This window comes from Planctomycetia bacterium, from assembly GCA_016795155.1.
Lineage (GTDB): Bacteria > Planctomycetota > Planctomycetia > Gemmatales > HRBIN36 > JAEUIE01.
On record JAEUIE010000044.1, the window covers coordinates 172,623 to 230,293 of the forward strand.

General features: G+C 50.9%; 48 protein-coding genes and 1 tRNA gene (2 of these 49 cut by a window edge). 16 read left to right on the plus strand and 33 right to left on the minus strand.

Translation table 11 applies throughout. The features are described from left to right. The 3 genes in view from JNJ77_15555 to JNJ77_15565 are tightly spaced (each overlapping or abutting the next) and all read right to left on the minus strand, a layout consistent with a single transcriptional unit that may run on beyond the window. Positions 1 to 111: the start of an ABC transporter ATP-binding protein gene (locus tag JNJ77_15555; protein ID MBL8824003.1), read on the minus strand. Its footprint begins 612 nt before the window's first position; 111 of the gene's 723 nt are visible here — the first part of the coding sequence; the start codon lies at positions 109 to 111; the stop codon falls past the left edge of the window. Beyond that, on the minus strand, positions 111 to 2,150 hold the full coding sequence (locus JNJ77_15560; protein ID MBL8824004.1) for a hypothetical protein: 2,040 nt from the start codon (positions 2,148 to 2,150) through the stop codon (positions 111 to 113). Before JNJ77_15560 ends, JNJ77_15555 begins: the two co-directional genes overlap by 1 nt. Continuing rightward, a complete protein-coding gene (locus JNJ77_15565) occupies positions 2,107 to 4,716 on the minus strand; it encodes a TolC family protein (protein MBL8824005.1) in 2,610 nt (869 codons plus the stop codon). Before JNJ77_15565 ends, JNJ77_15560 begins: the two co-directional genes overlap by 44 nt. A 187-nt stretch (positions 4,717 to 4,903) precedes the next feature. Here JNJ77_15565 and JNJ77_15570 point away from each other — a divergent pair, with 187 nt between their 5' ends. The 3 genes from JNJ77_15570 to JNJ77_15580 are packed head-to-tail and all read left to right on the plus strand — an operon-like array spanning position 4,904 to position 8,109. Next, positions 4,904 to 6,196, plus strand: a complete 1,293-nt coding sequence (locus tag JNJ77_15570) for a serine hydrolase (GenBank protein MBL8824006.1) — start codon at positions 4,904 to 4,906, stop codon at positions 6,194 to 6,196. Between the two features lie 56 nt (positions 6,197 to 6,252). After that, a complete protein-coding gene (locus JNJ77_15575) occupies positions 6,253 to 7,236 on the plus strand; it encodes a hypothetical protein (protein MBL8824007.1) in 984 nt (327 codons plus the stop codon). 39 nt (positions 7,237 to 7,275) lie between these two features. Then, positions 7,276 to 8,109, plus strand: coding sequence for a lipase family protein (locus tag JNJ77_15580; GenBank protein ID MBL8824008.1), 834 nt, complete (start codon positions 7,276 to 7,278; stop codon positions 8,107 to 8,109). Here JNJ77_15580 and JNJ77_15585 read toward each other — a convergent pair. After that, a complete protein-coding gene (locus JNJ77_15585; GenBank protein ID MBL8824009.1) occupies positions 8,094 to 9,557 on the minus strand; it encodes a hypothetical protein in 1,464 nt (487 codons plus the stop codon). The genes JNJ77_15580 and JNJ77_15585 overlap by 16 nt on opposite strands. Positions 9,558 to 9,793: 236 nt before the next feature. On the opposite strand from JNJ77_15585, the gene JNJ77_15590 reads away from it, so the two are divergent. From JNJ77_15590 to JNJ77_15610, 5 genes are all read left to right on the plus strand, one after another. Then, positions 9,794 to 12,511: an exo-alpha-sialidase gene (locus JNJ77_15590; protein MBL8824010.1), complete on the plus strand. Its 2,718-nt coding sequence runs from the start codon at positions 9,794 to 9,796 to the stop codon at positions 12,509 to 12,511. Between the two features lie 198 nt (positions 12,512 to 12,709). Beyond that, positions 12,710 to 12,955: a ferrous iron transport protein A gene (locus JNJ77_15595; protein MBL8824011.1), complete on the plus strand. Its 246-nt coding sequence runs from the start codon at positions 12,710 to 12,712 to the stop codon at positions 12,953 to 12,955. Continuing rightward, positions 12,927 to 13,178 carry a ferrous iron transport protein A gene (locus tag JNJ77_15600; GenBank protein ID MBL8824012.1) on the plus strand — a complete coding sequence of 84 codons (252 nt, stop codon included), beginning with the start codon at positions 12,927 to 12,929 and terminating at the stop codon, positions 13,176 to 13,178. Before JNJ77_15595 ends, JNJ77_15600 begins: the two co-directional genes overlap by 29 nt. A gap of 12 nt (positions 13,179 to 13,190) precedes the next feature. Beyond that, the gene (gene feoB, locus JNJ77_15605) at positions 13,191 to 15,386 is read left to right on the plus strand and encodes a ferrous iron transport protein B (protein MBL8824013.1); all 2,196 of its coding nucleotides are present in this window, start codon (positions 13,191 to 13,193) and stop codon (positions 15,384 to 15,386) included. Then, the gene (locus JNJ77_15610) at positions 15,383 to 15,613 is read left to right on the plus strand and encodes a hypothetical protein (GenBank protein MBL8824014.1); all 231 of its coding nucleotides are present in this window, start codon (positions 15,383 to 15,385) and stop codon (positions 15,611 to 15,613) included. Before feoB ends, JNJ77_15610 begins: the two co-directional genes overlap by 4 nt. 46 nt (positions 15,614 to 15,659) lie before the next feature. Here JNJ77_15610 and JNJ77_15615 read toward each other — a convergent pair whose 3' ends face one another. The 8 genes from JNJ77_15615 to JNJ77_15650 form a co-directional block, all read right to left on the minus strand. Further along, positions 15,660 to 17,606, minus strand: a complete 1,947-nt coding sequence (locus JNJ77_15615) for a protein kinase (GenBank protein MBL8824015.1) — start codon at positions 17,604 to 17,606, stop codon at positions 15,660 to 15,662. A gap of 104 nt (positions 17,607 to 17,710) precedes the next feature. Continuing rightward, the gene (locus tag JNJ77_15620; GenBank protein MBL8824016.1) at positions 17,711 to 18,325 is read right to left on the minus strand and encodes a phosphoribosylglycinamide formyltransferase; all 615 of its coding nucleotides are present in this window, start codon (positions 18,323 to 18,325) and stop codon (positions 17,711 to 17,713) included. A 2-nt stretch (positions 18,326 to 18,327) separates the two neighbouring features. Beyond that, entirely contained in the window at positions 18,328 to 19,014 is a 687-nt protein-coding gene (larB, locus tag JNJ77_15625; protein MBL8824017.1) for a nickel pincer cofactor biosynthesis protein LarB, read from the minus strand. 24 nt (positions 19,015 to 19,038) lie between these two features. Continuing rightward, positions 19,039 to 20,391, minus strand: a complete 1,353-nt coding sequence (locus tag JNJ77_15630) for a hypothetical protein (GenBank protein MBL8824018.1) — start codon at positions 20,389 to 20,391, stop codon at positions 19,039 to 19,041. Between the two features lie 198 nt (positions 20,392 to 20,589). Then, positions 20,590 to 21,390: a metallophosphoesterase gene (locus tag JNJ77_15635; protein ID MBL8824019.1), complete on the minus strand. Its 801-nt coding sequence runs from the start codon at positions 21,388 to 21,390 to the stop codon at positions 20,590 to 20,592. Beyond that, complete coding sequence (locus JNJ77_15640) at positions 21,387 to 21,986, minus strand: riboflavin synthase (GenBank protein ID MBL8824020.1); 600 nt, start codon at positions 21,984 to 21,986, stop codon at positions 21,387 to 21,389. The genes JNJ77_15635 and JNJ77_15640 overlap by 4 nt, the downstream gene beginning before the upstream one ends. 8 nt (positions 21,987 to 21,994) lie before the next feature. Then, positions 21,995 to 22,435 carry a D-tyrosyl-tRNA(Tyr) deacylase gene (locus JNJ77_15645; protein ID MBL8824021.1) on the minus strand — a complete coding sequence of 147 codons (441 nt, stop codon included), beginning with the start codon at positions 22,433 to 22,435 and terminating at the stop codon, positions 21,995 to 21,997. A gap of 4 nt (positions 22,436 to 22,439) precedes the next feature. After that, on the minus strand, positions 22,440 to 22,856 hold the full coding sequence (locus JNJ77_15650) for a hypothetical protein (protein ID MBL8824022.1): 417 nt from the start codon (positions 22,854 to 22,856) through the stop codon (positions 22,440 to 22,442). Positions 22,857 to 23,090: 234 nt separating this feature from the next. Here JNJ77_15650 and pepT point away from each other — a divergent pair, with 234 nt between their 5' ends. From pepT to JNJ77_15670, 4 genes are all read left to right on the plus strand, one after another. Then, entirely contained in the window at positions 23,091 to 24,320 is a 1,230-nt protein-coding gene (gene pepT / locus JNJ77_15655) for a peptidase T (protein ID MBL8824023.1), read from the plus strand. Between the two features lie 185 nt (positions 24,321 to 24,505). Continuing rightward, positions 24,506 to 26,077: an exosortase/archaeosortase family protein gene (locus JNJ77_15660; GenBank protein ID MBL8824024.1), complete on the plus strand. Its 1,572-nt coding sequence runs from the start codon at positions 24,506 to 24,508 to the stop codon at positions 26,075 to 26,077. Positions 26,078 to 26,117: 40 nt separating this feature from the next. Beyond that, positions 26,118 to 26,939 carry an alpha/beta hydrolase gene (locus JNJ77_15665; GenBank protein ID MBL8824025.1) on the plus strand — a complete coding sequence of 274 codons (822 nt, stop codon included), beginning with the start codon at positions 26,118 to 26,120 and terminating at the stop codon, positions 26,937 to 26,939. Continuing rightward, the gene (locus JNJ77_15670; GenBank protein ID MBL8824026.1) at positions 26,939 to 27,556 is read left to right on the plus strand and encodes a leucyl/phenylalanyl-tRNA--protein transferase; all 618 of its coding nucleotides are present in this window, start codon (positions 26,939 to 26,941) and stop codon (positions 27,554 to 27,556) included. The genes JNJ77_15665 and JNJ77_15670 overlap by 1 nt, the downstream gene beginning before the upstream one ends. Here the strand turns inward: JNJ77_15670 and JNJ77_15675 are convergent. The 4 genes from JNJ77_15675 to JNJ77_15690 form a co-directional block, all read right to left on the minus strand. Continuing rightward, entirely contained in the window at positions 27,524 to 29,077 is a 1,554-nt protein-coding gene (locus JNJ77_15675; GenBank protein MBL8824027.1) for an oligosaccharide flippase family protein, read from the minus strand. The two genes, JNJ77_15670 and JNJ77_15675, sit on opposite strands and share 33 nt — an antisense overlap. A 64-nt stretch (positions 29,078 to 29,141) precedes the next feature. Next, entirely contained in the window at positions 29,142 to 29,630 is a 489-nt protein-coding gene (gene tsaE, locus JNJ77_15680) for a tRNA (adenosine(37)-N6)-threonylcarbamoyltransferase complex ATPase subunit type 1 TsaE (GenBank protein MBL8824028.1), read from the minus strand. Next, positions 29,627 to 31,276 (minus strand): hypothetical protein, encoded by a 1,650-nt coding sequence (locus JNJ77_15685; protein MBL8824029.1) that lies wholly within the window; start codon positions 31,274 to 31,276, stop codon positions 29,627 to 29,629. The genes tsaE and JNJ77_15685 overlap by 4 nt, the downstream gene beginning before the upstream one ends. A gap of 12 nt (positions 31,277 to 31,288) precedes the next feature. Then, the gene (locus JNJ77_15690; GenBank protein ID MBL8824030.1) at positions 31,289 to 32,218 is read right to left on the minus strand and encodes an ABC transporter ATP-binding protein; all 930 of its coding nucleotides are present in this window, start codon (positions 32,216 to 32,218) and stop codon (positions 31,289 to 31,291) included. Positions 32,219 to 32,375: 157 nt separating this feature from the next. On the opposite strand from JNJ77_15690, the gene JNJ77_15695 reads away from it, so the two are divergent. After that, complete coding sequence (locus JNJ77_15695) at positions 32,376 to 33,449, plus strand: glycosyltransferase family 2 protein (protein ID MBL8824031.1); 1,074 nt, start codon at positions 32,376 to 32,378, stop codon at positions 33,447 to 33,449. Positions 33,450 to 33,465: 16 nt separating this feature from the next. Next, entirely contained in the window at positions 33,466 to 34,338 is an 873-nt protein-coding gene (locus tag JNJ77_15700; protein ID MBL8824032.1) for a glycosyltransferase family 2 protein, read from the plus strand. A gap of 13 nt (positions 34,339 to 34,351) precedes the next feature. On the opposite strand, the gene JNJ77_15705 is transcribed toward JNJ77_15700, so the two are convergent. Genes JNJ77_15705 through JNJ77_15715 form a run of 3 tightly spaced genes read right to left on the minus strand, consistent with a single transcriptional unit; the run spans position 34,352 to position 39,506 of the window. After that, positions 34,352 to 35,620: an ABC transporter permease gene (locus JNJ77_15705; protein MBL8824033.1), complete on the minus strand. Its 1,269-nt coding sequence runs from the start codon at positions 35,618 to 35,620 to the stop codon at positions 34,352 to 34,354. 18 nt (positions 35,621 to 35,638) lie between these two features. Further along, positions 35,639 to 37,339, minus strand: a complete 1,701-nt coding sequence (locus tag JNJ77_15710; protein MBL8824034.1) for an efflux RND transporter periplasmic adaptor subunit — start codon at positions 37,337 to 37,339, stop codon at positions 35,639 to 35,641. Continuing rightward, the gene (locus tag JNJ77_15715) at positions 37,236 to 39,506 is read right to left on the minus strand and encodes a TolC family protein (protein ID MBL8824035.1); all 2,271 of its coding nucleotides are present in this window, start codon (positions 39,504 to 39,506) and stop codon (positions 37,236 to 37,238) included. The genes JNJ77_15710 and JNJ77_15715 overlap by 104 nt, the downstream gene beginning before the upstream one ends. 244 nt (positions 39,507 to 39,750) lie before the next feature. Here JNJ77_15715 and JNJ77_15720 point away from each other — a divergent pair, with 244 nt between their 5' ends. Continuing rightward, the gene (locus JNJ77_15720) at positions 39,751 to 40,479 is read left to right on the plus strand and encodes a hypothetical protein (protein ID MBL8824036.1); all 729 of its coding nucleotides are present in this window, start codon (positions 39,751 to 39,753) and stop codon (positions 40,477 to 40,479) included. Positions 40,480 to 40,557: 78 nt separating this feature from the next. Then, positions 40,558 to 42,861: a VWA domain-containing protein gene (locus tag JNJ77_15725; GenBank protein ID MBL8824037.1), complete on the plus strand. Its 2,304-nt coding sequence runs from the start codon at positions 40,558 to 40,560 to the stop codon at positions 42,859 to 42,861. 86 nt (positions 42,862 to 42,947) lie between these two features. Here the strand turns inward: JNJ77_15725 and JNJ77_15730 are convergent, their stop codons facing one another. From JNJ77_15730 to JNJ77_15795, 14 genes are all read right to left on the minus strand, one after another. Further along, complete coding sequence (locus JNJ77_15730; GenBank protein ID MBL8824038.1) at positions 42,948 to 44,828, minus strand: Hsp70 family protein; 1,881 nt, start codon at positions 44,826 to 44,828, stop codon at positions 42,948 to 42,950. A gap of 50 nt (positions 44,829 to 44,878) precedes the next feature. Next, complete coding sequence (locus tag JNJ77_15735; protein ID MBL8824039.1) at positions 44,879 to 45,634, minus strand: SDR family oxidoreductase; 756 nt, start codon at positions 45,632 to 45,634, stop codon at positions 44,879 to 44,881. Positions 45,635 to 45,843: 209 nt separating this feature from the next. Next, positions 45,844 to 45,916 (minus strand) — tRNA-Ala (locus JNJ77_15740). Positions 45,917 to 45,984: 68 nt separating this feature from the next. Then, entirely contained in the window at positions 45,985 to 46,611 is a 627-nt protein-coding gene (locus tag JNJ77_15745) for a hydrolase (protein MBL8824040.1), read from the minus strand. A gap of 234 nt (positions 46,612 to 46,845) precedes the next feature. Beyond that, complete coding sequence (locus JNJ77_15750) at positions 46,846 to 47,775, minus strand: PAC2 family protein (protein MBL8824041.1); 930 nt, start codon at positions 47,773 to 47,775, stop codon at positions 46,846 to 46,848. A gap of 112 nt (positions 47,776 to 47,887) precedes the next feature. Continuing rightward, complete coding sequence (gene ccoS, locus JNJ77_15755) at positions 47,888 to 48,067, minus strand: cbb3-type cytochrome oxidase assembly protein CcoS (GenBank protein MBL8824042.1); 180 nt, start codon at positions 48,065 to 48,067, stop codon at positions 47,888 to 47,890. Continuing rightward, complete coding sequence (locus JNJ77_15760) at positions 48,064 to 50,598, minus strand: heavy metal translocating P-type ATPase (GenBank protein MBL8824043.1); 2,535 nt, start codon at positions 50,596 to 50,598, stop codon at positions 48,064 to 48,066. The genes ccoS and JNJ77_15760 overlap by 4 nt, the downstream gene beginning before the upstream one ends. Further along, a complete protein-coding gene (locus JNJ77_15765; protein ID MBL8824044.1) occupies positions 50,540 to 51,301 on the minus strand; it encodes a sulfite exporter TauE/SafE family protein in 762 nt (253 codons plus the stop codon). The genes JNJ77_15760 and JNJ77_15765 overlap by 59 nt, the downstream gene beginning before the upstream one ends. Further along, positions 51,298 to 51,834, minus strand: a complete 537-nt coding sequence (locus tag JNJ77_15770; GenBank protein MBL8824045.1) for a FixH family protein — start codon at positions 51,832 to 51,834, stop codon at positions 51,298 to 51,300. Before JNJ77_15770 ends, JNJ77_15765 begins: the two co-directional genes overlap by 4 nt. Next, entirely contained in the window at positions 51,813 to 53,213 is a 1,401-nt protein-coding gene (gene ccoG / locus JNJ77_15775) for a cytochrome c oxidase accessory protein CcoG (protein MBL8824046.1), read from the minus strand. Before ccoG ends, JNJ77_15770 begins: the two co-directional genes overlap by 22 nt. Positions 53,214 to 53,222: 9 nt before the next feature. Beyond that, on the minus strand, positions 53,223 to 53,792 hold the full coding sequence (locus JNJ77_15780; protein ID MBL8824047.1) for a c-type cytochrome: 570 nt from the start codon (positions 53,790 to 53,792) through the stop codon (positions 53,223 to 53,225). Next, a complete protein-coding gene (locus tag JNJ77_15785; GenBank protein MBL8824048.1) occupies positions 53,789 to 53,968 on the minus strand; it encodes a hypothetical protein in 180 nt (59 codons plus the stop codon). Before JNJ77_15785 ends, JNJ77_15780 begins: the two co-directional genes overlap by 4 nt. 9 nt (positions 53,969 to 53,977) lie before the next feature. Then, a complete protein-coding gene (ccoN, locus tag JNJ77_15790; GenBank protein MBL8824049.1) occupies positions 53,978 to 56,257 on the minus strand; it encodes a cytochrome-c oxidase, cbb3-type subunit I in 2,280 nt (759 codons plus the stop codon). 129 nt (positions 56,258 to 56,386) lie between these two features. Next, on the minus strand, positions 56,387 to 57,671 hold the 3' portion of the coding sequence (locus JNJ77_15795; protein ID MBL8824050.1) for a sigma-54-dependent Fis family transcriptional regulator. The gene runs 56 nt beyond the window's last position; the window shows 1,285 of its 1,341 coding nt (coding positions 57-1,341); the start codon falls outside the window, past its right edge; the stop codon is at positions 56,387 to 56,389.

Genomic DNA, 57,671 nt, shown 5'->3' on the forward strand with positions numbered 1-57,671 from the left:
AACGAAATCACCTTCTTCAAAGTTGATGGAGACCCCGCGCAATGCGTGCACCAGTTCGGAGCCCATCTGATAGGTTTTCTGCAGCTTGACCACGCGAGCGATGGAAGCCATCAGTTAGCGGCTCCCTGGGTTCGTGGTGATTTGGAAGATGGCTTGCTGTTACCCTGCCCCACTTGCTCGCTGTTCTTGCGAACGGGAGACGTAGCTGTCTTTCCGGATTTCTGTGCAGTCTTCTCGCCACCTTTGCCCGGCATACCCTGTCCGCCGCCTGGCCCACCCTTGCGGTTTCCTCGATCACGCATCATACTGCCGGGATCGATGTTGACATTGCCCTGCAGGTCACCCACTTTTTCAGCGTACGATCGGGCATTCAGTACGATCAGTTCGTTTTCCTTGATCTCAGATTCTGGAAGGATTTCAATAAACTTATAATTGTTCAGCCCTGTAACCACCGTTTTCTTTTCGATGGTGTTATCATTCTTGATGTAGCAGAATTTCTTGCCACCCGATTCAATCACGGCTTGGATGGGTAACTTCAGCACGTTCTTGCGTTCATCAATCTTTACCGTGACTTCCGCGCTCATGTTGGGTTTGAGATTCTGTGCAGGTTCATCGATGGAGACCACCGTCTGGTAGACCTTGACATCCGACGACATCCAGTCGGTAGAAGAAGCCACCGCAGCTACTGCCTTGACATGTCCCCAGAGAGGCTTGTCGCCGGAACCGAGTTTAATGCTTGCTGCCATGCCGTCTTCAATTATTTCTTCATCTAGATGCGCCAGATCATCTTTGATCTCCCGCTGTGCGACGATGGCTGTCAGATAACTAGGCAGTGCAGCATGATAGCCGGGAATGGCCTGGTGACTGATGATATGCGTCCACTGATTGATCGCGGTGGCAACATCATAAGCGGTCGAAAAACCAGTAGGGGCTGTCACATCGCCTCGTATTCGGGTGACGATGGATTCGTGCACCTTCACACGGGCAATCATCCGGCTAAGATTGGGAATGCGCATAAGTTTCTGGCCTTCCTTCACGGGCGCTCCCACTTCTATCGTTGATGATTGAGACTGTCCGCCGAATCTCGATGACTCGGGTACAAAGTAAATCACCATGCCCTCGTGCGGAGCAATGATCCTGCAATTCCGAAGATCCTGTTCCAGATCATCCCGCTTCTGAGCTTCCTGCTTGAGAATCAGATCAGCTGAGGTAAGCTTGGCTTGAGCTTGTGCACGCTTAGAAGCAGAATTTTCCTTGGCAATTTCCAACTGCAGTTTGGCCTGTTCAAGCTTGTTCAGCAGATCAAGTTCCATGCGTCGATTATCGAAATTCAGGGTTTCGTGTTCTTTTTTCAGCTTGTCGAGATTGACGCTGGCCGTATCTAGTCGTGTCTCATCATTGAGCTTCTGATTGGCGCTGAGATAGCCGCGGATGAACATTCGATTCGACCAGCCTAATTTGTCTCGCCATTGAATCAGGTCTGCAGTGGCAAGCTTGATACGGGAATCAATGTCGAACTCCTTCTGCTGCTTTTCTGCCATTCTGAACTTTTCCAGATCAATCTTGGCGATTTCATAATTGTTGTCGGCTGTCAGTTCCGCTGCGCGGTTTTCGTTTTCAACAATTTTCAAATTCGCCTTGGCTTGTTCATAAAGATCATTTTTCTCTTCCACGACAATGTGCTGGTTGTTCAACTGCTCACGAAGACTGGCATCTTCCAGTTGCATGAGCAGGTCACCTTTTTTGACCCTGCTTCCATCTTCGATAACCCATTTAATGCTGGATGCAGCCTGGCTACCTCGACCGCTGGCACGAACCTGGCAGATGATTTCCGTATTGCGTGCCGCTTCGAGTTCACCTTTCTCCACGAACGTCAGGACGATGTCGCCCCGAGTCAGAGGCTGCGTTTCCAGATTCTTGGGAGGCCCTTCAGGAGCGGTAAAATGGTGATATCCCCAATAACTCCCAGCTCCGATTATACCCAGAACCAGAATACCCAAGATAACGGGTGTCCAGCTCCGTTTTGGTCTACTCGGTACAGAAACGGGTTCATCCAGTGTGCTGAGACGTGCTTTCAGTTCATCGGGTACGTGATGCTCGACGACCTCATGGTGAAGGGGGGCTGACAGGGGGGGCACTGCGGTTGTCATCAATCCATACTCCTCGGCTGTCTATCTGCATCAATTCAAGATCGCGGTACAGTTCCATACGGGCGATCAGGTAGTTGATCCATGTACTGTAGAGGTTGCTCTGCGTGGTGGGAACTCGCGTCTGAGCTTGCAGCAACTGTAGCGTCGCCGTACCTGCTGCTGCAGCTGTATCGCGATTCACACCCGGTTCCGGTGGCGCCTGCAACTGCTCGCGCGACTGATTCACCTGCGAGTAAATCAGAAGCAACTCTCGTTGCTGGATGCGGTAAGTTTCCTCCAGCTGTTGCAAGCGCCTGACCCTGGCTCGCACCTGCAGCATGATCAGATCCTGAACACCCTGCAGATTACGACGATGCCTTTGATACGCGATCAGTGATGCCCGATACAAGTTTCGTTCAATGCGACGAACGAGAGGCAGTTCTGTATTGAAAATAAGCTGATGGCGAGTATTGTTGCCATCAAAGTTCAGGCCCTGACCGATCACTCCCGAAGGCGGGGCAAGCATAGTAGCATTATATCGTACATCAAAAGTACCCAAGAGTGAATTGGCAAAGACAGCGACTTTTCGCCATGAATCTACCAGTTGCGCCTGCTGATTCATCAAATCCAGCCTGTTTTCAAGGGCTGTTTGCCCCACGAAATCTTGTGCCTCATCAAGATTTAATTTCAACAGATCTTTCCCATGTAAGCTGACAGGAGGTAATTGAGGCCACAGCTTGCCAAATTTTTCCTGTAGCTCTGATCTCGCCTCATCAAACACTAATGAAAAGCGTGCTTCGATTTGTCGGAAAATCGCTTCTTGAGCTGCTTTGCGAAGGCGCACGTTCTGTTCTGCCATCCACGGTTTGCTTTTGTAAATCGTCAACAATTCATCGATGGCGCCAATCTCAAAATCCTGTCGCGCTTTTTTGATCCTCGCTTCCAATTCAGCAGGCACTGGTTTCTCAGCATCGATCAGGTCTTCACTCTCGTCGATCAGGTAATCGCGAAGGAGTTGCTGTTGTTGTAAAGGTGGAACCGTTGACTGACAGATGACGACTGCTGCTGAAAATCCATTGGTGCCTGATAACTGACCTGCGAGCGCCATTGAGGTTGCCATGAGCGACTGATGTTCAACTACCGTGCTGTTCAAGGCCTGCCAGCGTTCCAGGCGGGCTGGAAAAGTTGCTGCAAATCTGGTTCCTTTTGTCAGAGGTGCAATCTGGATTAATTCCAGCATACTGCGACGTAAGCCCGTGCCATCCTCACGCATCTGCAGCTTGGTGAAGGCTTCCCCCATCTTGCGGGCATCCAGTTCCAGCTTCTGGAACCGGAAAAGCTGTTCACGCAGTTCTTTCAGCACATCATCGTTCAATTCCAGAGGCAAATCGGTAGGCAGCCCAAGTTGAATCTTGAACTGTTCCATAGCATCGAGATAATTTACTTCCTGCGACAGCAGTTGTGTTCGGGCATTGAGCATCTGCTGTTCCACCTGATCTACCTGCAAAGGCGACAATCCGCCACCCTTGGCAAATTCTCGGTAGAATGTGAGCAGTTCCACAAATTCATCCACATTGCGTCGCTGTAGCTCGATAGTCAGTTTACGCAAGACAGTTGGCAGATACCCCAGAACTGGAGCATTGGCCCTCACAACACCACCATTCTGAATCGTTGTTGCACCGGTAACGAGATTTGCAAGGCCGCCTGGAGCACCGATGCCCGAGCCACCCGCAATCTGAACAAAAAATTCTTTGTTGAACCGGGCAAACCTCCTAACTTCATAAAGCAGATCACGCTCAGCCTGGGTCAGAGGTTCCAATGCAACAGCACGGCCACCACCTCGGAGCAGTGGCTGACCGATATCAAACACCAGGTTCGAAGTGCTGATTGTAGGACCATTTTTGCCGGAGACATCGATGATCGTTTGATTGGCCAGCCTCAGTAACAGTGCTGCCCCGGTAGCAAATTGCTGCGAAACCCCGGTTGCTGAATTCAGTTGCCAGTTGTTCGTCGGACCAACGGAGGATTCCTCGGCCGACCATTGCCTGACCGCTTCCTGAGTGGCCAAAAACTGAGGCAGGAAATTGAACTGTTCCGTGGTAACCGGCAATGCCGCAAGATAAAGATTCTCACGTTGCGCCTGAAACTCGCGACTGTTGATGACCGCCAGTTCCAGCGCCTGTTCAAGGTTGATACGGTACGGTCTGCGTTGTGGATTCTCAGCGCCTGCAGGCATTTCACTGTTCGGATCAGCCAGCGGTTCAGTGGCACGATTTTGAGCATCATACTCAGCCAGCATGTTCAGATAACCGGTGCCCTCATAATAGCCAATCTTGCTTGGCCGCTGAGCACGCGGTGCCGTAAACCATGCTGCGGGATCATCCGGTGGCATTGAAGGCGTGTCGGGGTTATCAAGATCAGCAAACCGTGACAACGCATGCGGATAGACCCAGTAATTAATCAAGGGCCAACGTTCATCACTCGACTTGGCCGCCAGCAGATATTCAACATCTGAATCTGCTCGCTCGCGGAAGAAACGGCGTGTACATCCTGTCATTAAAATGACAGCTATGAACAAACCTGCCACGTGCCAGATTTCAAACTTCGGGCGACGCTTTGTGCTTCTGATCCTACTGACCAGCATGCATGAACCCTTCAAAGGTCGATAAACTTTCACTAATCGGAATAACCCGCATTGCAGGTATCGTCCGCAAACCTTACCCTGCTTAATGGAACAGTTGAAAATGAGAAGAAATGCAAAGGGAATAGGGGTTATGCACAGTTCAGGTAAATTAGCGCTCGCATTGTTCTTCTTGTTTGCGACTACCAGTTTTGCTCAAACTGATTCAGATGTACTTCTCAAGATGACAGCGACGAGGTTAGAAGACTTCTTCACTCAATTCCAGAAGAGTGATGAGAAATGGTTTACTGAGGAATTCCTAAGCCAGGTTTCTTTCGACAAATTGACAGGAGTCATTCAGGAGAACAGCAAACTTCTTGGTGAAATTGAAAGAATTCGAATCTGTCGCATACACTCACCAGGAATCGCTGAATACGAATTAATCAGTAAATCAGGAAGAAGGCTGCGGGCCTTTGTTCAAGTGGAACTGACCCAGCCACATCGCCTGAATATACTGCGTTTCGACAAGATTGACCTGGGTGAAGACTCATGGGACAAACTGCAGGTGGATATCCAGCGATTGCCGGGCGACCACGCTGCTTCCGTCTGGAAGATCGCACCCACCCGCACACGACTGTTCTCTCGCAATTCTAATGAACCATTAGCTGTCGGTTCATCCTTCAAACTGCTGGTACTCAGTCTTCTCTGTGATGAAATCACATCTGGCAAAAGGAAATGGTCAGATACATTTCCATTGAAAGAAAATCTGCGTTCGCTGCCTTCAGGGATTCTGCAGGATTGGCCAGTTGGAAGTCCCGTTACTTTGCACACGCTTGCAACCCTGATGGTCTCTCGAAGCGATAACACTGCTGCGGATCACATCATGCATATTCTGGGACGAGAAAAACTCGAAAAGCACCAGCAGGAAGTTCAAGTACATTTTCCTGAGCGTAATCGTCCTTTCCTGCGAACAGGTGAACTCTTCAAGATCAAGCTTGTACTTCCTGCCTTCCAAACAAGTGCATATGCCCATCGTTCAGAAGAAGAAAAGAGAAAGTTTCTGTCTGAAGCGGAAAGAGTGGAATTGAAAAATCCCCGCGTGTACTCAGCGCCAGTTTCGAACGATATCATCGAGTGGTTTTTCACGACCGATGATCTCTGCAGGATCATGGAAAGACTACAGAAGCCAACTCTTCAGAACGAAGCACTGCCCCTGCTCTCCATCACCAAGCCGTTTGACATCGATGATCATTCCTGGGAACAACTCGCTTTCAAAGGTGGGGCCGAACTGGGAGTTCTCAATCTCACACTACTCGGCAAACTGCGTCGCAAGGACGAATGGTACACTCTGTCGTTCACCTGGAATCGATATGATCAACCACTGAATGAACAGGTCTGGATCAACCTGGTCGGTCGCGCCTTACGTCTGTTAGAAAAAAACAGATAACTGGTAAAACCACTGATTCTGAGTGATTCTCAAAATGGAATCTCAGGACAATTAACATGAAAGCCGACGAACAGAATCCAGAACCTGTTGCGGAACAAACCCCTGCATTACCCCGACACTTGCAGTTTGATGCAGTACCCTTTCGGCCAGATGGAGGATTCTCAGGACCTGGCTTGATCATGCTGATGCTTGGCCTGATGGGCGCTGGGATTGCATTGGGAGCACTTGTCCACTTTATTGGACAATGGATTTACCTGGTCATTCTTTTTCCCATCATCATCGGGTGCATCCTTGGCGGTCTGGGAGCACAACTGATCAAAACAGGCAAGGTTCGATCGCCTTTCATGGCAGGCCTGGCTGGACTATTCGCTGGCATCCTCTGTTTTCTCACACAACAGTATCTCGATTATCGCCAGTTTCTGGAGCAACGCGATGTAAACCGCCTCGAGTTTCAGGCTATGTTACAGGATAACCCAGTTCTCAAGCAACTGAAGAACTTGAAACTGAACAATGATCTGAACCTGGCAGTCCTTGCCATGAAAGTGGAAAGCTTTCCAGAATACATCAACTTTCGAGCGACTCAGGGTATCAAGGTGAAAAAACTGAATCTGGGATACTATGGCACCTATGCCTATTGGATGGTTGAACTACTGATCATCACCGGAATCGTCTTCAGCATGGTCAGAGCAACGGCTCGCCAGCCATTCTGTCCGTTGACTTACAGTTGGAAAACAGAACGGTGTGGTACGAATTTCCAGATTCCAACCGAATTGGGGACGGATGCCATCATTGCTGCATTGCGGGAAGGTGCACTCGGAAAAATATCTGAAGTGAAGTGCCGTGCTGATCTATTGTCAACTGAGAATATGATACCCGTACGCTTGTACGTGTATGCCAGTCCACAGCATGCGGAACCTTGCACGCTCGATGTGCGTCTGGTCAGTGTGCATGCCAAGCAGGACCAAACGGAAGAAAAAGAACTGGCCATGGTCACTTACCCTGCCGTGGCATTAGCATCCCTGGAAGCACTGTGCCATTGAGTTGCAAGAGATCAGCGATCTTCACCCTGAGGAACCAGTATGAGCAGTCGCTTACCTTTCGGCCCGGATCAAAGTGAATTACAAAACGCCCTTTTTCTGGCACATTGTGCCAATGCCGCGTATGAGCGAGGTAAATTCAGCGATTATTTACATTATCCGCAAATCGCATTTGATCAGGTAGAGTCATTCGAAGGACCGAACGATACGCAGGGCTTTGTAGGAGCCACCGACCAAGCCATCGTATTGGCTTTTCGAGGCACCGAGGCAGACCGCTGGACTGATTGGTGTACCGACCTGAACTCACTGCAAAGATTATGGAACAATTGCCAGGTGCACTCTGGTTTTTCCCAGGCACATGACGGTGTAGCAAAGCAATATCTGGAAATCATCCGTCGTTTGCGAATGAATCAACAGGCCATATATGTTACCGGTCATAGTCTGGGTGGCGCACTTTCCATCCTGGCTGGAAAAGTCCTGGCCACCTGCGCTGAAGAAGGGGAAGATTTCAAACCGAATCTGGTCGTGAGTTTTGGTGCTCCCAAGGTAGGAGATACCCGGTTTGTTTCCACTTATGGAGTAACCCTGCTCCGATTCGTGCACAATGAAGATATCATCCCCCATGTGCCACCCATGGGACAATACAGCGATGGAGGCTCTTTACTCTACTTCAAGGCAGATGGATCCCTTTCTTACAACGTCAATGAAATTGCCACGACGTTGAATCGCCTGAAGAATGCAGTAACTGCGATCCTGACTGCCAAAGGACGCATCTCCGACCTGGTTCCCAACTGGATTCAGGATCACGTGATGGAACGGTACATCGAAAGATTGACTGCGATGATCCAGAAAGAGTCTCTTCAACCCGCCAGTTGAGTCGGCGACTCATGATCTTGCCTTGTAGCTGTGGAACTTGATTGTTTCCAGGGAGACAGCCAGTTCAGGATTTTCGTAAACCGATCCTGTGACGGCACGATTCTGACTGCACGCACCTCCGATAATGTGGGACGAACGGCCTGCAGAACCAGGAGTGGCAGATACCACAGAATATAGGTACCACCAGCGTCGGCATACCAGAACTGTACACCAATTATCAGCGTGGCTGACCACGAGATCAACTGCCCGAGTTGCTTGGGATGTGGCCAGAAAGCTGAAGTGATCATCAGGGCGATAAAAGCAATAAAAAGCGGAATGCGATATGCCGCGTGAAGGGAAACGGTGTTCCACAATCCATCTGCTGTCGGCTTGATCGCAAACTTCCAAGCCTGCCATTCGGCTAACATCCACGCTGTATCCCAGGCTTGCCCTAATCCTGCGAAGATCGATAGAAAAACTGCAAACAATAGGATGATTGAGAAATATGCCAGAAGAAACCGGCCATGCCCGCGTCGAAAGTAAAAACCAATCCAGGCAGGTAACAGGATGAAGGGATAAAAACCAAACCCTGTTCCCAATCCGAGAAACAGCCCTGCCAGGATCGGCGAGCGGTACCAGGTGATAGCCAGCACAATAAACATTGATGCCACCACCTGGGATGGGTTATGCATCAGGATGGCGGTGTAAGGCATGAGAAGATACAGCAATGCAGCGGCTACGCCGATTGTCAGATTCCTGAAATGCAACCAGCCGATCAGCATCAAGTGTACTACCAAAATAGCATGACAGGTTAATGCTACTGAGTTGAGAAAATGATCTGAATTAATCATCTGTATCAGCATGTGCACGATGAGTGTCTCGTTCTGCTGGCCAGGTACTCCCCGCCAGGCAGGCAATACTGATTTAACTCCCATCACCAGCAGCATCACCAGACACAGCCATATCATGCCGCCTGTTGTGACATTGCAGCGGAATTCACTCCGCTGTTCCAAACCTAGATCCAGCAGACATCGAAGCAGGAGCAAAGCGCTGACGATCAGCAACCAGAAATACGCTTGCCAGATTTCCTGATGCTGAAAACCGAAATGTCGTAACCATTTGGCATTGGTCCGAGTAGCCTGCTCGCCACCGGCAGTCAGCGGAAGTGTATAATTCACTGGCTGAACCTGTGCGGTAGCCAGTCGCATCATGCAATCGGCGTGCAACAATACCAACTGGTTTTCGTTCCCCCAGAGACGCTGCTGATCATCTCGCCTTTCCTGGCTTCCCCGAAGAAAAAGCATCGGAATGGTCAGTAGCAGCAAAAGCAGTAGATCCCAGTGTCGCCAGTGCCAGGGTCTGGTAAATCGCACGAAGAGCATCACAATCAGTACCAGCACCATGCAGGACCAGGTGACAGCGTTTGGCAGACTGATATGTTGCGCCAGTGCAACAAATTCCGAAATCATGCGACACTCTGTTGAGTGGAATTAACCTGAGTGCAGACGCATATGAAGTGTTTCGGGTCGGATTCCACGGTAAGCGTTTTTTGGCGCTGACCGTACCGAATCACCGCTCGGATTCTTTTGCGAGCTCTCATAGCTCAGATTATACTCAGGATTTATGCGAGTTTCGCCTGCAGAATGGCTACAATAGCGTGAATCCTGTTGAACACTACCGATCTTGACGGCAAGGAGCGATCCCGATGCAATCGACATGGGGCCCACGTATCTTCTGGCTGGTGGTTTTCGTCATAGCCGGGCTTGGTGTCTATGCTTTCTTTTATGACCCGGCAGACGATCTGGGACGTATCGGATATGTCGCCCCTTTGACTAATATGGTCAGCATTCGACCTGATACCTATGGTGCAGAACTCCATCTCGGATTAAAAGACCGGAAATCATCCTCCTGGAAAGGCGACATCAAGCTGGCGAAAGGCAAGTTGTTGCAACTCTATTTGTTGCAGGCTGGTCCATCTTCCACTATTTCTGCTGCCAGTTTCGATTGTGTCTCTGAATTTTCCGAAGATGACCAACGACCGGTTGTTTTGCGAATCGTTTATCAAGCACCCGCTGACGATACTCTGATACTCACTATCAATCAGCAGACCCAGAAGATTCCCCAGGCTGATCTCACACAAGGCAAACAACTCGATCTGCAGGATGGTACGGTGCGTCTGAATATACAACCTCCTCAACAACTTTTCGAAAATGACACCTCGACAGACGACTGGTATCCGCAAACCATCCGCGATAGCCAGGGAAACGATTACCTTCTCTACCTGAACAGTGAACGCAGCAAAGGCATCGATGTGAATGGCGCTATAAATGGCAGCTTTGAGACTCTCGAATCTCCTATCACTGGGGTCACCCTGCGAATCAGTCGCTTTCAGGATGGTGCCTGGCAGTATTCGGAAGCGGTGACTTCCCGCCTGGAAACGTGCCTGGATCCGGTCATTGCCATTGATCCATCAGGACGTATTTACGTTGCCTGGGCACAACGAGAACTGGATGGCTGGGATATTTATTACCAGTTTCGCGACGTCGGATTAAGCTGGTCCAAACCGGTAAAGCTTACCTCCAAAGCTGGTTCCTGTCAGCAGCTGGTCGCCCAGACTGATTCACTAGGCAAAGTCTGGCTCGCCTGGCAAACCTGGATGGATAATCATTATGACATCATGGCAGCAGTGATCAATGATGAGAAGCATGCCTGGAAATCACCCGGTCCACTCGCAGATCATCCGCAGGACTGTGAAGGGCGATGGTTCCCGGCACTGGCAGCAGATCGCCAGGGGAATCTGTTTGCGGCATGGTCTGTGTTCCGCAATGGTAACTTCGTGATCGAAGCGGTGAAAGTGCATGAAAACAAACCAAAAAGCCACCCTGTTTATCTCTCTGAGGCGGGTAGAAATGCCTTACGCCCAGCACTGGCCTGTGATGCGAATAACCTTCTTTGGGTGGCCTACGAAGAGAGCGAAACCGTTAGTGGCTTTGGCAACGCTCAGTTGCCAACTTCTTCGATAAGGATTCGGACTCTACGTCAAGACGGTTCACTCGACGAAAGACCACTGATCAAGACTCCATCCGTACTAAAAGGCATCATCCAGAAAAACCGCTGTTACCGCCCACATCTTTCCTTCTCCAGCAGCAATATGCCCGTTGTTGGATTTCAAACACCCGGCGGATTGTATGCATCGTACTGGACCTCTTCGGGTTGGGCTGAACCCATCGCACTGAGCACAGGGAACAAGAATCCCTTCTCTCACTCCCTTGTCTTGCATCAGGCAAATCATCTCGTTGGCCTGGAGGAAGTGGTTGATAGCAAAGGTCGAGTGCGATTATCCTTCGCCTCGCAACCTGTCGTGTTAAATGCTCTGGAGATTCCCCCTGCGCCTGGTACCAAAGCTGTGGAATCCAAATCAGAGAATCCCTGGAAAGCTTTTTCAGAACTGGCCCGATTGTTCCGTAAGCGATCTGATGACTTGATTCTCAGCAAACGCTACCTGCTACGAGGTTTGACACTTCTTCCTGAAGGCGTTGCTGCACTTGGATATGATCCCTGGTTGATGGCAGCCTTAGCCACAGAACAGGCCTTATATGACTGGGTCATCATCCCCAATCTGGAACAGGTACCACTGGTCCGACAATGGGAAAATGCATTGAGGGCCCATGCCATTAACCAAACTTCTGATCGCAATTTTCTGGTTGGCTATTATCGCCCGCTCGCAGGTCAGCGTGAACCGCTGCTGCACATCGACACTAAAAAAGATGAGTGGCCGCTGCCTCCCATTACCCGCCTCGATGATTTCCGAAAACCCAATGACAAGCCGGTGCGTATCAGCCAGTTGCAGACTACGGATCGCAATATGATTCGACAGTATGTTAATCAGCGACAAAGGCTCGGGTTCTCTCTGACCGAAGAATGGCAACAACTCGCCACCCAAACGCAGCCCACTTCCGGCGACTCCCTGAGCGAATCTCTGGAAAGTGTTTTATTGCCCTTGTGGCGTCCAAGTGAACGCGCAGGCAGCGCAAAACCACTTGCCATGCGCGTCGTCGCCATGGCTAATGGAAAATCGTACGATCATCTGCTGGAAGCATTGCGGGAACGACATTTCTACATGGCTACCGATGACATCTATTTACAGGTTCGCTGCGGTAAAAACCTGCCTGGCGATATCTTTCAGTCATCGTTCAGACCAACAATCAGCCTTATCGCACAGGGTACCAGCAAACTGCAATCTGTCGAAATCTGGCAGGACAACAAAATGGTCAAGAATGAAACCCCACCCGGGCAGGCTTCCATTCTCGAGTACACCAGCAACGTTGCTGACAGACAATGGCACAGTTATTCCGCTCGCATAGTGCAGGAATCAGGCGCAGAAGCCATCGTGCAACCATTCTGGATCAGGTATATACCTTAAAAGGTTCTTTTTGGGTTAAGATTCCAATCATCCTTGTCTTTTCGCATCATTACAAAACACAGGCATGGAAAGCTGTTCCACAACTACCATCCAAAAATCATGACAAAAATGTAAATGATATGCTTGACCGTCGTTTTTGAAGGACTATCTTATAGATATGCGTAATGAGATTCAGTCTCAATAACAAAAGACTTGCACATGTTGCCTCTTGAATGTCTGCAATGCAACGAGAAGGCTGAAGTAGCCGATGTGGTTGGCGATCCATCATGGGTTGCGCGTATGGCTGACCTCGGCTTGCATCATGGTGCCCGGGTTCGCATGGTGGCACCAGGTTCACCGTGCATGTTTGAACTGGGCCAGTGCCGATTATGTCTGCGAACTGATCAATCCAACTGCATCTATGTGCGCCCACTAAATGAGTTGGAACGTGCTGCCACTTCCTGAACTAGCCCTGAACACCCCTGCTACCATTACGAGCATGACGGGGTCAGATTACATCACCCAGCGATTGCTTGAACTGGGGCTGCTGGAAGGCGATACCGTTGAGATCATTGGCGTTGCGCCGTTGGGCGATCCGCTGGAAATCCAAAGTCGACACGGGATCATCAGCCTCCGCCGCAATGAGGCTGCCCGTATCCATGTTGAACCTGCCACTCGTTCTGCTTGACCCACACCACACATGGTTGAAAAGAAACAACGTACCCTGACAATTGCACTGGTGGGTAACCCCAATACCGGCAAGACGACGTTGTTCAATGCGTTGTCCGGTCTACATCAGAAAACGGGCAATTACCCCGGCGTGACAGTTGAGAAGAAAACCGGCACGCTGCAGGAAGGTGTTGTCACCATTCACCTGATTGATCTTCCAGGCACCTACAGCCTGGCGGCTCGAAGCCCGGATGAACTGGTGACGGTTGATCTTCTACTCGGTCAGCAGCCCGGCGAGTCAAAGCCTGATCTGATCTTGAACATTGTTGATGCCACTAATCTTGAACGCCATTTATTCCTGACTACGCAACTGATGGATTTGGGAATACCCATTATCGTTGCGGTCAACATGATGGATATGGCCAGAAATCAGGGTATCAAACTCGACCTGGAGATCATTGGACAGCGACTTGGCTTACCAATGTATCCGCTGGAAGCCCATCGCAAAACGGGGCTCAAAGAACTCCGTTCTGCATTAATATCTCCGAATTGCCACACACCAAAACCCCCAGCATTTCCTGATGCATTCTGTCAGGAACGGGAACAATTACAAAAACACCTGGCTTCAGTCCTGAATCAAACTGTTATTCATCCAGCAATTGTGAACCGACTTTTGATTGACAAACAAGGCGCCATCGAGGATCGGTACCGTCAATCTTTGGGATCAAGTCTGCAGGAAGCTCGTCAGCGATTAGATCAGGCAGGTTGCAGTGTACCTCAAATAGAGGCGCGCACACGATACGGATACCTGAGGCAAGTTGTTCAGAATGCGATTGAGCGCCAAGTCGCTTCGAATCGTGATGTCATCTCACGCATTGATCGCATCGTTACTCATCGTGTGTGGGGTCTTCTGATCTTTCTGTTGCTGCTCTTTGTTATCTTTCAAGCCATCTACCTGGGCGCTGCACCGTTACAGGATGCAATTGGAAATGGAATTAAAACCGTCGGCTCCTGGGCCAGTGGCTGGCTCGATCCCGGACCACTCAAAAGTCTGATCGAAGAAGGCATCTTTGCCGGCGTTGGCGGCGTACTCGTGTTCCTGCCTCAGATTCTCATCCTGTTTCTGTTTCTGGCCATTCTGGAAGATGGTGGCTACATGGCACGCGCTGCCTACCTGATGGACAAGATCATGTCTAGATGCGGCTTAAGTGGAAAGTCGTTCATTCCCCTGCTCTCTTCTTTTGCCTGTGCCATTCCAGGCGTCATGGCTACGCGGGTTATCGAAGATAGACGAGACCGTTTGGCAACCATGCTGGTCGCACCTCTGATGAGCTGCTCCGCCCGGCTGCCAGTCTATACGCTCCTTATTGGTGCGTTTATTCCTCTGAACACGATGCTGGGTAACAGGCTGCCCGGTTTGGTATTGTTCTGCATGTACCTGATCGGACTGATTGTAGCGCCACTCGTTGCTCTGATTCTGAAACGTACCGTCCTGAAAGGCGAAACACCTGTCTTCATCCTGGAGTTGCCACCCTATCGCTGGCCTTCGCTTTTTTCGGTTTTGCACCGCATGCTGGAACGAGGCTGGGCATTTATCCGCAGGGCGGGGACCTTCATTTTAGCCAGTATGATCATCGTATGGGCTTTACTCTATTTCCCTCACACTGATGACCAGGGAGTGCAATTCGATGTGCAACTTGCAGAATTGCAGGAGAAGCATGAATTGCTGGTTAAGGCGATGAAAACTGAGGAAGCACAGCAACTGGAAATGCGCATCAAACAGTTACAGGGGCAATGGAAACGCCAATCGTATCTGGGGCGGGTTGGACATGCTCTGGAACCGATGGTAACTCCACTGGGCTGGGACTGGCGTATCGGCACAGCGGCCCTGGCGAGTTTTCCTGCTCGTGAAGTAATGGTAGGGGTACTTGGCATTCTTTTCGATGTGGGAGAAACCGACGATGAAACTCAGGAAACTCTGGGAAAACAACTGCAGGAAACAGTTCGCGATGATGGAAGCGGACGACGACTGTTCAGTCTGGCGACGGCACTGTCGATTATGGTATTCTTTGCCTTGTGCTGCCAATGTGCTTCCACCCTGGCAGTGATTGCGCGTGAAAGCAACTCCTGGTACTGGCCTGCATTGACCTTTATCTACATGACTTTGTTAGCCTATGTTGCAGCATGGGCAACTTATCAGACTGCATCCTGGCTGGGGGCATCATGAATGCCGAATGGCAATGGTTTCTGACGATGCTGTGCATTGTACTGGCAGTTGCCTATTGCCTCCTGCGCAGTTGGAAAAGCTGGCGAAACCTGCGTTCTGGCGGCTGTGGTAACACTTGTGGCTGTCAGGGTAAACCTCCAAATAATCATTCCATCCCATTTATTGATTCACAAGCTATTACGAGCAAAATCAGGAATCGACAGCAGAACACTGCTGTTCATTCCTGACTAATGACCTTGAGAATGTCATACGAAGATGACTAAGGGTACCGATTCATTTCTTGGCAGGTTGTGCCTGTTGTTGATGCTGTTTTAATAATTCATCTGCTGCTGCTTCCTCGACATATTTCTGCAGGTGCTTTTCAAAGAGTTCCATAGATGGTTCGCCTTCCCAGACATGGCGAAAAACGCCTTTACCATCGATGATGAACACTGTCGGAGAGCCTTTGACACCAAAAAATCTGGCAAGTGATGTTTTGTCTGGCTGAGTGCTGCGAACATTTCTTCCAGGCACTTCGTTGTTGCGCATACCCTGGTCAATTTCCTCTTTGCTGATGTCGGTATTCACTCCGACGATGACCACATTACGATCCTGATATTTTTTATAAATGTCGTTGAATTCCCTGAACATTTTCAGGCTATGCGGATCCCAGAACCCCCAGAATTGGAAGATGATCACCTTGCCTGCATAATCTTTGAGCTTGAAGGTATTGTTATCAAAATCGGTTATGGCAAGCTCAGGCACCCTGCTACCTGCACTGAAACTCAGCGTCTCGCCTTTCATGGTGAACCGCATGGATGGATCAATTTCCACCGGTGCTTTCCTGCCTCCGGAGGTGATGAGAAAAATGGTCAAACCGGGAATCAGAATGGCTGCCAGGACAGCAACAATAATGATGGTCTTCGTAGATAGTTTCTTATCCAGCTTGATATTCTTGGTGGCTACTTTCAGCCTGGTCGTCTGGCCCTTGGCTTCGATCTTGGTACTGTGTGATGCAATGGATTGTGAGTTCCCCATGATGGGAACCGTAGGCTGCAGCGAACCGGTAGAACGCCCCAGGTTACCGCTGGTAAGTGAACCACTGGCCAGGTTTCCGCTGCCGAGGTTGCCACTGTGCAGACCAAGCGCCATTCCACTGGGGGGGCCAGCCAGGTTGGGATTCATGGGATAACTGTTAACACCTGAAATCGGTTGAGATGTGTTGCTGATAAACGGGCTCAGTGCACTGGCAACTTCACTGGGTACGCTGAATCGGTGTTCAGGACGCTTAGCCATCATCTTGTTGATGATGTGAGAAACACCTTCCGGAACTTCAGGATTAAGTCTGCTTACCGGTGTAGGCATCTGCATCTGGTGCTGAAGGAGTTTCTGTGCTGTCGTGCCTTCCACGGGGGGTTTACCCGTGATCAGTGAATAAAGTGTCGCGCCCAAACTGTAAATATCTGCTCGAATGTCTACCATATTGTTGGCAATAGCCTGCTCGGGGGCTATGTAATCAATCGATCCCATGATGTCTTTGCCATCAGAGAGATCCTGCGTCAGATTATCCTGCGAAATCTGGAACGAACGAGCGAGTCCCAGATCAAGAATTTTAACCTGCCCGCCCTTATCAACCAGAATGTTGGCAGGTTTGATATCACGATGCACCATGTTACGCTCATGAGCATGCTGTAAGCCTTTGCAGGCCTGCACGACGATGTTCAGCGCCGTCTTCCAGGGTAATGGCCCCTTGGTGTCTAGATACTTCTGAAGATTAGTACCATCGATATACTCCATCACCAGGTAATGCATTCCCTGATGTTCACTGACATCGAAGGCTTTAACCACATTGGGGTGATCAAGTGCTGCTGCAGCGCGGGCTTCTCGATAAAAGCGTTCCAGTGCCAGCTTGTCTCGTGTCTTGTCTTCAGGCAGAATCTTGATGGCTACTCGACGTTTGAGCTTTTCATGCTCTGCCATGTACACGATGCCCATGCCGCCCGAACCGATCTTCTCCATCACGCGATAGGCGCCAATCACCAGGCCACGATATCTACCGGCCAGCAGGGATCGTGCTTGAAATGTCGTAATGAGTTTGTTCTTGACCAGGTATTCAGCTATCTTGGTCGGGTCTTCTGTTGTGCCGGTGTAACTGCTTAACGAAGCATCAAGTATGGAGTCTTCAACCAGTCCACTCTTACGCAGTGTCTCCAGAAATTGATTAGATGTGGCAACCGGCATAGGCTGCTTCTCCAGTGTTAGGCGGATACATGATCTTAACTTTTATCTTTAGCAAGATCAAACTTATACCATCAAATTGACATTATATCGAAGTTTTCAAATCGTTATTTTTCCAGGATCACTCTACGACCCTGAACTCGAATTTTCCCCTGAGCAAAAAGCCTGATGGCTTCTGGGTATGCTTCGCATTCTGCCGTAAATACCCGCTGGGCAAGGGTTTCTGCATTGTCGTTATCAAGGACGGGTACCGTTTTCTGCAGTATGATCGGGCCATGGTCAAACTCATTATCTGCAAAATGTACGGTGCAGCCAGTAACTTTCACTCCTGCCTCCAAGGCTGCTTCGTGAACATGATGACCGTAAAACCCTTTGCCACTGAATGCAGGGATCAGCGACGGGTGTATATTCATGACTCGATGGGTAAAGTCCTCGGGAATGGGTAAAAATTCCAAAAATCCTGCCAGGCATACTAAATCAGGCTGAACTGCACGAATCGCCCGATACATATTCTCGCCAAACTGTTCACGTGTTTTCCCTTTGCGGGGTACAATTTGGTGCGCAATTCCAGCCTGTTCAGCCCGCACCAGGCCATACACTCCCGGCCTGCTTGATATGACTGTCACGATCTGTGCATCAAGGGATTGCTGATTGATGCAATCAATCAGATTCTGCAGTGTCGTACCACCGGCGCTCAGCAATACAGCGAGCCGAATCGACATGGTTATCCTGACTTCCTGTGTTGGGCAGAGAGCATCAGCCCGGCAACATAGCCTGCTTTGAAACCAGCATCAATGTTCACCACCACCACGTTGGCAGCACAACTGTTGAGCATACCCAGCAATGCTGTTAGTCCCTGAAAATTTGAGCCATACCCAACACTGGTAGGTACTGCTATCACGGGGACAGCAACCAAACCGCCAACCACGCTGGCCAAAGCTGCTTCCATACCCGCCACGACGATTACTACATCGGCCTGTCGAATACGTTCGATCTGACCTAATAATCGATGCAGCCCGGCAACGCCAACATCAGCAATTAGTTCTGTCTCTATCCCCATTGCTTGAATGCTTTCCACGGCTTCATGAGCAACAGGTATATCAGCAGTACCTGCTGTCACAACAACAATTTTCCCAGGAACCGTTTCTACAGGCTTCGTGGTAAGCCAGAAAGTACGTCCCAGCCGGTTTTGTTTTGCATCGGGAAATAATTCCGCAAGTGCCAAGGATTGTGATTCATTGACTCTGGTTACCAGGCAGTTCTGTCCTGCCTGTTGCATCGTCTTAACGATCGCCAGCAGGGCATCAATGGTCTTACCTTCCCCGTAAATGACTTCGGGGAAGCCACATCGTTGTTGACGTGCCAGATCGAGTTGAGCAAAGCCGAGATCAGCACGAGCGGGATCGTTCATAGCTGGTGTCGATTCCCGTTCTGACTAACGTTCACCGAGTGGACGGTACACTTGCTTGCTGGGCGCAACATTGTCTTTCAGCCAATCATTCAATCCGCTGATTGAATCGGTGTTTTTGTTGGGATCATCAAAGAACTCAAGCAATGCCCGAACCTTGTTATTGAAGTTGTTGAGATACGAGGTTACGGGGCCTGTCGTTTTCTGGGAAGTGAATCCATCCAATGCTGTCTTCATACGCTGTGCCTGCAAACCCCACGCGAGCGGGCTTGCTGCGGCTTGACGACGAGCATTGGCTTCGGCACCCAGAACGGTAAAGAACCTTCCGAGTTGGAAGGCAGCATAATCGGGTTGATAACTCGGACTGTAATCGGTTCTCAATTGGCAGAGTGCCACCGCTGCATCGACCCGTTCGCGCAAATCTGGTTGCGGCACCAGTGCTGCATCGCCAGTTACAATCTTGCACAGTAACTCAGCAACCGGGCCTTCCTGCTTGTTTCCCTGTCGATCATCCACAATAAGTGGTCGGCGTCCTGCACCGAGAGCAAGTGCTGCAGCACGACGTACATAACGTACACCTGCCTGTTCTTCCCTGCTCATGAACTGCAGTCTGGTTTCCGGGACCCTGGTTCGACTTTCCAGCCAGTTGTAAACGCTGGTCAGTGCACTCTTCAATCGTGCCTGACCTTCCTTACTTTGAAACAAACCTTTAGCCTTCAGTTCAGTGCTGCCTTGCAATGCGAAGATTTCTTCCAACCCACGGAATGCATGAAGTCGTACTGCATCAATTTCCTGTGGATGCTCGATCACACGAACCAGTTCATCCACTACTGCTTCCTGGCCCCACTCAGCCAGTTTTGCCAGGACACGTACTGCATTAACGCGGGCAATAGGCATTCTGTTTGACAACACTACCCTGCAATGCTTGATGAATATTGGGGTCATGCTCCGGACGTTATCAACCTGGCGCTGTCGCATCGCTGCCATATCCTGGTCAGCTGCCTGTCCAGAAAACGGACGGGGTAGAAAGCGAGGATTGGTTTCTTCTGAACCAATCAGTTCTGCCATGATGGAACTGATCGTGCCTACTGCAGCTGGGTCGTGTTCTTTCTGTACCTCTTCCCAAGTCAGGCGATACAGGTAATACTTCAACACCTTATCCACAACTGCCTTATCAGCATTGCTTTGAATGACGTTGTCTATTTCGGGAGACAAGGCAAACCTTAGCACCGTGCTGATTTCACCAGACTTGGGGACATCCTTGTCTTCCACGTCAGCACGTTCAGCCGTTAATGCTGGAGCAGGTGGCTGGGCCACACCCAGAACAGTGATGAACAGGCCAACCAACAGGGCTGAAATATTTTTGAATGGCGCCAACACGGGAAATCCTCTGAAAGCTGATAACGGAATGCATCAGCAATTGATGTGTTATTCAGGCTAACTGCTTAGGTTCATCGCGTCAAGCACCAGACTTGCATCTCCGTGCATATTCACAAGAAATGCCATGTCGGATTATGACGGTTAGGGGGAGATGTCTGCCCTGTTCATTATAACAAGGCACAAGTGAACCCGCAGCACTCACTTCAGTTCCACCATGCTGCGATTCAGTTTTCCGTCCGCAACCGAGCATACAAAAAAGCCCTTTCCGGGGCTTCTGTCATGGTTGGCCCGTGCGAACGAACAACATTGGTTGGTAGTTAACACGGTTTGACCAAATTTCCTCTCGGTAAACCCATGGTAGTGCCCAGAATAGACGGCTTTCAGATTAAAGGAAGCGAATCGTTCCAGTAACGGTTTGGCATTCTGAAGGATAAACGGCACCCCAAAAACCAATGGAAAATGGGTGAATAAAATGGTTGGTTTGCTTTTATTCAAACGTGGAAGCTGGTCATCCAGCCATTGGAATGTTGCTTGCGGCGCTTTGACGTCTTTCGACTTCTGCCCTTCTGAAGTATCGAGGCCTATGAACTGCCAGCCTGCATGTTCAAAGTGGTAATTGATCTGCTTGGGAAAGAGTTGATCAAAGCTGGTACGATCGGAGGGTCCCTGATAATCGTGGTTGCCTACCACCACATGATAAGGAAACGGTAGCGTTTTCAGGATGTCGCGAATGACGCCGTTCTGTTGCTGCGTACCATGTTCCGTCAAATCACCACTGATCAAAACGAAATCAATTTTCTCAGGCTGCGATGTCATGGCTTTCACCATGCGTTCAAACCAGGGCACACATTTCTCATTGAAGTAATGCAAGTCATTGACTGCTACAAAATGAAAAGAGCCGGTATTTACCTCTTTAGCGTCAAGTACACCGGGCCACATACCTGCGGCCAGAAGAGTCTGAAGTGATCCTTGGACAAATTGTCTACGGATGTGTTTCATGTGACATGCCTGTCTGATAAGAGTCGTTCCACATACTTGGCAAGTATATCCACTTCGAGATTAACCTTATCGCCTGGCTTGAGCTGACCAAGATTGGTTACCTCGAGCGTATGTGGTATCAAGGCAATACTGAATTCTAAGTCAGAGACATTTACCACCGTGAGGCTGACGCCGTTGATTGTGATAGATCCCTTGGCAACTGCATAACGTGACAGTTCACCAGGCAACTCAAAATGAAATAACTCCCAGTTTTGGTCAGGTTGGCGTCGAAGGAGTATTCCAACTCCATCGACATGTCCTTGCACCCAGTGCCCTCCCAGCCTATCGCCCATTTTCAATGCACGTTCCAGGTTCACCATGCAGCCCGGCTTAAGATCAACCAGGTTTGTGCGGCGGAGAGTTTCAGGAGCAAGTTGAAATGTGGACTGTTGCTGATCCTTTGTAACAACTGTCAGACAAACGCCATTGACAGCAATACTCTCACCCATCTTGATGGTTTCATCAAACATGTTGGATTGGATGACCAGCTTGTTGCCGTCTTCATTCGGCAGAAATTGAACGACTTTTCCCTGTGTTTCAACTAAACCCGTAAACATGAATTCTCTCAAGGGGTGTCAAGAATCAGCGTAACCGGCCCATCATTGACGAGTGAAACCTGCATGGATGCCCCGAAAATACCTGCCTCCGTTTGTATGCCAAGCATCCGGCAGGCATCCAGGAAATACTGATACAAAGGCTCGGCGATCTCTGGCGAAGCCGCTTTGGTAAAACTCGGACGACGTCCCTTCTGACATTCGCCGTAGAGCGTAAACTGGCTGATCACCAGCAATTGCCCTTGAATATCAACCAAGCTGATATTCATTTTACCTTCCTGATCTGGAAACAGGCGCAAACTGACAATTTTTTCCGCAAGCCAGTCAGCTCGCATCGGTGTATCGTCTAGGGCAATTCCTAAAAGTACAACAATACCTTGTTGAATCTGCCCAACGATACTCCCATCAACACTGACGTGGGCCTGACTGACGCGCTGGAGAATCGCTCGCATAAAATTACTTCTTCGATTGTGATACCTGTATCTTGCGCTCTACCAGGCATTCATTCCAAGCATACAGTTGTAATCTGTACTCACCTGCACGGGGAAAAGTTACGTCTGTCAAAAAACCAACCACTTCCGCAGTCATGCGTGGATCGCTAAATTCCACTTCAAAAACCGAATCGTTAATGGGTTCATATTCTTCCTCTGCATCCACAATCTTCACGCGGATTGGCACTTTGCCATGCCCGTTGGTGACGACTGCGTAAACCGCCATCATCGGAACTTTGATCGGAAAGCTGGGGGTAAACAGGTTGGCGAAGCATCCGATGAGTGTTGCTTTGCCTGTACTGGTATCCCGGTGGATGTAATCACAAACCAGAAACGATAATGCTTTGGGAGGAGGAGGGGTTCGTTTTTTACGCGCTGCCATTTGTGCTTAAACCTTTCTCTGCTTCCAGGTGACCACACATGGAAGTCATGCAGGTCGGGTGCCTCGGTTTGCGTGTATTCACGCTAACCGTGGCAATTCACCGCGTAGTTACTTTTGCGGGCTAACTTCGTCGTGTCATTATAGCTTTAATTGCTTGACAGTCCTGTAAACCATGAATCAGCAAGTTGATTTCGTCTACAATAATTATTTACCCTCAATCATTGCGAGACAGTCATGTCAGCTTTGCTGGATCGTTTCTGTCGCTATGTGCGCATCAACACCCAGGCACAGGATGGCACGGGCAAGTATCCCAGTTCCGCAGGTCAGTGGGACCTGGCAAAGATGCTAGTGCATGAACTGAAAGAGATGCATGCTCACGACGTTGTCTTGACCGAGCATGCACTCGTATTTGCGACCATACCTGCCACGGTCCACCATCATGCACCAACCATCGCCTGGCTGGCTCATATGGATACCTCACCCGAATTCAGTGGAGCTAATGTCAAACCTGTAGTGCACCATCATTATGATGGTGAAGACATCGTGCTGCATGGCGACCCGACACAGGTGATTCGTGTCAAGGAATGTCCTGAACTGAAAGACCTGGTCGACAAAACCATCATCACTGGTGATGGCACCACGTTGCTTGGTGCAGACGACAAAGCTGGCGTCGCAGTCATCATGACAGCAGCAGCCTACCTGCTGGCTCATCCAGAGATTCCACATGGCACCATTCGACTGTGCTTTACCTGTGATGAAGAAATAGGGCACGGCGTGGATCATCTGAATCCCGCACGACTGGATGCGGTTGCAGCGTACACACTGGATGGCGCCAAGACTGGAGAGTATGAAGGAGAAACATTCTCTGCAGACAAAGCTACTGTTACCTTTAAGGGAGTTGTAATTCACCCAGCTCTGGCAAAAGGCCGTATGATCAATGCCATCAAGCTGGCAGCAGATTTTATTGACAAGTTGCCTAAGGATCGTTTCTGCCCGGAAACCACGGATGGCAGGGAGAGCTTTGTACACCCAGTTACCATTCAGGGTGGTGTAGCAGAAGTCACGCTGCAATTTCTATTGCGAAGTTTCAATACCGCAGAACTCGCTGACCAGGCTGCTTTTCTTAAACGATTGGCTGAAGAAGTGGTCGCACCCTTTCCTCCCGCCCGCGTTGAAATGGTTGTTGAAAAACAATACCGCAACATGGCAGATGGTATGGATCGGGAACCTCGAGCCATTCCCTACCTCGAGAAGGCAATAGCGCGAGCAGGTTTAGTCCCGCGTAAACTCAGCATTCGCGGTGGTACCGATGGATCTCGACTTACTGAACTTGGAATACCCACTCCAAACCTCTTTACCAGCGAGCATAACATCCATTCTCCCCTGGAATGGGCCTGCCTGGAAGAAATGGAGGAGGCGGTCAAAGTTCTCGTAGAGTTGGCCAAAGTCTGGGGGGAAGAATAATTGGCTCCTCCCCTACTAAGGGCTAATGGGAGGTTGGGTGGGGTTCTTCGTCTTCTCCTATCTCCCCTTGTGGGAAAGGGTTGGGTGAGGGGGTTCTTTTGGTTAGTCGCTCTTGACCTGCAACAGCACTTGAAGTTGCGGACATCAATTGATTAACATGACTGCATCAGCATGGAGGCTGATACATGCCAGGCAACAGCAATATTATTCAATCATTCGGTACTCGCTTTCCACTTTCCAAAGTTGGAATCCTTAACCTATTTCTTTTGTCGCTACTCGCAGTCCCTACTCTCAACAGTCTGATTCACCAGTGGGAAATCAACCCTGATTACGCACATGGATGGTTCCTGTTGCCTTTCACCATCTATCTGGTGGTTCGAGCCCGACCATGGCTAACAGCGGATAAAACCGGCCTCGGATATGGTCTAGCCTCGGTAACCTTCGGTGGATTGATACATCTGTTTACGCTGGTCGTTCCCTGGCTACTAATTGATTATGTTGGATGGTTCTTCATCCTATTCGGCATGGCAACCAGCCTCTGGGGAAGCAGGGCTGCAAATCGCATTGCACCAATATTATGCTTCGGTGTGCTGATGTTCCCGTTGCCAGCGCCATTGCTGAACACCAGTGCCATGCTGCTACAGGACCTGGTTGCAATACTGACAGAATGGGCAATCAATTGTTTCAGTGTCTGTCTGCGACGAGGCCATCTGCTTTATCTGGCAGGTCTGGATGAGCCAGTTTCGGTGGCAGTGGAATGCAGTGGCATCAGACAGGTGCTTGTTTTTGTTGCAATCGCCTGGGGCATGTCGTTTTATCTTCGTAGGTCAGCATTACGAAAAGTGCTTCTGATATTGTCAGCTCTGCCGATGGCCATTCTCGCCAACATGGTTCGCGTAATGGCACTGACAATGATTGCACGTTTCTATGGAACTGCCAGCATCAAGGGGATGCTGCACGATCTGCCCATGCTGATTACGTTGCCCATCGGCGGAGTAATGCTCTGGCAACTCTTCCGCGTGTTGCAAACTTCCCATGTTCCAGAAAACACGTTGTCATTAAGACAGGAACCATCGCACCCGAAAAAACATTGGTTTCTTGTCATACTTCTTTCGTTTCTTCTGCTTTGCCAATGGGCTATTCAATATCATCTGCTGCAAGTGCCGAAGCCAACAGGCAAATCCATATCGTTTGCAACGTTGCCAACTCATCTCGGCTCATGGACTGCTCATCCGCATCCCGAAATCGACAATGTGAAACAGAAAAGTGAATTTGCCGATGATCTGTTTCTGCGAGCTTATGTGAATGACCTTGGGCAGGCTGCTGCGGTCTATCTGGTCTACTCTGCCACTGGCCAGGATAGGCGGCATCATCCAGAAATCTGTTTGCGCGATGCTGGCGGTGCAATGGAAATCAAAAGTGATCGCATGCAGATTCCCATCCAGTCAAATGCTGGATTATATGCTGAACGCTTCCGCTATGTTCGAAACAGGCAAACCACCACCGTCTACTACTGGCATTACACTATCATGCCAACTGAACTCAACACCTTGACCGCACTCCAACGTGTGCATCTGCGACAACAGGAAGGCTGGCCCAGTGTTACCGTGCAGGTACAAACCAACATGGACGACCCTCATGCATTACGAATGATTGAAATCTCGTTGCTGCCGACACTGCATGCCAAACTGCAAGAACTGTTGCCTGACAAAACCATTTCGGGTAGTGCCAGGTTGTCGATTCGTTTTCTACAGTAGTGTAGTAGAATGACTTTGACTTACTTACATTCCACGCACCATGCATCTCACCTTTACTCTTCATGGTCAACCGTACCACTATTACCAAGCTGGCCAGACCGGCCCGATACTTCTCATGGTGCATGGGTTTCCACTAAGCCACCTGCAATGGCAGCCGCAGATCGATTACTTCCAGAAACAATGTCGCGTGGTGGTTCCTGATCTTCGCGGACTGGGCAAAAGCAATTCAGGCACCGATCCAAACCTCACCATTTCCATGGAAGATCACGCCGATGATCTCATAGCCTTGCTGGATCATCTACAGATCACGGAACCCGTGATTCTGATGGGTTTATCCATGGGAGGTTACATCGCCTGGCAAATGCTCCGTAAGTACGCTTCTCGCATCAAGTCACTAGTAATGTGCCATACGCGTGTGATTGCCGATACGCCAGAACAATCACAGGCACGCATCAAGCTGGCTGCAGAAACTTGCCAGAAGCAGACAGCTCAGTTAGTCGAAGATGTCATGTTCCCCAGAATCCTTCCGCCGCATGCTCCAGCTTCACTGGTTGAACTGCTTAGAAAAATGTCACGAACAACAACGCCAGAAGGATTGGCTGCCAACCTGCGTGGAATTGCTTCGCGACAGGCTTCGGATGATCTACTGCCCAAGATCAATATGCCCGCCTTGGTCATCAGTGGCGAATTCGATGCCATCTCCTCACCCCAGGAAATGGGAGACTGGGCCAGGAAAATGGCAAATCATCGATTCATAGCCATTCCAGGCGTAAGCCATCTCTCGCCGCTGGAAGCTCCTGACTTATTCAATCGACATCTTGAAGAGGCCCTTCCGTGGTTAACTGGACCGAAGAACTGCTGATGTGGGACGACCCGTTTGGGTTGGTCTTCATTGGTGGCGATCTCGAACCAGATTCGCTACTGGAAGCGTATCGACGGGGAATTTTTCCGTGGTTCAATGAAGATGATCCACTTCTCTGGTGGTCACCCGATCCCCGTGCCATCTTTGAGATTGATGCAGTTCACGTCAGCAGGCGTTTGCAGCGGATCATCAGGCAGCAACGATTTACCGTCACCATCAATCAAGACTTTCCACAGGTCATGCATGCCTGCAGCCAGCGTGAGGAAGGTACCTGGATCACGTCTGACATGTTCGCTGCCTATTGCAAGCTGCACGAACTCGGCTTCGCCCACAGTGTGGAAGCTTGGGATCACGGAGTTCTTGCTGGTGGCATTTATGGCGTTGCCCTGGGAGGATTTTTTGCAGCGGAATCCATGTTTCATTCAGTCAGCAACGCCGGCATGGTGGCATTTGCAGCACTGGTTGATCGCTTGCGAGAACGGGGATTCCATATGTTTGATACGCAGATCGCTACCGATCACACCAGACAACTCGGAGCAATTGACATTCCACGCACCGCATATCTACAGCGGCTTGAATCCGCATTAAATGTCCGAACCCGATTCGATGACCGTTGATTTCGTACGTCGAGCGTTCAACTTGCGGCGAATCAACGAGATAACATGCATCATCTCACTTTTCATGGTCAGATAAAAGAATGCCGCGGTAGCAAGAAACGCCAACGGAACGCACCAGGGTCGCCAGGCATCTGGTGTATAGGCAGATGCAAGCGACATTGCGAGAAGCCAGGAAAACGCTGCCAACTGTACGACAATGGCGAACCATGTGAGATATCCTGATCGAAAAAGGATCAGCGATGTTACACTCAAACTGAGAAATGTACCGATAAAGTAGGCTAATCCGATTCCGATTGCTCCCCAATCCTTGAGCAACCAGGTAATGGCAATTAACAGAACCCCGAACAGAATCTGAATCAGATTCTGCAGCCAAACTCGATTTAATGAAATTAAAGTCTGCGTTGTCAGCGTGGCAATACCACCATAAGCGGCGAAAGCCAGCATCGTCAGAAAGACATTCCAATCTGCTGCGAAAGTACGGCCAAACAAAGCCATAACATAGGGCCCGGCAAAAGCCAGCATGGCATGGATTGGCAGTATCAAACAGGCTGCCAACTGAAAACTTCTTTCAATGGCACGCTGTGCTTTACGCTGGTATTGATGCCTGTCTTCCTGAGATTCCGCTCGCAATGCATGACTGACCAGCGATGTTACCAGGGGAACCATCGGCTGGGACACGACTCCACCCAGAAGGGTAAGCAAAGGCCTGAACTGGTCTGCAGCATAGAAAAGTGCGATTTGCATGCGGTTGGTGGCGTGCTCTACCAGGACAACACTGATCCAGCCTGCAGGCAGAACGATAAATCCCGCCAGCAAAGTAGGCAGGCAGAATTCAACAAGAATTCGCCGATGCGACCATATCGCAGACCAGGGTTCCCACGGCCAGGAAAGCAAATCCCAAGCCTGATACCAGGCAAGCAAGACAGTCATCAGGAAGCCAATGGCAGTTGCCCAGATAGCACCATCCAGCCCGGCCTGCGGTATCAGCCAGACTGTAAAGATCAGCATCACGACATTCTGACTGAACGATGCCAGAGTCGCAGCACGATACCGCTGCATGCCGATAAGCAAACCCAGCACTAATCCGGATGGGGTTTGTGTTCCCAAAATCAAAACAGACCATCGTAACGGCACCAGTAGATCAGGAACTGTTTTAACCAGAAATGGCGCAAGGACATACAGCGCTATCATGGATATTACCGTAGTGGTTAATCCTACAAGCGTAATGAACTGACTGATAGCTCGCGTATTGGAAAGTGAATGATCGCGATGCATTGCGACAAATCGTGTAGCTGCCATGCCGAGCGAAAACCCGGCAATTTGAGCGAACATACCAATCGTAGAGATGATGAACCCGTAACCGCCAAATTCATCGCCAGTTAAAGTGCGTGTGCGGATGATGGTGATAATCAAGGCAAGGACTTTGCCCGCAATATCCCCCAACGCCAGGATGATAGCTGCATAGAGCAACTGTTCACCTACGGAATGTGCTGGCTGAGATGTGGGAGGCGCTGAACTCAAGGGAATACTCAAACAAGATATATCAGATTTGTTATGATATGGAGTCTATTCAACCGCATGACTGCTATGATCGAGATGTCAGAATGTGTCTGACCTGTTCCAACAAGTCTACGTAGGATTTTCCTCTGGCAGTCATCTGGATGCATCTGAATTGCACATCCTGAGGTTGAATGTCTACCTCCAGATGTTCTGGGGGAAGCAAAGGCTTAATGCGATCAGCCCACTCTATCAGACAGACCCCTTGCCCTACGAAGTATTCAAATGCACCGAGATCTTCGAAATCCTGCAGTTGCTTCAATCGATAAGTATCAAAATGATAGATCGGCAAACGGGCCTGATACTCATGCAGCAACGTGAATGTAGGGCTGGTTACTTGGTGAGGATCAGCAATCTGCAGCCCCTTGGCTATGCCCTGAGTTAGCAGTGTTTTTCCCGCACCCAGGGGACCCTTGAGTGCCAGAACGCTGCCTGGAAATAACTGTTCACCCAGACATATACCCAAACGCAGTGTCTGCTCAGGCGAGTGACTGACATACTCCCATGATTGCGTCATGTTACCGCGACCACCTGCTTGTCTGGTTCCTGTGGAGATTGCTCAGGCACATCTGTCGCATGCAGTAGTTTCTTCAATTTCTGAACTCGATTGGTTCGAACACGAATCCATTTCCAGGTGAACATCCAGAGGAAAACCGAGAAGACAGCGTAGGCAGCAATCAATGGATAGGGTGACACTTGAAAGATCGCACGATCCGAATCGGTCATGCCCCAGCGAAATACCTGGGTAACAGGTGTTGCATACAGAAGGAATTGGCCAAGATCGTTATACTCTTTCATTCGTGGCTGGCTTAAGATGGCTCCAATCATGACCGGCGCCAATAGGAAAAAGAGCAACACCATAATGAAGTAGGCTGCAGCATACTTGCGGGATATGAGTTGAAATGCCTGGAACAACAAGCCAAGGAAGATAATCGTTGCCGCTGCGGTCAGACAGCCCTCCAGCAAAAAGCCGGGATCAGTAAGTCCATCTGGAATTATCAGACACATCAAGCCTACGCCCAAGGTAGCGCTAAGTAAATTAACAGGCAAAGCAAGTGTATTGGGAGCACGATCCTGCAATAGGGAATCTCGCACGAACTCGTGTTGCTTACGGAATCGCCAGATCCACGTCATGATCCAGTCAGCACGCGGCGTCAAGGTTACCAGGTAAATAATGGACACTGCTACATGAAATAACAGAAACAGTCCAACGAGTTGCTGCAGAGACTGCCCCGCTCCACCCAGTACCAGGTAACTGCTATGGCAACTTCCCAAGAGGCCTGCCAGCACCAGATCAACCAGCAAGATGCAGAGATAGCCACGAATCTTTCCGAGCGGTGTCGCATCAACACACTCTAATCGCCGGGCCATGATGGTCAGAAAGAACCATGCGGCAACGATGTGTGCTATCGGCGTAAAAACCAGGCAGGGAATACTCCAGGAAAACCAGTAGAACCGTGCGAGCCAGGGATCCTCCGCTGAAAAACCTGCGTAGGCTGTGAGAGGTGAAAACAAGGCGCCAATGCTGGAACGCCGGGGATCATGCAGATAACTGAGTGCATCGCCAGATGCAAACGAACTGTAAGTGAGCAGCCCCACCACTGCCATGAAGATGCCAAAGCCCGGCGCTGCTCCAGTGCCTTTGGCTGTAGTAATCTGCAGTGTGTTCTGGATGGCACACGAGCCTAACAGAAAAAGAAAGGTTAAGAGTTGCAACCAGCTTAATAACAGTTCCACCAATCCAACACCTGGCACACCATTGAGCAGTGTGAACACCCCAATGGGTATGGCAGCAATTGCCAAGAGGTATGACATCACCGGGATGCCAAGCAGTTTGCCCAACAGAATATCCCAGGGACCAACTGCTGCAATCCGCTGAAAGTCGAGCGTCTTGTTCATCACTTCGTTCTTCAGTGACCCTCCAGCCTGGCCCAGCATGAGCAGCCCGGAAACAAAACACTGTCCTCCAAACAGGATCAGCAGAAAAATCTTGTGCGGGTTTGCTTTGAAATTGGGGATCAACGTAACGTAATACTGCCAGCCCATCAGGCCCATCACCAGAATGATGATATAGAGCGAAACATTAAGCAGCAGGTTGCCACGCCGGGCTCGCAGCATGAACGCTGTACCTACTAGTGGATTGTTCCAGGGTACCAATGCCATAATGGAATCCCGTTAACTGGTTCGATGACCAGATATTTTCATGTAAATGTCTTCGAGATTGTCGTTCTTCACTGCCAGGGAGATCAGAGGAATTCCCTGATGCACCAGATGTTGATGTAGTGCAGGCAATTCCTCCCGAGCGCCGTGCCAGCGACCAATGATGCGCCCCTGCACCAGATCTACCTGCTGCACCGTCGGATGCGTTTTTAGAATGTTGAGAAGGGTATCAGGTGGACCGAGGACTTCCAGCTCCAATCGCAATGCTGGTTGCAATTGCTGAAGAATATCAGTGACCTTGCCGCTTGCCAGCAATTCGCCACGTTCGATAATCGCAACCGAGGTACAGAAATCCGCCATCTCAGTAAGAATGTGACTGCTGATCAGAATGGTACGACCCAACGCAATCAACTGCTTGAGCATTTCACGAAATTCAATGCGCCCAGCCGGGTCCATTCCGCTGGCAGGTTCATCGAGCAGTAACACCTCGGGTTGATGAATCAGAGTCTTCGCCAGGCAAAGCCTCTGCCTCATGCCGCGAGACAGCCCTTTGATTTCAGCATCCTTCCGTTCACGCAGGCTAACCAGTTCAAGCACTTCGTCAACCAGCTTATCTCTTCTCTCCATGGAAGTGATGCCATAACAGCGGGCGAAGTGATCGAGATATTCCCAGACCAGCATGTCTTCATACACTGCAAAAACATCAGACAGGTAGCCCAGGTATTTGTGAACCTCCAGAGGCCGTTCGAGGATATCAATGCCCTTGATATGCACGCTGCCGTAGGTAGGCTCCAGCAGCGTAGCCAGTATGCGCAGCAATGTCGTCTTACCTGCGCCATTAGGGCCGATCAGTCCGAAACACTCACCGCGAGGCACTTCTAAGGAAAGATTCTCTAATGCGACAAGCTGGTCATACTCTTTGCGAAGATGTTTGATAGAGATCATGTCTTAGCCTAGCATGTCAGTCTCGTGCATGACAATGAGAAAATAGGCAAGATGCAGGTCTTTGGAGCCACTGCCAGTTGGGGTTGCGTAGACAGGTAAACTGGCTATGATTTCGGTGCACAATCGTGAGCCTGGCCGTCAGGGAGGATCGGCCCTTATGATGCGATGGAAGCAACCAGTGTTGATGCAGCCTGCGCTGAAGCGAGTCCATCGTCGACCAGCTGCCGCGCCACCTGCGCTGCGTACTCCACTGGTTTCCGTCGTCATTGTGAACTACCGCCGCTGGGATGAAACTACAGCACTTGTCGATCAACTCCTGCAGCCACGCCACATTCATCGCTTCGATATCGAAGTGATTGTCGTCGATAATGATTCTCAGCCTGATCCTCTCGAATCAGAATTGCAGGCCAGAAAAGAAGTCAAAGTCATCAGGCTGCCTCGCAATGTAGGCTTTTCCGCTGGCGTGAACGCTGGCTTTGCCGCCAGTCGAGGCGATTGGATTCTGGTGCTGAATCCCGATGTAGTCGTCTGTCCGGGCTTTGTTGATCTGATGTGTGGCGCTGCCCGCGACTTAAAAGAAGATGCCAGCCTGGGTGCACCCGTCGGTGTCGTCGGCTTCCATCTGCAAAATCGTGATGGCAGTTGGCAATTATCGACAGGCCGTTTCCCATCATTACCTGGCCTCTTGCTCGGACTTCTGCGTCCACGAAAAACTCGCAAGTACTTCGTTCCTGTTCCTGGATTAAGACAACGGGTGCCCTGGGTAACAGGTAGTTGCCTGCTCATTCGCCGTCAATGTCTGCGTGATCTGTCTGGCTTTGACGAGAACTTCTTCCTCTATTACGAAGACGTTGATCTGTGCCGTCGAGCAATTAACGAAGGCTGGGCAGTGTGCTACGAGCCACATGTTGCCGCCAGGCACATGGAGCCTTTGCAAAACCGCACACTGACCGAACCTCTGCGTGTCATCACACGACATGCAGCACTGACTTACTTCCAGAAGCACCTGAGCCGCTGGCACTTCCGTGGCCTGGCACTGATTGTGAAGTGGGAAGGCAAACTGCGCCGCTGGTGGCACACACGAAAAAATCAGACTCTTCAGGCTGAGATGATGAGTTGCCTGATTGAGATGGTGCAGTTCATGGAACGCAATGAAGAAGCACTTGCCCGTCAAACGCTCGAACACATTCTCCGCCTGGCAGGCATGATACGTCCCAAATCACCTCAGTAACTGCCGGACATCTTCGATGCCTGTACTGTCCATCATCATTCCTTGCCATAGCCGTGTTGATCTGCTGCAAAAGTGTTTAGAATCCATCTTCTTGCATGCTGATCATCTACCATTGCAGATTATTGTCGTGGATGATGCGTCACCTTATGCATCAGTTAGTTCCATTACTGCACTGTTTCCTTCCGTTGAATTGATCCGATTAGAGAAAACTTCCGGATTCTGTACTGCGATCAACTCTGGGCTGCGATTGGCAAATGCTTCCATCGTACAGGTTCTGAACGATGATGCCGAGGTACAGAGCGGCTGGTGGAAAGCGCCGTTACAGCGCTTTCAAGAAACCGAAAACCTTGGCTCAGTAGCCCCGCTTGTTCTGAACTGGAAGAATCCGAAAATCATCGATTCAGCGGGCGATGGTTATGATCCGGGGGGCTTCGCATTCTCCCACGGCAAAGGCGAGCATATCTGCCCCAAGTGGCTGACATCTCGAGAAGTATTCAGCGCCCCTGGCTCAGCGGCATTCTACCGCAAAAGCGCACTCGTCGAAGTGGGTGGGTTTCCGGAAGACTTCACTGCCTACTTTGACGACATTGAAGTGGGATTCAAACTGCGAAAAGCTGGGTATGTCTGTTGTTACGAGCCATTAAGCCGTGTTCTGCATCATGGCAGTGCGAGCCGTAGCAAACGCCCAAGCCGTAAATTAACGGAACAGTTGTCTCGCAATGAAGAGAGAGTATTTTTAAGACACCGAGCTTCTGGTCAATTCTGGAAACATTGGCCCCGACATGTTGCAGTGCTCGGCGCCAAGGCGATGAGACGCTGGGCCGATGGAACTCTGCTGCCTTTCTGCATGGGCAGAGCGCGGGCCTGGAGCGAGGTTTTGTTAAAGTAGTTACAACACTACATCACTCATGCCGCAACGCTTCAATAGGATCCATCCACGCTGCTCGACGGGCGGGATAGATTCCGAAAATCAGGCCTGTCAACACGGACACTGCGAATGCCACCACCGCTGACCAGGGTGTGATAATCGTAGGCAGCTCAAAAAACCGTGTTACCAGCAGTGATCCGCCGATACCCAAACCCACGCCAACCAAACCACCAAGGCTGGTCAACACCACGCTCTCTGCAAGAAATTGTGATGTAATATCACTGCGACGGGCTCCGAGTGCTCGCCGAATTCCAATCTCCCTGGTGCGTTCCGTTACTGTGGCCAGCATAATGTTCATGATGCCGATGCCACCGACTACGAGTGAGATGGATGCAATGGCGCCCAGTACCAGTGAGAATATTCGCTGAGTCCGTTCAGCTTTCTCAAGCAGATCGAGCGGTACCGTAATCGCATAATCCTTCTCTGGATGAAACTGTTCCATCAGGCAACTAATCACCTCAGCAGTTCCTTTGACATTTTCCAGCTTATCCACGCTGACAGTAATCTGGCTGAGTTCCAGCTTCTCCGCCTGGAAACTACCTGCTTTCATAGATAAGAGCAAACCGCCGGTACGCACCCGGTCGGTATTAAAGGGAATATAGATTTCCTTATCGTAGTCACGAATCTCACCCACACCCGGTTTGCTCGCTCCTCGCTGTTCCGTTACTCCAATGATGCGATAGTACTGGCTGCCATCAATGCGCACTGCCTTGTTCATCGGGTCTTCGTAGGGAAAGAGCCTTTCCGCTACTTCGTGCCCAAGAACACAGACATTCGCCTTGCCTGCATCATCTTTCTCAGTGATGAAACGTCCTTGAGCCATCCTCAAATTAGCCTGATCTGCCTGTTCCGGAGTAGCTGCAACAATCCTCGCATCCATCTTTCGATCCAGGTATCTCACTTCCTTGATGAATTCTCGCGTTGCAGTAACATCGGTTACAGTTGGTATCGTTGTCTGAATCCGATTGAGATCACTCGACTTCAAACCGTAATCAAGAACAAATTGCTGTTGCCTTTCCTTCTTTTCATCCGCAGTGGGCTTGGCAGATCGAATAATAATGTTGGTGGCACCAAGTTGTCTGATCTGTTCGATGGCTTCAAAGCGTGCCGCTTCACCCACTGCCAGCATGATGATGACCGAAGCAACGCCCAGCACGATGCCTAACACGGTGAGCAGCGAACGAAGGCGCTGAGCCGCCAGGTTACGGAGCGCCAGTTTCAATACGTGAGACAACCGGTTCAAAATCAGAACTCGAATCAGTTATTTGACCATCACCGCTTTACCGGCAGGGGCAGCCGCTGGAGCAGTGGATTTGGGTGCGGGAGCATTCTTATCCTGCTGAGAACTGCGAAGTTCTGTAGCAAGCCGACGTCGAGCATTGAGTGCTACCTTGTCGCCTTCCTTAATACCGTCGGTAACCACGATGAATTTCTCGTTGTTATCACCCACTTTGACCTTTTTGCTGGTCACAGTGCTTCCATTCATCATGTAAGCAAAGTGCTCACCATCACGTTCACACACAGCCTGCACCGGCACCATCAGAACATTCTTCTGTTCTTCGGCTTTGATGCGCACTTCTGCGGTCATACCCGGCTTGATGCCTGCTTCCATAGGCAGATCATCAATGGTGACCTCCGTGACATACTCCTTGACACCCCGTTCATCCCAGGGGCCTCGGTTATCTGCCAGCGTTGCGACATTCTTCACCTTGCCATGCAGCGGCTTATTCGGAAGCGCATCGATCAATATTTCCACATCCTGATCTTTTCGCACCTTCTTGACCTGTGATTCATGCACTTTCACCTTCACCTGCATCTTGCTCAAATCGGGCAGGCGGAAAATAGTCTGCTGATAATGCACCATTCCACCTGCTCTTACCCGGCTGCTTTCATCCCAGTAACGATCATTGGCATAAACCAGAATACCATCCTGTGGTGCTTTGATGATGCAATGTTCGAGTTGCTTCTTCAAACGATCCAGCGCACGTTTTTCAATCTTCGCTGTATCTTCAGCAGCTTCCAGTTCTGATTTGGCTTTGACCACTGCAGCCTGAGTGCTGCTCTTCGTGCGTTCGAGCTCAGCCTTGGCATCGAGTGCTGCTGATTCCAGCTTGGCTTGTTGAATCTTCCTCGTGAAGTTCTCCAGGATATAAAGATCCTTCTTCGCACTGGTAAGCATCAGCTCGTTTTCCTGCACCTTGGTTTCCGCCCGGCGAAGTGTTTCGGGTGTTTCGAAGCCTCGATTAACCACAATCTGAAAATTCTTCAATTCTTCCTTGGCAATTTCGAGTTCCCGCTCTGCCTTGGCTATGCCCGATTTGCTGGTATCCACCAGTTTCTGATACTCACCTTTGGGATGGAAATACTTCTCCAGTTCCAGATCAGCAGTGGTGAGCGCAATCTTAGCTTTGCCAATTTCGCTTTCCTTTTTGTTTTCCTGTACTTTCAATTCTTCACGCAGGGCATTGGCTTTACCTTCAGCCTGCTTCCATTTCACTTCCTGATCCTGAAAACCCTTGGTGAGTTCCTCCGTATCGAACTTGACCACGATCTCATCCTTCTTGACTGATTTGCCCTCCGGTGCAATTTCGATGATCTTGATCTGCCTGCCTTCAACATCGCAGCGGACATCAATGGTAACGGAACTTTCGAGTTCTCCCCGTTCGGTAACGATAATCTGCAAATCACCTCGCCGGGCCACTCCGGAGAGATCACTGGCAACCTCTACCGCACTGGGCCAGAACCAGTAGAGTAGTGGGCCAACAATGAGCGCGAGCAGTAGCGCTGCAATCAGATACCATGACCAACTGGATGAGCCTGATTTCGATGTCGTTATCGTAAGCGTTTGAGCCGGATCATTAATGGATGCCCATTCCTCTGCTGAAAAGCTCAACTGGTCGCGGGGTGTCTCCGCTTCGGGGTGGGCTGGGCGGTTCAAATTGGATTGAAGTTCGAGAGTCATCGCGATACATCCCCTGGTCATCCACTTGCAACTGTTCAGTCGCCAGCAGCAACTGCATGCGTCCTCGTTCGTAACTGAACCATCTGGATATCAGAGTGTTCTTGGCGCCAAGTAACTGCGACAGTGTGTTGAGCTGTTCAAGCGGATCGATGGATCGGTTCAGTCGTAGCTGGAGTGGAACCGATTCCACCTGCCTGGTTGCCGCTATAAACGCTCGACGCGATATTTCAAAGTTCTGCCTGTCCGTTTCCAACTGCCTTAGAGCTAAACGCAATTCCAGCATCACCTGATCCTGGCGAAGCATATAGTCGCGTCGAGCTCGATGATATTGTATCAGACTTTGTCGATAGTTGTTGCGCTCAATTTGCCGATTCAGCGGCCCTTCAAACTGGAATCCGACTCGGTATCTGCTGGCTGCAGCGGAAAAATCAAATGGCCGCAAGCTGCCGGGCTGAGTTCCAATGTCCATACCAGTGACAATGTTAAAGTATGCTTCCAATTGATTGGCCTGTATGGCTACCTGCCTCCAGGCATCTACGACTCGTGCACGATCATTCATCAAATCAAGGCGATTTTCAATTGCCAAACGAATTGCCTCATCCTCCGTCATCTTGATCGCAGGTAGATTGATCGAATAAACCCTGACCTGATTCTGAATGACAAACAACTGCCCAACAGCCAGTTCAATGTCTCTTACACGCAGTTCAAACATACGTTTACGATCATTCATTGCCAGGCGTTTAGAAACCACTTTGAATTGTTCTAACATCGACGGAAATTCTAATAGTTCTTTCCTCACTTGGGAAAGTTGTGTGGAAAGGCCATCACGGAATTGTTGGACTCTCTGCACATCTGCCTGGTCTATTCCCTGCACCGGTTGTTTTTTCCATGCCTCCGTTTCCTTCTCGATCTGATTCAGGAAAAACATCGCTCGTTGATGGAAATCGTTAAGCCTTCCAACCCATTGATCCATCTGCTCAACCGTCATTTTTTCATAGTGTTTACGAAACTCCAATTGGAGTTGATCGAATTCCACTTGCAACTGATCCAGTTTCGGGTCGCTGAAGAGAAATGCCTGTAAAGGTGATTCATCCATCCTGGCTGGGACGGTAGGTGGAAGCCCTAATTCCAGTTTGAATCGATCAAGTCCATTCTCAAGGTCGGTTTTGTCCTGGGTGATTTGAGCTCGTGCTTCCTGTAGTGCAGTAAACGCCTGGTCTTCCTGCACGATGGTGGTTTTGCCAGCCAGACGCTGTGCCTGCTGGCGGGCATAATTCTGCTCCTGTCGAAGCACATTCGTTTCCTGATTGCGAATAAACTGTGCCTGTTGAAGCAACTGGAGATACCGGTTGACTGCAAGATCAACGTAAAGCTCCTTGCGGAACCGGGCAAAAATACGTACCTGGTAAAGCAGGCTTCGTTCACCTTGCGTCAATGCTTCCATGCGGACTTGTCTGCCAAAATCTCTTAGCAAAGGCTGGATGAAATTCATGGAAATATTGGAACTTACTCCCTGTGTCTTGCCGGTATACTCCCAGACAAAGCTGTTGGCGAAGTTCACGAGCAACTGTCCGCCTGCGGCCAGACTTCGGTTGAACCCCAGGTTAGAGTCTGTAGTCAACGTGTTGGTTTCGGTAGGTAAACCGTTTGTTCCAAAATGTTCATAAATGGTTCTATTAGTGGCAAACCACTGGGTGGCAAATTCAAAACGGTTCAGCGTCAGATCAAGTGAGCTAAGATAGAGGTTTTCAATCTGTGTGCGGTATTCTCTACCATTGAGTTGAGCCTGCTGCATGATCACTTCCGGCGCCAGGATCAGTTTGCCATCAGTTAAGGGCAATGCAGATTGCCACTCGGAAAGTTCAACGGATGGAACTGTGCCATGATCCCACCAGTGCTTCCAGCCTCGTTTGCCATCAGCACGGAGCAGATACTCCCCTGCAGCGGCATCATCGGGTGGCATAGGTGGAAAATCAGGATCGTACGGATCATGCAAACGTGAGCCAGGAGGCGGCAGGATATCAATCTGGTTCAATGCCCAGCGTGGGTCTGCATCACGCTCCCGTATGGCGCCATACGTTTCATCGTCGGCCTGTTCACGATAAAATGTGCGCGTACAGGAAGAGAGCAATAGCGCTGACAGGATCAGGCTAATCCTGAATATCAATGAATTGCTCCCCACATTCAACAGTGCTGCAAACAGGCAGCACGTCCCCCAAATCCGCTCATGTCTTAAATCGTTCGGTATGTCAAGTTCCAAAGTGATTAAAGTTAGCGTACAGCCGGCAAAACTGGAGAAGCTGGCGAATATCGGAGACTCATTTCAATGCCTTCTGCTTGACATCAATAAACCTCTTGATTACTTTACCTAAACATTTAGGTGTATTAGCCTATTGGTGTGAGGAATGAACATGAATAACTTCGCCCTGCGATTGCTAATAACGACTGGTATCCTCATTTCGAGTACGCTTTCCTCTCACGCACAGGTATTTCGCACGCAAGGTACCATGCCTAAGTATCCCCTGTTGTTTTCCAAAAGTGTTCAACAGGAATTGAAGATCAGCGATGAACAGATCAAGAAAATACAAGCCAAGGTTAAGGAGCTGATGCCTCAAGGCTCATTCATGATGCCGCCAGGTGTTGCCGCGGGCAATGGTGAAGCGGGTGCTCCCAAAGTGATGATGAGCTTTTCGTTCAAAAGTGCCGATGGCGCTCCGCCTGCTGGTGTCGTTGTCAATCCAGATAAGCTTGGTGCATTACCTGGAATTCCTGACTACAAAAAAATAGATGATGAAGTGAACAAGTTGCTAGAGAAGCCACAGCGGGACAGGTTGAAACAGTTAGCTCTTCAGCGTCAGGGAATATCTTCAGTTGCGCAGGAAGAAACAGCTCGCGAGCTTCAGCTCGATGATGACCAGAAAGATCTCATTAAGCAGGCTGTAGATCATCAAGCCAAAAAGATGCAGGATACCATTCAGAAGATGCTGGCTCATGGCAACATTCAGCAGGGTGAATTAGGCTCTCTCATAAAGAAGCTGCGTGAACAGACAGAAAAGGATATTCAAACGATTCTATCGCCGGAACAACTGAAAAAATGGGACGAACTCACTGGTCCCAGATTCGATTTCAAATCCAGGTAATGCTTCTTCCACAATCATGATGGCATCCTGATCCCGGTGCGTTACAATCACGTTGACGCATCGGGAATTTTTTCATTCATGGCAAAGAAAACCAAGGCTGAGAAACTCGAATCAAGCCACTGGATGGCCTGGGTAGGCTTTTTCACTGGCCTCATTCTACTGTTGCTTTCCGGCGTAGCTCTAGCTCTGGCACTCACCAGCTTGAATGAATGGCTGGAGAACCAGTGGGGCATCACCTTCCCAACACCGCTGCCAGTGTTCTACTGGTGGATCATGCTGGGCTTAGGCATCCTGCTGTTACTACTCTACTTCCTGAAACTACGTCGTCAGCGGATGACCGTTTCCAGCACCTTCCTGTGGAAGAAGAGCATTGAAGACCTGCATGTCAACAGTCTGTTTCAATGGCTCAAGAAAAATTTCCTGTTGCTTCTGCAACTTCTGGCACTGGCAGGCCTGGCTTACTCCCTCGCTGCTCCCACCACCTTCAGCGATGCACGTGGCAGGCATTTTATTTTCCTCATTGATAACAGTGCCAGCATGGCTGCCATCGATGTTGCACCATCGCGATTGGAACAAGCCAAAATTAAAGTCAAGGAGCGCATTGATGCGATGGATAGCAGCGACCTGGCTATGATCATCCTGTTCAATGAAGAAGCACAGATTCTACAGTCGTACACCAACCGCAAGCCTGATTTGAAAGCTGCAGTCGATCGCATCCCGCAAACGCAGCGAACCACCAGGCTGCAGCCCGCACTGGAACTCGCTGAGGGACAGGCTAACCCCCGTCGCTCTGCGGAAGAAGGCGTTATCGAACTCATCCAGGATAACAGCGACAAAATGCCTCGTACCTTGGGTAAGCCAGATGGCATCCCGACTGAAGTAATGATATATAGCGATGGCAGATTCCCCGATGTGCAGAATTACTCGCTGGGCAACCTGAAGCCCGCCCTGTTTGTCATGGGAAACGAATCCAACAACGTGGGCATCACCTGGGCGAATCTCAAACGCGATGAAAACCGCCCCGATCTTTTTGAAGTGACGGTGCGGGTACAGAACTTCAGTAAAGATGCATTCAAACAAGGTTGCTCACTGCAACTGGAATCGTTTGCCTTTGGCGAAAGGCAGGATGTGCAACTCAAACGACTGCAACTCGGGGCACGAACCAGGCAGGAACGTGATGCTATCACCAACGAAGGTGTGAAGTATAAGCAGATGATTGATTTGCCGGGAACCACCGAGCCTGAACCGCTGATTACTTTTACCGTTAAGGACCCCGGGCAAGGCTATCTGAAACTATCTCTACTCAATACCGATCAGGGCACCGCCTGGAACGACATGCTGGCGAGTGACAACATTGCCTGGCTGGCGATAACACCGGTTCGTAAAGCGCGAATCCTGCGTGCAGGGCCTGAGAATGAAATTCTCGATGCCTATTTCAAAGCAAGTGCCTCCAAAGACCGCGCTGTCATCACTTCCATTGATGGCACAGATCTCTCTGACAAAAATGAAACCTACAAGCAGGCGATACAGACCGAAGCATTTGATCTGGTCATTTTTGATCGTGTGGCTCCCGCAACACCGGAAGCCATGCCCCAGGCGAACACGTTTTTCATTGGACAGTGCCCACCCTTTGCCGCTGGCAACTGGAATGATCTGCCGACGCTGAAAAATCTGTTCGTCAAGGATTTCCGGGTCGCCCACCCTCTGTTCAATGGCATTGAAACCCTGCAGGGTATGACGGTTGATGAAGCACGCACCATGCCTGCAGAAGCCAGGCCCAAACGGGCTTCATCACTGATTGAATCACAACGGGAACCGCTGCTCTGGAGCTTTGGCCGAGAACGCTATACCGATCTGGTCATGATGTTCCCACTGGTACTTGGCCAACAAGGCAATATCTGGAATACCAATTGGCCCCGACAGCCAGCGGGCACGCTGCCCCTGTTTCTCGACAATATCATCCTGCAACTGGGGCGATACCAGGAAATTGAAGCTCCCATCAGGCCAGGGGTGACCAAACTCCTGAGCCTGGGAAGCACCAAGCAGGAGGTCACCGTTAAACGCTCGGAACCAACGGCATCTTCTGAAAGTACTATCACCCGTCGCATGGGGCAGGACCTGGTCTATGGCGACACAGACCAGGTAGGCTTATACGAAGTGTTCTGGGGCGAACGACAACCTTTGCGTTTCAGTGTGAACCTGTTCGATCAGGAAGAAAGTAACATTGCAACCCGTGATAACATCCGCATCGGCTATGAAACCGTGCAGGCGGAGTTGGCTCCCGTGAAAGCCCGCCGGGAACTTTGGCAATGGTTCGCAGGCCTTGCATTAGCTGCATTACTGCTCGAATGGGTGCTATACGTTCAACGCATCAGAGTATAACTTGGTGGCACAGACATTCCTGTCTGTGCGCAACGACAAGAATGTCGGTGCCACCACCCCAACAATCTGTGAAAACGTCCACCCTACTATTGCTTACCCGGTTGCTGCCTGACATTGAACTCCAGCTTCCATCGCTGTTTGCCATCGCGGCTGACACACCATAATTCCAGAGTGCCAATGCTGGTGACTGTCGTTTCGAGTTTCACAGGAATGGAACCCGTTGCTGTCGTTCCTTTCTTTCCGGTATCTGCTTTCAAGGCGGTTTCAATCGGGCTGAGTTCTTGAATGGTTTCCTCCCAATCATCAACCAAGGTACCTAATGCATCGCGGCGTAGATTGGAACCAAGAAACCGAAAGCGAACTGGCTCACCCACCACCAGGCCGAACTCCAGCCCTGGCACTGCTTCCGTGGTACCTTCTTCCATTCCCATCGGTGCAACACAGAGTGCACGAATCGGTGCAGGTCGGCCAGGCACTGCCGGACGTGCCGTTTCAATGCCAATGTAATAGGTCATGGCAATGCCGCCTCGAATGCGAACTCCCTTTCCTTTCTGCACCAACCCGTAATATGCTGCACCGCGAGCCACTGCCTGATCCAGATCGGTTCCTTCCAGCAAGCGTAACGGCGTCGACTTGGCTTCCTTGGCCCACTGGTTCAACTGCTCCATAATCCGTTGTTCAAACAGCCTGGCTTTGAAAACCCCACCATTGCAGAGCACCGCAGTAGGCATGGTCCGCACTGGCTGACCAGCCTTCTGATAATGTGCCTTGAGTGCATCGGCATGGTTGCGTAAAAACTGCGCCAGATGACGGGTGATGACAGGATCATGCGAGTAAGGCAAGCCTATTTCCTGCAGACCGAATGCCATGCCTTTCTGGATTTCGGCTTGAGCAGGCACCAGTGGAAAGAATCCTTCCAGGATAACCTGCTGAATATCTTCTTTGGTTAATTCAACCGTGAGTGTGCCACCCACCAGTTTGCTGCCTTTGCCAAGAACGGTGACCGTTTGCGGCGACAGCTTGGCATCGGACAGCAGATTTTCCTTGGCAGTTCGACAGCTATGGGTCAAAGCGATGAACTGGCTGTTATCCAGCTTGCTTCCTTTGGCCTTGAGCTTTTCCTGCAGATGATGAGCCAGGGCCAGGTCCATGTTGTCGCCACCGAGAAGGATGTGATCGCCCACCGCCATGCGATTGAGTGCCAGTTTGCCCTTCTCTTCTGTCACGCTGATCAAACTGAGATCGCTGGTGCCTCCACCAATATCGCAGACCAGAATGACATCACCAACGTGAACCAGTTCTCGCCAGTTTTCCTGGTGCGTTTCAATCCACGAATAGAAAGCTGCCTGCGGTTCTTCCAGCAGCGTTAATTGTGTAAGCCCTGCCGACTGGGCCGCTTCCACCGTCAACTGCCGGGCTACGGCATCAAACGATGCTGGCACTGTCAGAACAATCTCCTGATCTTCGAGCTTCGGCCCTTTCTTGCCCTGCGAGTGATTCCAGCTTTCCTTAAGGTGTTGCAGATACTTGGATGAAGCTTCCACCGGCGAGATGAGCCTGGTACTGGCAGGCACCGTCCCACCCGGCGTGGCTGGTGGCTGCCAGGGCAGGATCGCTGCATGCCGATCTACCCCCGAATGACAAAGCCAACTCTTGGCGGATGAGACTATCCTGCCGGGTATCTTCGATCCCAGCGAACGTGCGTAAAGACCTGCCGCCTGGTCACGCTTGGCATCCCAGGGCAACGCCAGGCTGCCTGCAGGCACTTCACCTGATTGAGGCAAGTAGAGAAACGAAGGCAACAGCACATTCTCGGCTGTTTCTCCCTGCTGCACCACCTGGGTGACTGCAAAGGAGGATATCACCGGCCTTTCTGTTGGATCAGCTATCTCCTTAAATGGAGTCTGGGCCAGTGCCGTATTGGTCGTGCCCAGATCTATTCCAATGACAAATTGATTATCCGACATCGTGTCTTCTCATGGTGTTAAAACTAAATACTTCAGCCCTTTTGCATGAATTATGCCGAAGGGGCATAGATGGTTCGTCCGCCATCGACGGGGATGCAGACACCCGTGACGAAGTCGTTATCAATTAGAAAACTGACTGCCTGAGCAATATTCTCTGGTTTGCCTTCTCGTTTTACCAGAGTGGCGTTGATCGCCTCCTCCCGTTCGTGTGCGGGTAAATCGGGAGGCAACATGACCGGCCCAGGCAAAATACCATTAACCCGAACCGCCGGGTTGCGTGTACCTAGTTCCACTGCAAACATGCGCGTCAGCGTGGGGATAGCACCTTTGGAAGGGAAGTAGGCTGCATAGTTCAAATAAGGACGCTCACAGGCCCAATCTCCAATCGTTATGATGGTCCCGCCATTGGGTTGTTTGACCATGACTAGGCCTGCCTGTTGACAGCACAGAAAAGTACTCAGCGTGTTGGCATCCAGATTCTTTTTTACATCATCTGCGGTAACCTGTTCCAGAGGCTTACTACTCCAGATAGCTGCTGAATGCACCAGTACATCTATCCTTCCAAATTGCTGATTGACTGATTGAATGAGCCGAGTAACTGCTGTTTCATCCGTCAAGTCTGCCTGGAATGCCTTGGCTTCTACTCCTAGTAGCTTCAATTGGGCTACAGTCTCTTGAGCCTCTTTTTCTGATGACCGGTAGTGAATCGCGAGCGCGTAGCCTCGTCGGGCCAGCGACTCGGCAATGACATTTCCCACCCGGCGCTTGCCACTGCCGGTGACGATTGCAACACGTGATTGATCCATGAACTTATTCTACCAAGAACCAGCCGCTGATGGCTCGCTAGGGTCTGTGGACATATTCAATAAGTAGCAAGTAGCAGCTGGTTTAGCACTTACGTCTCCTTGCCCAATTTGACAATTGTTATCCTGCAAGGAGTTACGTCGAATAGGTCAACACGCCCTAGGTATCAATAAAGAAACCCTTCGATGTGATATCGAAGGGTTTTGATAAGTGGAGGTGAGGGGACTTGAACCCCTGACCTCTTGCATGCCATGCAAGCGCTCTCCCAGCTGAGCTACACCCCCAAGAGGTCATGCAGAATCTTATCTGTTCACCCGGCTTTGTCAACTCCGTAGCCTCGTGGCCATCGGCGTTATTGCTTCAAAGCATTGTAACTGGTGATCAGATTGCGGTAGGCAGGCAGGTGATTGGAGAAGAGCGCTGCCAGTCCTTCAATATCATTTCGCCAATCGCGGTGCAGTTCGCAGGCCATGCCAAACCAGGTTATCAGTTGCACACCAGCCGCCTGCATGCGCATCCAGGCTGCATCGCGTGTCGTTTTATTGAATGTACCCGAAGCATCGGTAACCACAAAGACTTCATACCCTTCCTCCCGTGCAGAAAGAGCCGGGAAAGCGACACAAACTTCGGTAACAACACCAGCAATAATTAGCTGTTTCTTCCCAGTAGCCTTCACCGCTTTGACAAAGTCTTCATTGTCCCAGGCATTGATATTGCCTGGCCGGGCGATGTAAGATGCCTTGGGGAAGAGTTCCTTGAGTTCAGGCACCAGAGGCCCGTTCGGCCCGTTTTCGAAACTCGTGGTCAGAATGGTCGGAAGCTTGAAATACTTCGCAGCATCCGCCAGCGCCAGTACATTGTTCTTGAAATCGTCTGGCGAAAAATCACCCACGATGTTGCACAGCCCCGATTGATGATCGACCAGCAGAACTGCTGCATCGTTTTTATCCAACCTGCGATATTGGAATGACTGGCTCATGGTGTCCTCCTCGTGTTGCTCTATGTCTCAAAGTAAGATTATTACCTTTTACGCAAACCGAGTAATGTTCCCTCTCCCCTCTGGGGAGAGGGTTAGGGTGAGGGGTTATTCTTCAATGGCGCAGCCCTACATGTTATGAACACATACATATCACGAAGGGCTTCGCCATCAGTGAATCCCCTCACCCCCGGCCCCTCTCCCCGAGGGGGAGAGGGGAGAAAGTCAGATTGATGCTCAGTTGGAGTTTTTAAACAAATCAAGAAACCGGTCTTCAAACTCCTTAAACACTTTCAATCGATCCAGTTCTTGTTTGAGTTCAAAGGCTTTCTTCCGGTCACCACCAGCTTCATCAAAAAGCTTGTCGAGCCTGGCATGATCTTCCGGCGTCAGTTTCTCCATGGCAGTTGCTTCAACAGGTTTTTCCACTTCGGACGATGTGATGGGATGTCCCAGTTGTTCCTCAACCTGGCTGAGCAGCGCTCCCAGTTGATCATCCATCTGGCTAGCCTGGCTAGCCAGTTCAGTCAGATCAACTTCGATCCCCATCAGTGAAGTAAAAACTTCCAGCACGGCTAGTGATGCTTTGGGGAAAGGAAGTTGGCTAAATACGTGAGGCATTTCTCCCAGCAGGCAACCGCCTTGAAGTCCTTTTTCTGCTGCAACCCCCAGGAGCAAACCATTCAAACCACTGATTTGCCCTTCTTCCAAAATCTGCACTGGTTGATTCTGGATTTCCTTGAGCGATTCCTCATGGGTGGCAGCAAAGAAAACCCTTGAATCATGCTGTGGATGCATCTGGGTAGCCATCGCGGCAAAGGTATATATTCGTTCCACGCCAATACGCATGGCAAATTCGATGATCGATTGACAATATTGATGTTTGCCTAACTGTGGTTGAGCTTCCCCAAGGAATATTACTAGATCATGTTCCTGGCTCGGATTTGACCAGTAGAAAAACCGGCTGCGTGGTCTGCGACCCGTATGAAGAATACCTTTATCTATCACCACATGATCCACTTCGAACAGATCGCTGACTTGCAGTTCGGCCAATACAGCCATCTCCAGGTTGGACATCAGGAAATAACCTGCATTGATGGCGACGTGCCCAATACCAGGCCAGACTGCAACCATCCAGGGCTTACGAAGGTTGACGGAAGGTTCCATGATTTCCTTTGCCTGTAATCAAGCTGAAAATTTGAATCTGATTGAGGATACCAGATAGCAAGCCTTTATTGTAAACAAAGCTCTCACGAATGCTCATTTTATCAAGTGAAATTTACTCTCTTTTCTTTTCAACTGATCGAACTCTTTTCCGGGCGCCATCATCATGCAGCATGCGATAGCTGGCATTTTCCAGATGATCGAACTGGCCAGTTTGGATGCACCAGCGGAAGGCAAGAAATGCAGCGAGTACCAGAAGTAGCGCCACGGGCAAGGCAATGTAGATCACACTCATGAGTCGCTCCTGAATGTTTGCTGGCTGGCAGCAAGTACAGTGACGGTGAGTGAACTGATCGGCATGAGGATGGCTGCCAGCAGGGGCGTGATGTACCCAGAAACAGCCAGTCCCATTGCACATAAATTATATCCTAGCGAGATGATCAATCCCCGACGAATGGCCTGCAGTGTACGTTTGCTGCCTTGCATAAGATCCAGAAGTGGTGCGAGCCCCGGCGTTCCCAGGTAAACGGGTGCAGTCTGCAACGCCACTTCTGCACCGCCTTGAACTGCAATTCCCACGGAAGCTGCAGCCAATGCCGCAGCGTCATTCACACCATCCCCCACCATCACCACAGTACCGAACTGATTACGGGAATGCTTTACGATCTCCAGTTTGTGTTCTGGAGTTACCTCGCCGTAAGCCATGCTATCCGGTATCTGCAACTGGTCTGCAACCTGCCGAACAATGGATTGATGATCTCCGGAGAGAATACCAACTTGCCAGCCAGCCTGGCGCAGCGTCTGAAGACTGTCTGCCGCATCTCTGCGAATGGCATCACCAAGGGCTGCCTGGGCTACCAGATTGCCATCGCAGGCAACGTAGATCGGCGTCCAGCCTGCCCTCAGCCAACCTGAGACCCTTTTAGTTGACGAGACCGATAACGGAATCTGGAATCGTTCCATCATGGCTCGCGACCCGGCAACAAGATGCTGTCCATCCACCCAGCCTTCGACACCATATCCTGAGTGATACTGCTGTTCCCGGCATAATGCAGGCTTGATATTTCCCATTCGCTCCCGCAGTGCATTGACCATTGAAACTGCCAAAGGATGGACAATGCCCTGTTCCAGGGCAAGAACGCCCGGCATGAACCGCTCATCCCCTTGCCAGTCCTTCAGTGTCACTTTCCCTTCGGTTATCGTGCCTGTCTTATCGAGCCAGACCATGCCCGGCTGGCTGAGTAGTTCAAAGACATCTCCTCGGCGAATGAGAATCTTCTGTCTCGCAGCCCGCCCCTGGGCGATGGCAATCGTCATGGGAGTGGCCAGCCCCAGGGCACAGGGACATGCGACAATGAGCAGAGCAATCGTGTGGTTGATGGCGATGACTGCACCCTGATGCCACCAGATGCCGAGCGTGACTGCAGCAAGCGTCAGCACCAGGTAGATGAAATAACCAGAAACACGATTAGCCAGTTCGACGATGGGGGTATGTGCCAGCGAAGCTGACTCGACCAGGTCCATCAGCTTGCCGATGCGACTGTCTTTTCCAATCGCAGCAACCCTCAGCCTCAGCACGCTGCCCAGGTTGGTAGCCCCGGCTGTGACAATACCGCCAGGTTGTATAGGTACACCAGCAGATTCCCCCGTCAGCAGGGATTGGTCAAGCGTGGATTGTCCGGAAAGCACAACGCCATCGGCTGGCAACAGGTCTCCCACTCGCACTTCCACCTCGTCGCCCGGCTTCAGGGACACAGTGGGCACGCTTTCGATTCCTGTCGGGATTACGCGAAAGGCAATGCGAGGTGTCAGGCTGCGAAGCAACGACAGACTCTCCGCAGCACGCTGTTGTTGACGATACTGCAGAAAACGACCAATCAACAAGACAAAGATGAGCATGCACAGCGAATCGAAATAAATCTCCCCATTGCCCATGATGGTGTTGTAGATACCCATGATGCCGCCCGCTGCCAGGCCAATGGCGAGCGAGATATCCATATGTGGCATCCGGGCTCGCAGAGCATGCCAGGCCCCCCGGAAAAAGGTCGCTCCCGGCCAAAGCAGTGCAATCAGCCCCAGACCTGCGCTCACCCATCGCAAAATCGTTTCATGCTCGTGCGAGATGCCATCAAATAATCCTCCGTAGAGGGCAAAAGCAATCAACATGCTGTTGCCTGCACAAAGCCCCGCCATGCCGAGCCTGACCAGATGCTGATGCATCTCCTTACGATGTAGCGAGGTGCGGTGAGTTTCACTGGCAGGGTGACAGGCATAGCCCAATCGGGAAAGTTGACAGGCAATCTTCGAAAGTGGTAACTGCGACTGGTTCCAGCGTATCAGCACCTGGCGTGAAAGCAGCTGAGCTCGACTTTCCTGCACACCCTGGCAGAGCAACGGCAACTTTTCCACCAGCCAGACACATGCCGCACAGTGCATCCCTTCCAGAATGAGACGTACTTCACTTAATCCACCTGGCAATTGACGGACATAGGTTGATTGGAAGGTTGGATCATCCATTTCCGAGTAATCATCAGGCAGATTCCTGGCCTGAAGTGGTTGTGAATCAACCGAGCGACAGATCTGATAGAACGCATCCAATCCTTCGGCATGCAACAATTGCCAGACCGTGCTGCAACCCGAACAACAGAACTGTTCCTTTGCCCCAGGCGCCACCAATCCGGCTGGTACCGGCAATTGACAATGGGAACAAATCACCTCACTTCGCGTCGCTGAAGTGTGTACCGCTGAGCGAGATGGAAGTGCCAGGCTAGTCGTCATGGCAGCACGGTAGTTTCGTTGTAGAAAGTTGTGGTATCGCTTCAGCACCGACAAACTCGTTATTCGAGTGAATCGATAACCCGAACGTAGATCGATGCATCAATGTCATCGAGCCAAGAACCAGACAAGCGGCAATTGCAATCCAGGGCGTGGCTGATCGCCAGTGCTGCGATAGATGGCCTGCGGAAACACCAATCAAGCTCAGCATTGGTAAGGTTCCCAGCCAGAATGCCAGCATGATGACCATGCCACTGACCACATCGCCACTACCTGCAGCCACTATGACAAAAGCGTATAACCAGCCACATGGAATCCAGGTGGTAAGCAGGCCGATCCACCAGGAACGGAAAACTTCTGGCCAGGCTTTCGCCCAACGAAACCCGGCATAAATCCCTTTCACCCAGTGCTGCGGTATCGGCAGATGCTGTATTGGCACACCCGCTTGTCGCAATAGCAACACTACAGCGCTCAGGAACATGGTGGCAGCCGCCAGGTACGCTGCCCCACGCTGCGACTCAACGAGCCAACCGGTGGAGTTCAAAGCCTGGCCTAACGCCCCGGCCAGCGTACCAAGCAGTACATAGGTTGTCAGCCTGCCCAGGTGGTAGGCTGTCAGCTTGCTGGACACACCTCGATCAGTTTCACCGGGTTTACCCGTCAACAGAAGCACAAACGGCCCGCACATACCGGCGCAATGTGTGCTGCCTAACAGGCTCGCTGCGACAATAGTCACCAGCAGTTCCAGATTCATGAACTGAATCTCCAGAACTTTTCCTGTCGATCAACGAAGTGCTCGCCATCGCGAATTACGTTCAGATCAATCTGCCAGACCCCTGTTCTACCCAGTCGAGCCTGTCCGCGGTAAAGCCCCGTCTGATGCCCAACCGGCGTTAGCCGTACTTGTTGTCGCTGATTTCCCCGGGCATGGTGCCAGAGTTCCACGCTCACCTGTGCCATCTCCACCGGCTGATCCTGTGCGTTCTTTATCTCTACCGTGAAACTGTGAACAGGAGAACTACTGCTTGGAGTCTCAAGGTACACCTTCCACTTCCAACCCAGCCGCTCACTGGCTTGTCGTTCGCTTAGGATCTTGTCGTGTTCCATCGCCTGCTGATGATAATTGGGAATGACAGAATGCGTAGGATCACTGGTTGCCAGAACGATGGCAACCATACTCATGGAAAACTGAACCACAAAGAAACCTGCAATCAGGCCGCCCCACATCAGCCGGGCACGTCGTTCCGATTGCTGTTCCAGTTCGATCACGGCCCCAGTAGACGACATGTGATCTCCTTTCGTACCGTGCTGCCATCTTTGACGGCAAGCTTCAAATCATAATGCCCGAAGGTAAAGGCTGATTTCGGCACCGTGACCAGCACCGCATGCGTGTTCAGCTCCAAGGGCCTGGCCAGCCAGGGCTGACCAACTGCTTCGAGTTTCACTTCATCTTTCTTGACAGCACCAGTATCGAGCAGTTCCAGGGTGTAGCTGCGATCTTCCTGTTCACGATTCACGAGTTTGATCTGAAAAGTGTTCTGTACCGTGCCCTCAGCCGTCACAGTAAATGGACTGCCTAGTGTCCGCAGAACGGTAACATCCACAGGAGCACGCCGGCTCAGCACAATGACAAAGGCTGATACTGCAATCAACAGCAGCAGCGGATAGATCACCACGCGTGGGCGCAGCTTCTTGTGAGGTAATCCTTCGATGGCTTCTTGGCAGGAGTAACGAATCAGCCCGCGAGGTTTGTTGATCTTGTCCATGATCTCATCGCAGGCATCGATGCACTGCGTACAGTGGACGCATTCCATCTGCAGGCCCTGACGAATATCGATACCGGTAGGACACGTACGTACACATAATCCGCAATCGATGCAGTCACCCTGGGTTCGTTCCGCCAACTGCAACTCGGTGCGAAGCTTGCCACGCGGTTCGCCCCGTTTCACATCGTAAGCCACAATCAGCGATTGCTTGTCGAGTAGAACCGATTGCAGCCTTCCGTAAGGGCATGCCACCAGACAGGTCTGTTCCCGAAAGTAGCCGAAGTCAAAAAGCATCAGCCCGGTGACGACCGCCATCACCATGAAGGCAACAGGATGGTTGAAGGGAGAGCCCAGGATCCAATGGCTGAGTTGATCTACACCAACGAAATAGGCAAGAAACGTATGTGCCAGCAGCATTGAGACCATCAGATAGGCAACAAACTTCAGACTGCGTCGCCAGCCCGGTGTCAGCGAGGAGGGCTTGCCCCCCTTACCCATGGTACCATCAAAGAACCGTTCGATGGGGCGAAACACATATTCGAGATACACCGTCTGTGGACAGGCCCAGCCGCACCAGACCCGGCCATACAGTGCCGTCAGCAGGAAGATGGTCAGAAACACGGAGACCATGAACAGCGCCAAAAGCAGCGTATCTGTCGGCAACAGCGTCAGACCGAAAAACGAAAACTGCCGATGCAGCAGATCGAGCAGGATGGCTGGCTTGCCATTGATCTTCCAATGGGGAAGCAGCACAAAGAGGATGATCAGCCCGTACCCGACAAGACGCCGAGCATGCCAGTATCGTCCCGGAGAAAGACGAGGATAGAGCCAGCGGCGTGATCCATCTTTCTCCAGCGTCGAGAGGACATGTTCTTCAGGTTGCAGCAGGGCTGACATGATATTTCCTGCTTACTTCCAGGGTGGAATGGGGTTGCCTTCTGCAGCTTTGGCACCAGGCGGGTTGGATCCCCGCAGCGATGCCACATAGGCGCTCACCAACACCAGCTCGTTTGGATGCAGCCTATTCTTCCACGCAGGCATGGCCTGATTATTCGCACCGTTGGCTACCACAGTAGCAATATCCTCGATAACTTTGACGTTTTTCCACTGCTCATCGGTCAGATTGGGGCCCACTTTGCCTTCACCCTTGTCACCATGACAGGAAACACAGTTGGACTTGTACACAATCTCACCCACGGTACGCCATTTTGTATCATCCATGTATTTCAGAATGGTCGCGCGATCGGGCGTAAGTGTGCCGATCTCTGAAAATCGTATGCGAAGATCTTCCGCAACCTCTGCCGTGTAGCCATCGAGCGCAGATCGACCAGGTTCATTCGTATGGTAATAAACCCAATATCCAATGCTGAAGAAGATGCTGGCCACAAACAGCCAGGTCCACCAGCCTGGAAGTGGATTGTCATACTCCTGGATCCCATCATACAGGTGATCCATGGGTTGTTGAGCTTGCTCACTCATGCTCGGCGTACCTCCGTGCCATCATTCAGTGGAATGCTGGCGTTGGCATGGGCTTCGGTCTTCCGCACGAAAAGCAGCGTGCGAATGGTGACAGCGAGAAATACCAGGAAGAACAGGATGAGCGCTGCTTCAGCACAGAAGGAGGCATCCAGATACTTCATCAAATCACGGATCATGTTCTCTCCTTACTTGGCAGCTACCTTTTTGCTCTCCGGAGTGGCAGGCTTGACGGGTGGCGTTTCAGGCTGCTCCACACCGAGCCGCTGCAGGTAAGCAATGATCGCCACCAGTTGTGTGCGCTCCAGGTTCTTCGGCAGACTGCCCTGCCCTCCGTTTTGTTGAATGATGTCATTAGCGATCTGCTTGGCCTGAGCCAACGCGATCGTCTCGGTATTCTCTATATCGGTTGGCCTGTAAGCCTGTCCTCCTGCCAGGAAATTATGTGCCCGCACACGTTCAGGCAGTGTCTTGAAATTCAACTCCGTTTGTTCGAAGGATGGATAAGCTGGCATGATCGAACCGGGGCTGGTATTCGTCGGGTTGCGGAAGTGAGTCGTGTGCCAGAGTGCATTCTGGGCTCCACCTTCACGAGCCAGATCAGGACCAATACGGCGGGAACCCCACTGGAACGGATGGTCATACACGAACTCGCCTGGCTTGGAGTAGGGGCCGTACCGCTTGGTCTCCGCCAGGATAGGACGGATCATCTGTGAATGACAGTTGTAGCAGCCATTGGCGATGTAGAGATCGCGCCCCGCCAGTTCGAGCGGCGTGTATGGCTTCACCCCAGGCAGTGCTGGAATGTTTGAACGAATGAGGAACGAGGGCACCAGTTCAAACAGCGTCGCTGCCACCACCGCAATCACCACCCAGACCGTGAACTTCAACGGCAGACGTTCCCAGCGGCGATGCCACCACAGCGTCGACCATACATCAATCTTCTTGCCCATCTCCAGCACTGCTTCCAGCTTGGATTCAGGTGCAGGATCATCAACATAGTTACTGGTCAACCGGGGGGCAGTGTAAACTGGTTCCTCGTAAACAGCGGGCCGAGCCATCCAGGTACGAATGAAGTTGTATAGACAGAGCACCGCACCCAGCAAAAACAGCAAGCCACCACCCACACGAATCCAGTACATCGGCATCAGCACCTGCACGGTTTCGATGAACTTGGGGTACATCAGATTGCCCTGCTCATCGATGGCCCGCCACATCAAACCCTGAGTCAATCCCGCAACATAGATGGGCACGATGTACAGCAGGATACCAATGGTGCCGAGCCAGAAGTGCCATTCCGCCAGTTTCTTGCTGTAGAGTTTGGTCTGGAAGATACGGGGTAGCAGCCAGTAGATCATGCCGAAAGTCATCATGCCATTCCAGCCAAGCGCCCCGCCATGCACATGGGCGATCGTCCAGTCGGTGTAGTGGGACAAAGCATTGACTGACTTGATCGAAAGCACAGGGCCTTCAAAAGTAGCCATGCCATAAAAGGTGATTCCCACCACGAAGAACTTTAAAACAACATCTTCGGTGACTTTCTTCCAGGCCCCTCGGAGCGTGAGAAGCCCGTTGATCATGCCACCCCACGATGGCATCCAGAGCATCAGCGAAAAGAGCATGCCCAACGTCGTGCACCACTCCGGCGTGGCGGTGTAGTGCAAGTGGTGCGGGCCAGCCCAGATGTAAATGAAAACCAGCGACCAGAAGTGAATAATGCTGAGTTTGTACGAGAACACTGGACGTTCTGCGGCCTTGGGCAGGAAGTAGTACATCAGCCCAAGGAATGGAGTTGTCAGGAAAAACGCCACCGCATTGTGTCCATACCACCACTGCATGAAGGCATCCTGCACACCTGCGTAAATTGAATAACTTTGAAACAGCCCAACAGGTACCACCAGGCTGTTGAACACATGCAGCACCGCAACAGTCACAATCGTGGCAATGTAGAACCAGAGTGCGACATACATGTGCCGTTCACGCCGGGTAGCCAATGTCATGAAAAAGTTCACGCCGAAGAAACCGACCCAGACCACAGCAATGGCAAGATCAATCGGCCATTCCAGCTCGGCATATTCTTTACTTTGAGTGATTCCCAGAGGCAGCGTGATGGCCGCTGCTACGATGATAAGTTGCCAGCCATAAAAGTGAAGCCAACTGAGCGTATCGCTCCACATGCGGGCCTTGCACAGTCGTTGCGTGGAGTAGTAGACCGCGGCAAAGATGGCGTTGCCACCGAAGGCGAAGATGGCGGCATTGGTATGCAGTGGGCGCAATCTGCCAAACGAGGTGAACGTCCAGCCCAGGTTCAGGGCCGGCACTACCAGTTGCAGGGCGATGATCACTCCGACCAGCATTGCCACCACCGCCCATACACAGGTGATGAGCGCGAAGGCTCGCACTATCTTGTCGTCGTATTTAAACTCTTCGAGTGTAACAGCAGGCGATTGAGCAGCGGATTGGCTCATGTACACAAGTCCTTGCTAGGGCAACGAACAACCATGCAGGGAGGAAGCAACTTGTGTACCAAATCATTACAGGCTGGTTTTCAAGGGGTCGGGGTGTGCGACCTCTCCATACCTGTGCGGCATCGCACACTACCAAGATGTGATGCCATGCTTTTCCAATAACCGGTACAGCGAACGGCGAGTAATACCCAGTGACTGGGCTGCCTGCGATTTATTGCCCTGTGATCGCTGCATCGCTTCGATGACCTTGCGGCGGGTCATATCTCCAAGTACCAGCGATTCCTGAGAAGTGACGATGGTGGCTGCATCGCTGGTTTCCACCACTTCTGGCGGGAAGTTTTTCAGTTCAATTAGATTGTCTTCCGCCAATATCTTCGCCCGTTCGATGGCGTTTCTAAGTTGTCTTATATTGCCCGGCCAATCATACTGAAGCAGTGCTGGAACAACGTTCTCCGCGACACGCCAGCCGTTACCCAGGAAATGATGAAACAGCAGCGGGAGATCACCGGTACGTTCCCTCAATGGCGGCAAATGCAGTGTCAGCAGATTGATGCGATAAAAAAGATCTTCCCGAAACCGTCCGGCTTTGACTTCAGCCGATAAATCGCGATTAGTGGCAGCAATCAACCGTACGGTCACTCGGCGTTCCTTGATGGAACCAACTCGTCGCAAGCTGCCGTCTTCCAGAATTCGCAACAGCTTGGGTTGAAGAGTCGGGCTCAGTTCGCCTATCTCGTCTATAAACAAGGTGCCACCGTCTGCCACCTCGAACAGACCGGGCTTTGCAGAAGCTGCACCGGTAAATGCCCCTTTCTCATGTCCAAACAGTTCACTTTCCAGAAGCTGATCCGGCAAGGCGGCACAGTTGATGGTGACCAGCGGCTGTGATGCCAGCGGACTGGCAGCCACCAAAGCCCGTGCCACCAGTTCCTTGCCTGTTCCGCTTTCACCCTGAATGAGTACGGGTTTGTCAGTTGGGCCCATGCGTTGAATCAGCCGTTGTACCTGCTGCATCGCTACTGATTCGCCGATCAACTCGACCCCAGGCTGCCTTTTTCTGATCAATTCCCTGAGGTGTTGATTCTCCCTTTCAATCTTTCTCTGATGCAGTTGCCTTTCAAGAACTGCCTGCAGTTCAGCCAGACGAACGGGTTTTTGAAGGAAATCGACTGCTCCGCACTTCATGGCCTCAACAGCAAGGGGAATCGTACCCTGCCCCGACATCATCACGACTGCACAGTCGTGGTTTCTTTCCTGCAGTAGTTTGAGAAAATCCATGCCCGTTTGTTCTGGCATAAAGTAATCGACTATTGCACAGGCTACATCTTTCTCAACAAGATATTTCAACCCTTCCTGAACAGAACCAACCGACAGCACCTGATAACCAAGTCGGATAAGGTTGCGTGCCACTTGT

What these genes read in the sequence shown, in the direction of transcription:
- feoB (MBL8824013.1), top strand. Translation starts at nt 13,191, where the DNA reads ATGGTTGAAAAGAAACAACGTACCCTGACAATTGCACTGGTGGGTAAC.
- JNJ77_15635 (MBL8824019.1), bottom strand. Translation starts at nt 21,390, where the DNA reads ATGAAACACATCCGTAGACAATTTGTCCAAGGATCACTTCAGACTCTT.
- ccoS (MBL8824042.1), bottom strand. Translation starts at nt 48,067, where the DNA reads ATGAGTGTGATCTACATTGCCTTGCCCGTGGCGCTACTTCTGGTACTC.
- JNJ77_15745 (MBL8824040.1), bottom strand. Translation starts at nt 46,611, where the DNA reads ATGAGCCAGTCATTCCAATATCGCAGGTTGGATAAAAACGATGCAGCA.
- JNJ77_15710 (MBL8824034.1), bottom strand. Translation starts at nt 37,339, where the DNA reads ATGACTCTCGAACTTCAATCCAATTTGAACCGCCCAGCCCACCCCGAA.
- larB (MBL8824017.1), bottom strand. Translation starts at nt 19,014, where the DNA reads ATGAACGATCCCGCTCGTGCTGATCTCGGCTTTGCTCAACTCGATCTG.
- ccoN (MBL8824049.1), bottom strand. Translation starts at nt 56,257, where the DNA reads ATGAGCCAATCCGCTGCTCAATCGCCTGCTGTTACACTCGAAGAGTTT.
- JNJ77_15785 (MBL8824048.1), bottom strand. Translation starts at nt 53,968, where the DNA reads ATGATCCGTGATTTGATGAAGTATCTGGATGCCTCCTTCTGTGCTGAA.
- JNJ77_15620 (MBL8824016.1), bottom strand. Translation starts at nt 18,325, where the DNA reads ATGTCGATTCGGCTCGCTGTATTGCTGAGCGCCGGTGGTACGACACTG.
- JNJ77_15580 (MBL8824008.1), top strand. Translation starts at nt 7,276, where the DNA reads ATGAGCAGTCGCTTACCTTTCGGCCCGGATCAAAGTGAATTACAAAAC.
- JNJ77_15720 (MBL8824036.1), top strand. Translation starts at nt 39,751, where the DNA reads ATGAATAACTTCGCCCTGCGATTGCTAATAACGACTGGTATCCTCATT.
- JNJ77_15780 (MBL8824047.1), bottom strand. Translation starts at nt 53,792, where the DNA reads ATGAGTGAGCAAGCTCAACAACCCATGGATCACCTGTATGATGGGATC.
- JNJ77_15610 (MBL8824014.1), top strand. Translation starts at nt 15,383, where the DNA reads ATGAATGCCGAATGGCAATGGTTTCTGACGATGCTGTGCATTGTACTG.
- tsaE (MBL8824028.1), bottom strand. Translation starts at nt 29,630, where the DNA reads ATGACGCAATCATGGGAGTATGTCAGTCACTCGCCTGAGCAGACACTG.
- JNJ77_15700 (MBL8824032.1), top strand. Translation starts at nt 33,466, where the DNA reads ATGCCTGTACTGTCCATCATCATTCCTTGCCATAGCCGTGTTGATCTG.
- JNJ77_15590 (MBL8824010.1), top strand. Translation starts at nt 9,794, where the DNA reads ATGCAATCGACATGGGGCCCACGTATCTTCTGGCTGGTGGTTTTCGTC.
- JNJ77_15660 (MBL8824024.1), top strand. Translation starts at nt 24,506, where the DNA reads ATGCCAGGCAACAGCAATATTATTCAATCATTCGGTACTCGCTTTCCA.
- JNJ77_15585 (MBL8824009.1), bottom strand. Translation starts at nt 9,557, where the DNA reads ATGATTTCGGAATTTGTTGCACTGGCGCAACATATCAGTCTGCCAAAC.
- JNJ77_15640 (MBL8824020.1), bottom strand. Translation starts at nt 21,986, where the DNA reads ATGTTTACGGGTTTAGTTGAAACACAGGGAAAAGTCGTTCAATTTCTG.
- JNJ77_15650 (MBL8824022.1), bottom strand. Translation starts at nt 22,856, where the DNA reads ATGGCAGCGCGTAAAAAACGAACCCCTCCTCCTCCCAAAGCATTATCG.
- JNJ77_15595 (MBL8824011.1), top strand. Translation starts at nt 12,710, where the DNA reads ATGTTGCCTCTTGAATGTCTGCAATGCAACGAGAAGGCTGAAGTAGCC.
- JNJ77_15570 (MBL8824006.1), top strand. Translation starts at nt 4,904, where the DNA reads ATGCACAGTTCAGGTAAATTAGCGCTCGCATTGTTCTTCTTGTTTGCG.
- JNJ77_15615 (MBL8824015.1), bottom strand. Translation starts at nt 17,606, where the DNA reads ATGCCGGTTGCCACATCTAATCAATTTCTGGAGACACTGCGTAAGAGT.
- JNJ77_15770 (MBL8824045.1), bottom strand. Translation starts at nt 51,834, where the DNA reads ATGTCGTCTACTGGGGCCGTGATCGAACTGGAACAGCAATCGGAACGA.
- JNJ77_15765 (MBL8824044.1), bottom strand. Translation starts at nt 51,301, where the DNA reads ATGAATCTGGAACTGCTGGTGACTATTGTCGCAGCGAGCCTGTTAGGC.
- JNJ77_15600 (MBL8824012.1), top strand. Translation starts at nt 12,927, where the DNA reads ATGAGTTGGAACGTGCTGCCACTTCCTGAACTAGCCCTGAACACCCCT.
- JNJ77_15575 (MBL8824007.1), top strand. Translation starts at nt 6,253, where the DNA reads ATGAAAGCCGACGAACAGAATCCAGAACCTGTTGCGGAACAAACCCCT.
- pepT (MBL8824023.1), top strand. Translation starts at nt 23,091, where the DNA reads ATGTCAGCTTTGCTGGATCGTTTCTGTCGCTATGTGCGCATCAACACC.
- JNJ77_15665 (MBL8824025.1), top strand. Translation starts at nt 26,118, where the DNA reads ATGCATCTCACCTTTACTCTTCATGGTCAACCGTACCACTATTACCAA.
- JNJ77_15730 (MBL8824038.1), bottom strand. Translation starts at nt 44,828, where the DNA reads ATGTCGGATAATCAATTTGTCATTGGAATAGATCTGGGCACGACCAAT.
- JNJ77_15670 (MBL8824026.1), top strand. Translation starts at nt 26,939, where the DNA reads ATGTGGGACGACCCGTTTGGGTTGGTCTTCATTGGTGGCGATCTCGAA.
- JNJ77_15645 (MBL8824021.1), bottom strand. Translation starts at nt 22,435, where the DNA reads ATGCGAGCGATTCTCCAGCGCGTCAGTCAGGCCCACGTCAGTGTTGAT.
- JNJ77_15735 (MBL8824039.1), bottom strand. Translation starts at nt 45,634, where the DNA reads ATGGATCAATCACGTGTTGCAATCGTCACCGGCAGTGGCAAGCGCCGG.
- JNJ77_15725 (MBL8824037.1), top strand. Translation starts at nt 40,558, where the DNA reads ATGGCAAAGAAAACCAAGGCTGAGAAACTCGAATCAAGCCACTGGATG.
- JNJ77_15750 (MBL8824041.1), bottom strand. Translation starts at nt 47,775, where the DNA reads ATGGAACCTTCCGTCAACCTTCGTAAGCCCTGGATGGTTGCAGTCTGG.
- JNJ77_15685 (MBL8824029.1), bottom strand. Translation starts at nt 31,276, where the DNA reads ATGGCATTGGTACCCTGGAACAATCCACTAGTAGGTACAGCGTTCATG.
- JNJ77_15690 (MBL8824030.1), bottom strand. Translation starts at nt 32,218, where the DNA reads ATGATCTCTATCAAACATCTTCGCAAAGAGTATGACCAGCTTGTCGCA.
- JNJ77_15695 (MBL8824031.1), top strand. Translation starts at nt 32,376, where the DNA reads ATGATGCGATGGAAGCAACCAGTGTTGATGCAGCCTGCGCTGAAGCGA.
- JNJ77_15560 (MBL8824004.1), bottom strand. Translation starts at nt 2,150, where the DNA reads ATGACAACCGCAGTGCCCCCCCTGTCAGCCCCCCTTCACCATGAGGTC.